This window comes from Pantoea sp. X-Soil-ISGK-355 (assembly GCF_059730805.1).
This window is the reverse complement of record NZ_AP035974.1, coordinates 55,368-107,915: the sequence shown is the minus strand read 5'-3', so window position 1 is coordinate 107,915 and position 52,548 is coordinate 55,368. Positions and strand designations below refer to the sequence as shown.

General features: G+C 53.4%; 48 protein-coding genes, 2 pseudogenes and 1 riboswitch (1 of these 51 cut by a window edge). Of the genes and pseudogenes, 16 read left to right on the top strand and 34 right to left on the bottom strand.

Translation table 11 applies throughout. The features are described 5' to 3' along the window. Positions 1-1,360: 1,360 nt before the first annotated feature. The 3 genes from AC6I8J_RS22490 to AC6I8J_RS22480 all read right to left on the bottom strand — a co-directional run bounded on the left by AC6I8J_RS22490 (position 1,361) and on the right by AC6I8J_RS22480 (position 4,583). Complete coding sequence (locus tag AC6I8J_RS22490; RefSeq protein ID WP_497825967.1) at positions 1,361-2,446, bottom strand: hsdR; 1,086 nt, start codon at positions 2,444-2,446, stop codon at positions 1,361-1,363. Positions 2,447-2,549: 103 nt separating this feature from the next. Then, on the bottom strand, positions 2,550-3,809 hold the full coding sequence (locus AC6I8J_RS22485) for a HEPN/Toprim-associated domain-containing protein (RefSeq protein ID WP_497825966.1): 1,260 nt from the start codon (positions 3,807-3,809) through the stop codon (positions 2,550-2,552). Positions 3,810-3,821: 12 nt separating this feature from the next. Beyond that, on the bottom strand, positions 3,822-4,583 hold the full coding sequence (locus AC6I8J_RS22480; protein WP_497825965.1) for a tyrosine-type recombinase/integrase: 762 nt from the start codon (positions 4,581-4,583) through the stop codon (positions 3,822-3,824). A gap of 1,264 nt (positions 4,584-5,847) precedes the next feature. On the opposite strand from AC6I8J_RS22480, the gene AC6I8J_RS22475 reads away from it, so the two are divergent. From AC6I8J_RS22475 to AC6I8J_RS22455, 5 genes are all read left to right on the top strand, one after another. Further along, complete coding sequence (locus AC6I8J_RS22475; protein ID WP_497825964.1) at positions 5,848-6,168, top strand: hypothetical protein; 321 nt, start codon at positions 5,848-5,850, stop codon at positions 6,166-6,168. A 212-nt stretch (positions 6,169-6,380) separates the two neighbouring features. Beyond that, the gene (locus AC6I8J_RS22470) at positions 6,381-6,677 is read left to right on the top strand and encodes a chromosome segregation protein ParM (RefSeq protein WP_497825963.1); all 297 of its coding nucleotides are present in this window, start codon (positions 6,381-6,383) and stop codon (positions 6,675-6,677) included. 28 nt (positions 6,678-6,705) lie between these two features. Beyond that, on the top strand, positions 6,706-7,587 hold the full coding sequence (locus AC6I8J_RS22465) for a DUF2971 domain-containing protein (protein WP_497825962.1): 882 nt from the start codon (positions 6,706-6,708) through the stop codon (positions 7,585-7,587). 42 nt (positions 7,588-7,629) lie between these two features. Then, entirely contained in the window at positions 7,630-8,958 is a 1,329-nt protein-coding gene (locus AC6I8J_RS22460; protein ID WP_497825961.1) for a DUF8534 domain-containing protein, read from the top strand. Between the two features lie 479 nt (positions 8,959-9,437). Beyond that, on the top strand, positions 9,438-11,462 hold the full coding sequence (locus tag AC6I8J_RS22455; protein WP_497825960.1) for an acyltransferase family protein: 2,025 nt from the start codon (positions 9,438-9,440) through the stop codon (positions 11,460-11,462). A gap of 115 nt (positions 11,463-11,577) precedes the next feature. On the opposite strand, the pseudogene AC6I8J_RS22450 reads toward AC6I8J_RS22455, so the two are convergent. Beyond that, positions 11,578-11,806, bottom strand: a pseudogene (locus AC6I8J_RS22450) (IS4 family transposase); the annotation flags it as partial. 96 nt (positions 11,807-11,902) lie between these two features. Between AC6I8J_RS22450 and AC6I8J_RS22445 the strand changes: the two are divergent. Beyond that, positions 11,903-12,412, top strand: coding sequence for a hypothetical protein (locus AC6I8J_RS22445; protein WP_495921568.1), 510 nt, complete (start codon positions 11,903-11,905; stop codon positions 12,410-12,412). Between the two features lie 391 nt (positions 12,413-12,803). Here the strand turns inward: AC6I8J_RS22445 and umuC are convergent, their stop codons facing one another. Then, the gene (gene umuC / locus AC6I8J_RS22440) at positions 12,804-13,829 is read right to left on the bottom strand and encodes a translesion error-prone DNA polymerase V subunit UmuC (protein WP_497825959.1); all 1,026 of its coding nucleotides are present in this window, start codon (positions 13,827-13,829) and stop codon (positions 12,804-12,806) included. Positions 13,830-14,082: 253 nt separating this feature from the next. Here umuC and AC6I8J_RS22435 point away from each other — a divergent pair, with 253 nt between their 5' ends. The 8 genes from AC6I8J_RS22435 to crcB all read left to right on the top strand — a co-directional run bounded on the left by AC6I8J_RS22435 (position 14,083) and on the right by crcB (position 20,951). Beyond that, on the top strand, positions 14,083-15,081 hold the full coding sequence (locus AC6I8J_RS22435) for a YncE family protein (protein WP_085016771.1): 999 nt from the start codon (positions 14,083-14,085) through the stop codon (positions 15,079-15,081). A gap of 152 nt (positions 15,082-15,233) precedes the next feature. Further along, positions 15,234-16,394: a TDT family transporter gene (locus AC6I8J_RS22430; RefSeq protein ID WP_497825958.1), complete on the top strand. Its 1,161-nt coding sequence runs from the start codon at positions 15,234-15,236 to the stop codon at positions 16,392-16,394. Then, a complete protein-coding gene (locus tag AC6I8J_RS22425; RefSeq protein WP_497825957.1) occupies positions 16,391-16,990 on the top strand; it encodes a uracil-DNA glycosylase family protein in 600 nt (199 codons plus the stop codon). The genes AC6I8J_RS22430 and AC6I8J_RS22425 overlap by 4 nt, the downstream gene beginning before the upstream one ends. 49 nt (positions 16,991-17,039) lie before the next feature. Next, a riboswitch (Fluoride riboswitch) is annotated at positions 17,040-17,109 on the top strand. 78 nt (positions 17,110-17,187) lie between these two features. Next, positions 17,188-18,096, top strand: a complete 909-nt coding sequence (locus AC6I8J_RS22420; protein ID WP_085016768.1) for a DHHA2 domain-containing protein — start codon at positions 17,188-17,190, stop codon at positions 18,094-18,096. Then, on the top strand, positions 18,093-18,518 hold the full coding sequence (locus tag AC6I8J_RS22415) for a universal stress protein (RefSeq protein ID WP_085016767.1): 426 nt from the start codon (positions 18,093-18,095) through the stop codon (positions 18,516-18,518). Before AC6I8J_RS22420 ends, AC6I8J_RS22415 begins: the two co-directional genes overlap by 4 nt. A 15-nt stretch (positions 18,519-18,533) precedes the next feature. After that, entirely contained in the window at positions 18,534-19,823 is a 1,290-nt protein-coding gene (gene eno, locus AC6I8J_RS22410; protein WP_085016766.1) for a phosphopyruvate hydratase, read from the top strand. 43 nt (positions 19,824-19,866) lie between these two features. After that, positions 19,867-20,574: a 2,3-bisphosphoglycerate-dependent phosphoglycerate mutase gene (locus tag AC6I8J_RS22405; RefSeq protein WP_085016765.1), complete on the top strand. Its 708-nt coding sequence runs from the start codon at positions 19,867-19,869 to the stop codon at positions 20,572-20,574. 2 nt (positions 20,575-20,576) lie between these two features. Then, positions 20,577-20,951, top strand: coding sequence for a fluoride efflux transporter CrcB (crcB, locus tag AC6I8J_RS22400; protein WP_010260804.1), 375 nt, complete (start codon positions 20,577-20,579; stop codon positions 20,949-20,951). A gap of 167 nt (positions 20,952-21,118) precedes the next feature. Here crcB and AC6I8J_RS22395 read toward each other — a convergent pair whose 3' ends face one another. The 5 genes and pseudogenes from AC6I8J_RS22395 to AC6I8J_RS22375 all read right to left on the bottom strand — a co-directional run bounded on the left by AC6I8J_RS22395 (position 21,119) and on the right by AC6I8J_RS22375 (position 25,430). Beyond that, a complete protein-coding gene (locus tag AC6I8J_RS22395) occupies positions 21,119-21,520 on the bottom strand; it encodes a VOC family protein (RefSeq protein ID WP_085016764.1) in 402 nt (133 codons plus the stop codon). A 125-nt stretch (positions 21,521-21,645) separates the two neighbouring features. After that, positions 21,646-23,763, bottom strand: coding sequence for a tyrosine-type recombinase/integrase (locus AC6I8J_RS22390; protein WP_110412210.1), 2,118 nt, complete (start codon positions 23,761-23,763; stop codon positions 21,646-21,648). Next, a complete protein-coding gene (locus AC6I8J_RS22385) occupies positions 23,763-24,749 on the bottom strand; it encodes a tyrosine-type recombinase/integrase (protein ID WP_147194358.1) in 987 nt (328 codons plus the stop codon). Before AC6I8J_RS22385 ends, AC6I8J_RS22390 begins: the two co-directional genes overlap by 1 nt. A gap of 73 nt (positions 24,750-24,822) precedes the next feature. After that, positions 24,823-25,050, bottom strand: a pseudogene (locus AC6I8J_RS22380) (Y-family DNA polymerase); the annotation flags it as partial. A 2-nt stretch (positions 25,051-25,052) separates the two neighbouring features. Then, a complete protein-coding gene (locus tag AC6I8J_RS22375) occupies positions 25,053-25,430 on the bottom strand; it encodes a S24 family peptidase (RefSeq protein ID WP_497825956.1) in 378 nt (125 codons plus the stop codon). A gap of 296 nt (positions 25,431-25,726) precedes the next feature. On the opposite strand from AC6I8J_RS22375, the gene AC6I8J_RS22370 reads away from it, so the two are divergent. Further along, a complete protein-coding gene (locus tag AC6I8J_RS22370) occupies positions 25,727-26,470 on the top strand; it encodes an HNH endonuclease (protein WP_497825955.1) in 744 nt (247 codons plus the stop codon). A 51-nt stretch (positions 26,471-26,521) separates the two neighbouring features. Here AC6I8J_RS22370 and AC6I8J_RS22365 read toward each other — a convergent pair whose 3' ends face one another. The 4 genes from AC6I8J_RS22365 to AC6I8J_RS22350 all read right to left on the bottom strand — a co-directional run bounded on the left by AC6I8J_RS22365 (position 26,522) and on the right by AC6I8J_RS22350 (position 28,983). Beyond that, entirely contained in the window at positions 26,522-27,124 is a 603-nt protein-coding gene (locus AC6I8J_RS22365; protein WP_497825954.1) for a DUF2913 family protein, read from the bottom strand. A gap of 148 nt (positions 27,125-27,272) precedes the next feature. Beyond that, positions 27,273-27,515 (bottom strand): hypothetical protein, encoded by a 243-nt coding sequence (locus tag AC6I8J_RS22360; protein ID WP_497825953.1) that lies wholly within the window; start codon positions 27,513-27,515, stop codon positions 27,273-27,275. A gap of 57 nt (positions 27,516-27,572) precedes the next feature. Then, positions 27,573-28,175, bottom strand: a complete 603-nt coding sequence (locus tag AC6I8J_RS22355; protein WP_497825952.1) for a hypothetical protein — start codon at positions 28,173-28,175, stop codon at positions 27,573-27,575. 148 nt (positions 28,176-28,323) lie between these two features. Further along, positions 28,324-28,983, bottom strand: a complete 660-nt coding sequence (locus tag AC6I8J_RS22350; protein WP_497825951.1) for an SEN1982 family lipoprotein — start codon at positions 28,981-28,983, stop codon at positions 28,324-28,326. 299 nt (positions 28,984-29,282) lie between these two features. On the opposite strand from AC6I8J_RS22350, the gene AC6I8J_RS22345 reads away from it, so the two are divergent. Then, positions 29,283-31,949, top strand: coding sequence for a TrlF family AAA-like ATPase (locus AC6I8J_RS22345; protein WP_497825950.1), 2,667 nt, complete (start codon positions 29,283-29,285; stop codon positions 31,947-31,949). A gap of 1,121 nt (positions 31,950-33,070) precedes the next feature. Here the strand turns inward: AC6I8J_RS22345 and repA (AC6I8J_RS22340) are convergent. The 20 genes from repA (AC6I8J_RS22340) to traO all read right to left on the bottom strand — a co-directional run. Continuing rightward, on the bottom strand, positions 33,071-33,937 hold the full coding sequence (gene repA, locus AC6I8J_RS22340; RefSeq protein WP_497825949.1) for a plasmid replication initiator RepA: 867 nt from the start codon (positions 33,935-33,937) through the stop codon (positions 33,071-33,073). Continuing rightward, complete coding sequence (tap, locus tag AC6I8J_RS22335; RefSeq protein ID WP_107320606.1) at positions 33,930-34,001, bottom strand: RepA leader peptide Tap; 72 nt, start codon at positions 33,999-34,001, stop codon at positions 33,930-33,932. The genes repA (AC6I8J_RS22340) and tap overlap by 8 nt, the downstream gene beginning before the upstream one ends. Positions 34,002-34,238: 237 nt before the next feature. Then, entirely contained in the window at positions 34,239-34,475 is a 237-nt protein-coding gene (gene repA / locus AC6I8J_RS22330) for a replication regulatory protein RepA (protein WP_094106241.1), read from the bottom strand. A gap of 139 nt (positions 34,476-34,614) precedes the next feature. Next, positions 34,615-35,148 carry a phospholipase D family nuclease gene (locus tag AC6I8J_RS22325; protein WP_497825948.1) on the bottom strand — a complete coding sequence of 178 codons (534 nt, stop codon included), beginning with the start codon at positions 35,146-35,148 and terminating at the stop codon, positions 34,615-34,617. 431 nt (positions 35,149-35,579) lie between these two features. Then, the gene (gene trbC, locus AC6I8J_RS22320) at positions 35,580-37,781 is read right to left on the bottom strand and encodes an F-type conjugative transfer protein TrbC (RefSeq protein ID WP_497825947.1); all 2,202 of its coding nucleotides are present in this window, start codon (positions 37,779-37,781) and stop codon (positions 35,580-35,582) included. Next, positions 37,771-38,814 (bottom strand): thioredoxin fold domain-containing protein, encoded by a 1,044-nt coding sequence (locus tag AC6I8J_RS22315; RefSeq protein WP_497825946.1) that lies wholly within the window; start codon positions 38,812-38,814, stop codon positions 37,771-37,773. The genes trbC and AC6I8J_RS22315 overlap by 11 nt, the downstream gene beginning before the upstream one ends. 15 nt (positions 38,815-38,829) lie before the next feature. Continuing rightward, on the bottom strand, positions 38,830-40,044 hold the full coding sequence (locus AC6I8J_RS22310) for a secretion/conjugation apparatus DotM-related subunit (RefSeq protein WP_497825945.1): 1,215 nt from the start codon (positions 40,042-40,044) through the stop codon (positions 38,830-38,832). A 110-nt stretch (positions 40,045-40,154) separates the two neighbouring features. Continuing rightward, positions 40,155-40,823, bottom strand: coding sequence for a plasmid IncI1-type surface exclusion protein ExcA (excA, locus tag AC6I8J_RS22305; RefSeq protein ID WP_497825944.1), 669 nt, complete (start codon positions 40,821-40,823; stop codon positions 40,155-40,157). A 67-nt stretch (positions 40,824-40,890) separates the two neighbouring features. Next, on the bottom strand, positions 40,891-43,026 hold the full coding sequence (locus AC6I8J_RS22300) for a DotA/TraY family protein (RefSeq protein ID WP_497825943.1): 2,136 nt from the start codon (positions 43,024-43,026) through the stop codon (positions 40,891-40,893). A gap of 91 nt (positions 43,027-43,117) precedes the next feature. Further along, positions 43,118-43,540 carry a hypothetical protein gene (locus AC6I8J_RS22295; protein ID WP_497825942.1) on the bottom strand — a complete coding sequence of 141 codons (423 nt, stop codon included), beginning with the start codon at positions 43,538-43,540 and terminating at the stop codon, positions 43,118-43,120. Positions 43,541-43,565: 25 nt separating this feature from the next. After that, a complete protein-coding gene (locus tag AC6I8J_RS22290) occupies positions 43,566-43,976 on the bottom strand; it encodes a hypothetical protein (RefSeq protein ID WP_497825941.1) in 411 nt (136 codons plus the stop codon). Further along, positions 43,969-44,559 (bottom strand): conjugal transfer protein TraX, encoded by a 591-nt coding sequence (traX, locus tag AC6I8J_RS22285; protein WP_497825940.1) that lies wholly within the window; start codon positions 44,557-44,559, stop codon positions 43,969-43,971. Before traX ends, AC6I8J_RS22290 begins: the two co-directional genes overlap by 8 nt. Next, positions 44,556-45,305, bottom strand: coding sequence for a prepilin peptidase-dependent protein (locus AC6I8J_RS22280; protein ID WP_497825939.1), 750 nt, complete (start codon positions 45,303-45,305; stop codon positions 44,556-44,558). Before AC6I8J_RS22280 ends, traX begins: the two co-directional genes overlap by 4 nt. A gap of 17 nt (positions 45,306-45,322) precedes the next feature. After that, a complete protein-coding gene (gene traW / locus AC6I8J_RS22275; RefSeq protein ID WP_497825938.1) occupies positions 45,323-46,543 on the bottom strand; it encodes a conjugal transfer protein TraW in 1,221 nt (406 codons plus the stop codon). Between the two features lie 12 nt (positions 46,544-46,555). Beyond that, on the bottom strand, positions 46,556-49,609 hold the full coding sequence (locus AC6I8J_RS22270; RefSeq protein WP_497825937.1) for a putative type IV secretion/conjugal transfer ATPase: 3,054 nt from the start codon (positions 49,607-49,609) through the stop codon (positions 46,556-46,558). Then, on the bottom strand, positions 49,581-50,195 hold the full coding sequence (locus tag AC6I8J_RS22265; protein WP_497825936.1) for a conjugal transfer protein: 615 nt from the start codon (positions 50,193-50,195) through the stop codon (positions 49,581-49,583). The genes AC6I8J_RS22270 and AC6I8J_RS22265 overlap by 29 nt, the downstream gene beginning before the upstream one ends. Before the next feature lie 104 nt (positions 50,196-50,299). After that, on the bottom strand, positions 50,300-50,686 hold the full coding sequence (locus AC6I8J_RS22260; RefSeq protein ID WP_497825935.1) for a DUF6750 family protein: 387 nt from the start codon (positions 50,684-50,686) through the stop codon (positions 50,300-50,302). Between the two features lie 71 nt (positions 50,687-50,757). After that, positions 50,758-51,297 (bottom strand): conjugal transfer protein TraQ, encoded by a 540-nt coding sequence (gene traQ, locus AC6I8J_RS22255; RefSeq protein WP_497825934.1) that lies wholly within the window; start codon positions 51,295-51,297, stop codon positions 50,758-50,760. Between the two features lie 9 nt (positions 51,298-51,306). Beyond that, the gene (traP, locus tag AC6I8J_RS22250) at positions 51,307-52,143 is read right to left on the bottom strand and encodes a conjugal transfer protein TraP (protein WP_497825933.1); all 837 of its coding nucleotides are present in this window, start codon (positions 52,141-52,143) and stop codon (positions 51,307-51,309) included. After that, positions 52,079-52,548, bottom strand: the end of a protein-coding gene (traO, locus tag AC6I8J_RS22245; protein WP_497825932.1) for a conjugal transfer protein TraO. Its footprint extends 850 nt past the window's final position; only the last 470 of its 1,320 coding nucleotides appear in the window; the start codon falls outside the window, past its right edge — the gene reads right to left on this strand; its stop codon occupies positions 52,079-52,081. Before traO ends, traP begins: the two co-directional genes overlap by 65 nt.

The window sequence follows — 52,548 nt, the reverse complement described above, 5'->3', positions numbered from 1 at the left end:
GCGAAATATTTGTGATGGCTCGTCGCTGACTGGAGTACTTCATTGGCTGAAGGGGATATGCTCCATTGAGTCTGGCGTTTCGCCGTAATGTCAGCCGGCTACCCGGTGACCAGCTCAGTATGCCAGGCCTATCATAAAGAATCAATAATGATTCTTTATGATAGGCATTGCATGTGAGTTTTAGTCGATTGTATCCGCTGACTCAGGCTTTAAATGTGCATTGAATGGTGAACATGGTTTACGAAATTCAGGGCACCTGACATAAAAAAGCCCCCTGTCCGCTTTAAGGAACAGGGGGCTTTATCAGCGCATGACTTCAATCAAAAAGATAATCACGCTGAGGGCAACACGAATTGCCTTAAGTGTAGTGATTAACACTTCCATAACGTCCTCCTTTCATTAAAGGACATTGCAAGGCGCAGCCAGCCTTGGGTTTCCCGCTGCGCTTTTTTCCGTGTTGCTGGTATTACAGTGTACAGACAACACGTTCAGCTCTGTCCCGGTGAAGCTGCGTGCATCCTGCCAGAGATGCGCCGGGTAATGTTTAATCTATGTGCCAATACTAACAGTCCACCTTGTCAGGAAGAGCCAGATTCGCTATTCTTTGCGACACAGTGTACAGACAACATGTTCAGTGAAGTCTGAGGAATGATGAAAGCGTTGCCACGCTTCTGTCATTCCGGAAAGAGGATCAGCTTTTGCCAGCTGGTCCTTTTTTTTTGCATCAGCAGAACCTGACCTCGTCCAACCTGCGAACAATTACTACATATAGTGGTTGCTCGCGAAGCAACTCAACTACATGTGGATAGATATTAGTGATTTACGGCGAGTTGACAAGAGCAAAAAATGATGGATAGAGGGGTTGTAATTCTTGCGAAATTTCTTAGCCCACGCCTTGTAAGGCCTGGCAACATGTCAACCGGATCACACTTTTTTTTCTTATTATGATCGGGCGCGTATTTATTAGTCAGCAATAGCCACCTAAGAGCCTCAAACGCATTTTGAGCGATGCATTTTTTTGACTGGTAGACTCCCTAAATTTCTTCGTTTAAACCCTTTAGGCGCCACTAAAGCGAAAATAAGCGCAATGCCAAGCATTTTGGCTGAAGCTAAGTCCGCGGTCAGACCGGTAGCTATACGGCTTTTTACGAATAAAGCTTATAAAAATTCCGCCCACACAAAGTCCCATAACGTCAGACGTAACAATTTTCTGGCATCCTTGTGAGTCTGGTTTTTCGCCTTAATGTTTTCCGCTAACCGGAAACACAGTGAGCATGCCAGTCCGCATTAAGGAATCAATATTGATTCTTTAATGCGCCCTAATTTCGCATGCGAAATGTTAAGTGTCTAGCAACGAGAATTAGTTATCATCCCACGTTTCTCTGTTCCCATCGCAAAAGTTACAGCCAAATACCGCGCTAAGGTCAGGAACGGATGAACTGCAATAGTTACAGTAATCACATGCGTCCAACAAATCATGCAGCGTCAGGCAAGCCGTACACAGGTATCGATCACCAAATTCACACACTGTGTCATATCCATCACAGTCCGTGCATCCGGCAGGGACAGGGCCATTCATGTTGTCCTTCGTAACGGTTACAGGGTTAATAGCATCGTATCTTTCGAGCTCACATTCGCAGCGAGAGCAGCAAAACCCTTCACCGTCCGCATGCATGACGTTTAATTGCTGACAATTCGGACAAAAGATTTCTACATGTGGCTCATTGCGATGACAGACAAAACACTTTTCCTCATAGAATCTCATATAGGGAAGGGACTGGACGGGCTGGACGTGAATAACAGAATCCTGGCAACAGATTACACACCGAGTAACGGAACGATTAGCCTTAAGCTCTGCGGCGATCAGCGTCTGCACACTTTCATGGCGGAACTTTGCCCCGGCATAAAACTCACTGCTGCGTAGCATTCTCGTTTCATCTGTCGCCAGCTTCGCTCGTAATTGCCAGCCAAACAGGGATGACCAGTCCTCGCGCATCAGCCGGTTCAGCGCGAACCATGCATCCGCCTGCTCTGTCAGTACTTGCCGTTGGTCTCCTTCGCTAAGCTCATTGTGATAAAAGTGGACGACACGGTTCCGATGATTTTTAACTTTATTAAAAAGGTCAGCTGTCTTTTTGCTTAACGGCTTTTCCAGCACGTCACCCAAGCGAGCGCAGGCCTCGTCATAGGTCACTGACTGGAAATCGCCTGCCAGATATTTCTTGCGCTCCATTTTTTTTCCTGAGCAGGCCAAAGTCCAGTGCTCATGAACCAGAGGAACCTTCATCAAGATCTCTACGGCAGTCCAGAAGCTGACAACAGAAAATTTAGCCTGCCGCGCCTGAAGTTCCTCTCGCGCCTTGTTCAGAAAATCGAGTCCGTTGGTGATTAGGGCCTCCGTTTCGGCTGTGAGCTGCTGGCCTTGTTCATCAGATTCGTCGTGCATATTTTCCTTTATTTTCATTGGCGTAGTCCAAGGAAGACAGCTGCGGAATACGATCAGTCATGCTGGGCACAGTAACTATAAAAGGCAGTAGTCTTGCCTGAATTTAGTCCAGCTCGGCATCAATGTCCTTCTTTAGGCCATCGAGGATTTGTTTATCGATCGCCCGGGTAAATAGTTCGACCTGTAGGGCTAACTCCGTTACATCGTTATGTAAGATAGGTATTAGCTCGCCATTCGTATCCCTGCCATTACGGTGCACAATGTCATGCCGGCTTTGTACCGCTGCGCCAAGAAAGGCCAGTTGATCATCCGGAAATGTCGCTTTTAGAGTATTACTAAATATGATTTTGGCAGTCTCTATTTTGTGTAAAGACAACCCATCTAGCGCGTCTTTAATTTCCGAATCAAAGTCTGCCAGCTTTTCATAAATCTCGGCAAAAGTTAGTTTCTGCTTCTTAAAAGGTTCGTAGTTTTTTACAAAACATTTCTTAACAGCAGGACGTGAGAAAATTTCGCGTTTCAGTATGTCACCCAGATAGGCCTCCATAACAGTAATGAGGCTGGCATAACACATGCGCTGAAGTGAGGTATTCCCAGGCTGAGAGTCCGACAGACTCTTGATCTCTTGGACCGACTGCCGGCAACTGCAATGTAACTCAGTTTCCCTACGAAGAAGCTCGTCATACTCCTGAAAACTCTTGATGTCAGCATCATTAATCAGCCTGGCGATGTTTAGTTCGCAGATCGCGTCGTCAGAACATGATGCAAGGAAAGCTACAGCAAACTGCTGCCAGTCTGATCCTGGAAAGTTAAATTGGCCAATTAAACGTTCTTGACGATTAACAGGCACATAGCTCAGCATCGCATTGACCAAAGGATTATCGCTAATGTTACAAAACTCGGGTTCCTCAGAGACTTTCAAGATCACCCCAATACTTAGCCTTCCAGCTTCAGGAAAAGCTGCAATCCAGTCAGCTAAAGACGAATCCCTGATTACGCTGAGGTAGTGCTGATAAAATCTTGCGTAATACCTGGCATTACGACTGCCCCCAGTGCCAACCAACCGATCGACATTTTCATCCAACTTTCTTTCAATCTCACGCTCTAGAAAGCTGATAAACAGATTTTTACTGTGCTCAAAGTAGTGTTCGCATGACTCTATTTTGTAACCTGCATCCGTCATACGTCTTCGAATAGTGGCAGCATTGGTACGGAATCCAATAAACTGCTCAGTCGAAACGCCTTCATCAACTTCTGAAGGTTTGATGCTTCTGTCACACGTTCTGAAAAACCAGTGATCGTAACCGTTTTTGAATTCATGAATTCCAACGCCGTTGATCACAATGCTTGTTGTGGGGAGCATACTGATATTCCTTTATGAATTTTGGGGCAGAACGCGTAGCAGTTGCAGTGATGACTCAGTGTCAAGGCTGAACCGAACCTGATGACTGGCAGCCACATCAAGCGCAAATACCTTCGTGTAAACCTCTGTTGACTCAAACTTCTCATGCCCCAGCAGCGACTGCAGAACCTTCGGCGGCACGTGATGATAGAGCATGTGCATCGCGAAACTGTGACGGAAAGTATGCGGAGAGACCTCAATGCTTAATCGCACGCCAGCACGGGCAGCTGCATCGATGGCCCGGTTTATCCAGTTCCTCACCGTGCGATCGGAGACGGTCCAGATCGGCAGGGCCCGGCGCTCACCGGTATCACCGTCGGTCTCAAATTCTTCCCGGACGCTGGCGAACAGCCGGCGCATTTCATCAACGTAAGCCGCATCGGAAAGGGGCACTACGCGGTTGGGGCTGGTGCCTCTTCTTGGGCGTCCGCTGCCGGCGCGCCGCTGCTTGGCGGTACGGATAATCACGTGAGGAATAGCATCGTTAAGCCGGAAGTCACGCCGCCGCAGCGCCAGGACTTCATTGAGCCGTCCGCCGGTGTTCCATAAGGTATTGACCAGCGCATGCTGGGTCCAGTCCGGAATGTGGTGCAACAGGCCGGTGACTTCAGGTGCCAGTAAGTAGCGGGGCAGCTCGGTATATGCAGCGGCCATGGACCGCAGCGCGAGCGCACGACCAAAATCGGGCTGCACAGCTGGCAGCGCGACCTGAGTATTAACGGATGGTAGCGACATAAACCCTCTAAAAAAATGACAGCGCTACGCAAAATCTGGCGGGATTTACCCCTGCAGAGTTCTCAGAATTCACACAGCGACGTCTGCTCCTAATCTGCCCATTTTCCCCTGTCTGGCGGGCGCGGGCCACCAGAAAAATCCGCTGAGCGACCCTGCAGGATTTTCCGACTTCCGGATATATACCACAAAACGGAACAAAACAGCAGGCGGGTGACGGGGAGGGCGGATCCTGAAAGGATCCGTTTATACCAGGATAAGGGGCTCGTGATGGTGATCGGACACCGTATGTTGTGGTTCCGACCCTGAATAGCCTCCTGACGCCGGGTTTCCGGTTATCACGGAAAACGGAAAGGGCTGCGCCCGGGCAGAGACATGCCAGCAGGGAAGAGGGAAGGGAAGAGGGGTCGGGAGCAGAAACCTGAAAAATGTACGTGCTGATCTGCTATCCAGAATCCTATAATGATGTTTATGGAATCACAAATAATCTCAATATTGATTAAGGCGACAGATAATATCGTGGCGGATATGGGGACTGAACCTTTTTTACTGAACAGGTATATGAAGAAGTATTGCCCTGACGAAGATTTTAATCAGAAAGTTACCTTATTAAGGACAATAAAGTACCTTTAGGCATAAATAAAAAATCCACTCGGATACTTTTAAACTAGTGAGCGGATAGTTTAAAATTTGAGTGCCTGAAAATTAATTTATAAATTGCAACTATTTTCGAATAATTAATTGACTCGCACCCGGGAAATACATATACTCGATTCTATCAGAGTGGAATGCAAAGCCTCACGAGGCTACGTAAAGCACTCCCCGTATTGAATAGCACTAAGGTTGAGAAAACGTGAATGAATGAATAAATGACGGAAAGCTAAGTGCTATGACTTAAGCCTGCCCTGCATCTATATCCCTCGCACGACCTCAGCCACCTTATCAGGTGGTTTTTTATTGCCTGTAAATAAGCATTCAGTCCGAACTCTGTAAAACCTGCCGTTTTTCTCCGCCTGCGCGATCAATGATCACTCAGGAGCTGGGGATCCCCTTGCCGCAATCTGGCATAAGGAAAATGGCGTAAAAATTAACGATGTATGGAATAAGCGGGGTGAAGTATGAGTGGATAGATAAAAGCAGTACCGGTAAGTATCGAGTCAACGGACCAACGGTCCTGAGGCAGAAACTAACTTTTCATGGAAATGAAATATGACTATTTCAAATAAAGCAGTACTCAACTTTGTTAAACTAAATAAGGAAGGTTTATATGGCTATAAATATCGAAGACACAAAACATGATGTTTTAAATGTACTAAGTACATGCTGGAACTTCGCAGGACTTATGTATACAGCAGCAACTGAAAAGAAACCGGGCCGGCTTATTGCCTTAACTGTTTTGGCTGTAGTTATGTTGGCTGTGATAATCTTTGCGAAACCAATACTTATCACATTCTTATCAAAATGGTTTATCGGTACCTGGGGGTTACCATTAACCGTTAGTAAGGTGGCTGCGAGTTGTGCAGGGAAAGCAATCACTACACAACTCGGCAATGTATTGAAATACTGGGTACTTAAAATCGATAAGTAAGTATGCAAATGGTTATTAGTACTTGTTCTCCGGCGGCCACCGGGAACAAGTACATATAGTAACCATACTGATTAGCGAAAGCAAGCCCGGTATAGTTACCCGATGAAATGTTCATATTAATGGGTGACTGAAAAATAAGGTACTTTACAGCACTATTCATGTGTAACATGAATAGTGCTTTGTCGTGCAAGCGTGCATAATTCATGTGACACATGAATAAGGAAACCGCCATGCGTATCTCTGAACTTCAGAGAAAAGTGCTTCTGGTCCTCTCTGAACTTGAAACCCGGGGTCATAATTCTCCACTGCCTGTCATGCAGCTGCTGAAACTGCTCAACTCCGCATCCAGCAAAGACATTTATGACACTAATCTGCGCACATCACTGCATACGCTGCACCGGCATGGTCTGGTTGAGAAATACCGAAACCCGTCCCTGAACCTGGCATTTACTCTGACCGAAAACGGCCGCCGGAAAGCCGCCACGATCCGCTACGAAATGGTGTTATAAAACGCTGATAAATCATTTAAGGAAAACCGTGAACCTTTTTCATTACACTGACCTCAATGCCGTTCACTCAATACTGGATACGCATAAAATCCGGCTGACAGACATCCGTTTTCTGAATGATAAAACAGAATACTTGCAGGGGCTAAAAATCCTCCAGGAAGCCTCGCTTGAGACATTTACACAGCATTCAATGTATGAATATGATAAAGAGTTTATGAGTGTCATACAAAACTGGTTCAAGGATGCTTTTGAAGAACTATTAAATTTTGAAAATGCCAGCGAAATGTTTTATGTGGCGTCATTTAGCCGTTCATCTGATACTCTAAGTCAATGGCGAAGTTATGGAATGTTTGCCATCGAATTTGATTATTTGAAACTAAGGCAACTTGTTAGTTCATTAAAAGTCAAATCATGGGCTTCAGAGAAAAAGTTTTTACAAATTGAATTTATCCAATGTCATTATGTGTGCACTAAAGAAGGCGCTATAGAAAGAGCACTTGAATTATTACATTCAAACCTGATTAGTGGATTACGTCTCTTTTGGCAGGTTAATGAGCCCTTGGATGCAAATCTGCATCTCTACGATGAATTAAAAGAGATATTAAGTATGCTGGCTACAACTTTTAAGCATCCATCCTTTATTGAGGAGCAGGAAGAAAGACTGGTTATCAGCGAGGAGATAGTCTCAGATAGAATCCGATTCCGTGTTAAAAATAATATTCTGATTCCTTTTTACGAACTTGATATATCACCCGAAGTCATTTCAGGCGTAAAGATAGGCCCCGTAGAAAATCAAATAATCACAGAACAATCTCTGGATATATTTAACAAGCATAGAGCAAAAAAATTGGACGATGAGAAATACTGGTTTGACATTAGAAAATCTGACATTCCCTACAGGGAATTATAGTTACTGATAAAACCTGCTTCTCAAAAGGAAAAGGAGAACGATATGTCCATGAAACTTATCAAAAAGAAGGCTCCTCGTGGTGCCTTGAAACGCTGGCTATCTGATGATGAAGAGACCGCAGTTAAGAACTTCTTTGGCCGCAAGCAGGTATGCAGCGCGCATGAACGTGCACTGGCGGAGAACGTGATTCATGAAATGCGCCAGAAAGAACTCTGGCTGCATTGCAGCTGCGTGGGGGGCGATACGCCAGCACTGAACAATGCCAAGCTGAGGTATGAAACCCAAACGTTGTTTCTGTCCGGGTTTGGTCATAGTCATGATCAATCCTGTCCCATGCATAGGGTCTTTAAGGGTGACGAGGATACTACCGGTTCAGGAACCCGTAAAAACGCTGGGAGTAAGCGATTAAACTATCGTGAGTTTTTACCCAAAGATGAGTCAGAGACGACCATTAAGGCGCCAGGCAGCACAGGATTTACTGGTCAGGATAGAACCAGGCGAAAACGCCGGCCACGAGTTGCACGTTTGCTTCTGACGCTAATTGAAGATGCCGGGCTGAATACTTTCAGCCCGATCAGCCCGCTGCCTAATCAGGCACCCAGAACATGGCTTGCCGCTCTCGCAGCCTCGGCAGATGCTCAGGAATTTGTGCGCGGGCGCAGGCTTTCGGAAATCGTACGGTTTCAGCCGACCATGGGCGAACTTGCCCAGGAAAAATTAATGCTTGAACTGGAACGTACGGATGCCAACTGGCCGGCAGGAAAAGCCCGGGTGTTTTATCAGATATTTATGTCGGAGCTGGTCAGCCGTGAACATGTTACGTTCACCTGGAAAGATGGGGAACGCAGGTTTTCTCCGGAGAAGGGTGTCAGCATCAATGGGGAATCACAGGAAGGCGTGAGGCCGCCTTACTGGGTCATACTGGCCTTCAAACGCTCAGCTGAAGGTAGCGTGATATGCAGCGAAGGGTATGCGCACGCGCTATTCAGACGTAACTGTCCCGTCCCGGTAGACAGTGACCTTGAGAGGCAGACGATGAAAGGTATTGCTGAAGTGGCCAGCTGGCTTAAAGGCGGAGCAGACGTACTCACCCTCATTAAACCCCTGTTTGATATTGAGGTAGAGGTGGAGGGGGAGAAAGGCTTTGTGCTGCCGGATTTTATTCTTCAGGCCAAAATGCCGGATGGCCGGGAACATGCCGTAGTGGTAGAGACGATGGGATACACCGATGATGAGTACTGCGAACGTAAAGCCGAACAGCATAAAGGGATGCGCACACTGGGAACTCTTCAGACGGATCCCCCACGCTGGCCACATGAAGTCACTAAGCCCTTTACCAACCATCTTTATGGTGTAATCAAAAATCTATAAAGATTAACCGGGTGCTCTTCTTGCGGCTGTAACAGGCCGCAACTGACCCTTAATGAGTTTTGCGCGTTGGACAAAGTGCATGACCAAGCATACATAGTCCCGCAACATACAGGCTGACAATCACTATGACGCCTTGTAGGTCCATTAAATCACTGTTTTCCATCCAAGCCCAAAACGTATGAGAGAGATTTGCTATCGAAATATCCAGTTCAGTTTTCATAGATTCTATGCTCTTAAATTATAATTATTGACTTTGTCAAAGCTCTAAATAAAACCCCGCAATATTAAACCTGAAGCGCCATTCATGATCTTTTCACTCCTCTTTAATATACAAACAAAAAATCATTCCTAGCATATAAAGCCGAATTTATTTACTGAATAACAGTTAATTAAAACAGGAAAAATCAAGCCATTCACTTTTATTTTTCCCTTACAAATAATATACTATACCCTTTCTTTTTCCTTACATAGTGCGCTTCATGCCAAATAAAATCCTCACAGATACCTATCGTAAAGACATTGATGGCCTCAGAGCATTAGCTGTCGTTCTTGTCATTCTTTTCCATGCCGGAATTAGTCAGATAGCATCCGGATTTATAGGGGTCGATATTTTCTTTGCGATTTCTGGTTTTTTGATAACAGGAATCATTGTAAAACAAAGAGAGAAGGGTATCTTCAGTCTGGCGAACTTCTTCGTGCACCGTCTCTGGCGTATACAGCCTGCTTTTATCATGATGTCCCTGGCTACGCTTATAGCAACGTTTTATTTGTATCTGCCTGATGATTTTCTGGCATACCTGCACAGTAGTTACTACAACGCTTTACTGCTTTCAAATCAGTTCTTTGCACGTCAGAGTGCTGCGTATGCTTCTCCTGCAGCCGATCTGTTCCCTTTACTCCATACCTGGTCTCTGGCAATTGAGTGGCAGTGGTATCTGTTTCTCCCGCTGAGCATTTTACTGTCAGGTGCCATCTTACGTCTTAAGTCGATTCAGAAGGTGATCAGTAACCCGGCAAATGCACTTGCTGCAATCTGGCTTATCCTAACGCCGCTGGCAGCTGCTCTGGCGCTGATTATGGCCAGCCGGGAGGCCGATGCAGCTTATTACTCACTGCTTACCCGTATATTCGAATTCATGGTGGGGGGGACTGCATTTTTTCTGACGCGCTACGTTCGCTCGGTCACTTCAGCTGTCTTAAACAGTACAGGCCTTTTATCGCTTGCCCTGTTGCTTTATATCGCGATTCACCCTGACGTTATCGGGTTCTATCCAAACCTCTATGCATTGCTGGGTGTCACTGCTTCAGCCTTACTCATGTTTACCGGAACGTACAGGAACAGCATTGCATCTAAGTTACTAAGCCTTTCACCCGTCGCATTCACGGGCAGGATATCTTATTCGTTATATCTCTGGCACTGGCCCGTTCTGGCCATAACCCGTTACCTGGGTTACAACCTGGCTGGCTCCACGCTTCTTTTATGCCTGATTCTGACGGTACTGCTATCGCTGATTAGTTATTACCTCGTGGAACAGCCATGCCGACGGTTGCGCTGGTCTCTGAAATATACGATTCCCCTGCTAATCATCGTCCCAATCGTTATCTTCAACGCTGCGTTCAAATATGCTGAGAACCGTGACGGCATGCCTGAACGATTCGGCGCTACATACGACCAAGTGGCTCACAATATTAGTGCCGGGTTAGCTCAGGCCGGACACCGACCGGGCTGTCTGGATGGATCTCAGAATGCGGAAAAATGCATGTTCGGGGACCTTAAAGGTCAGAAAACAGCCCTGCTGATCGGCGATTCTCACTCAAACCACTTCTGGGGGTTCTTCGATGTGCTCGCGCAGGACGCTCAAATCCGCATGACTGCGTTAAGTACAGCGCTGTGTTTAGCACTCCCGGATACATACCTCTATGACTGGTGGTCATTCCGGAACCAGACGTTTGATAAGTGTCATGAAAATACCGCTAAATATTATGAATTAATCGCTAAAAATCACTATGACTACGTCCTTCTGGGTCAGGTATGGGAGTGGTATGTAAGCGGACCACACCTCATCAATAATCCTGGCGATGAACGCTCCGATGCACTTACTAAGGATCGCTTTAATAAAGCCATACGGCAGTCCCTGAATGCAATAGTCTCATCAGGAGCACGTCCGGTGATTATAAGGACCGTAGCCCCTATGCCCGTCAACTATCAGAAATGTATTCGTCATCATGTCATCTTCAGGGAGCCCTATCGCCAGAGTGAGTGTGATAACCAGAACCCGCAGAGCCCTGAAAATGAATGGACGCTGCCGCTCTTTGACCAGCTGCAGAAAGAGTTCCCAACACTGATTGTCATAGACCCTAAGAAAGTCCAGTGCGAAAACGGCTATTGCATTACTGCACTTGACGGTACTCCGGTCTATCGTGACGTTGGTCATCTGAATGATTTTGCGTCCTATAAATTTGGGCAGGAGTATTTGCGGAAATTTGGTAATCCGCTCAAATAAAAAAGGCTCTCAGATACTAATGCCGGTCACTTAAAGTGGTCGGCATTGTTTTTAAAGGAGTATTTTGTTTTTTTGCCTGACTCCTGTTTCATATTTTCTTTCCCGCCTAGTGCTAGTCATGTAGCAGCCCCATTGTCAGAAGCCCTGGCCACACAGCGTCACGCTATTATCCGGTGCATGCTCTGCAAACCATCCGCCCAAGCGCTTTTCACTGACGCCGTAGTGTCCCTTACACTGGCACGCTGCAGATGACTGCTCTGTTCCATCAGACATACCATCCGCAACTGCGGTTAGCAGTGTTCGCCATGCTTATTACCGGCTTTACATAAGGCTTCGCATTTTTCGGCGTATCTTTTTTGCTAAACTGCATATCATTTGCTAGACATTTCCTTTTTATAGGCGAAAATACATAAGTTTTTTTTACCAATAAAGGAAAGGAAATGACTAATGTATTGGTTCCACCGGTACGAAAACAACCAGCTATGTTCCACAAATGGATTTGTCTGTCCTTAGGCGTCCAGCTGGTTATTGCCATAGCCGCTGTTTGGTTTGCTTACAAAGTTCGCTCAGGAAGATTCTCAGCTGATACTGAGGTGCCACCGTTGGTGGAGTGGCTACTGTATAACGCAATTGATATAACAAGCGGCATTATCTTTGCAGTTATATTCTTTTTAATTCTTATTCCAATCGCAATCTTATTCCGTAAGAAAAAAATCAGCCTAAGAGGCAAAGTATGCACTGAATTTTTACTATCTTTATTATTTTCTTTTGTGGTTGGTAGCAAACTCTGGGCTTACGGCACGTTCCTGGTAATTTTTAATATTCTGCCTCAATCGGTTCCATTTATTCATAAACCGGAAGTCCCATGGTTGCTCGCACTCGGTTCTGGATTAACTGCGATATTTTTCAACTATATATATTCATACTCTGCTTTCAGAGCAACACAGTAATAAAGCTGCACTCCGGCGCTCATGCAGAACCGGTCAGCAATATCCATCAGGTTGAAGATATGTGACAGCGGCTTATTGTTTAAAAAAGCCATGCCCATAATCAGCCATACAATAAACTCAAGGGGAGAGTTGAGGCTTACGCAGCTTCAAGATATCGTTGAGAGAAAAGGCATGCTGAATAAGTTCAGGAGAAAAAAGATCAGTAAGGCAGTGCACTTAGCCGGGTGAGGTAAGATTGATAGTGCTCCGGGCCTGTGACAGTCCTATTTAAAAGGGTTCCATAATGAACATGGAACCCTTTTGCATCAGCCACCGGATCGGTCAACCGATCCTTAAGCTATCGGCATTACTCTAAGAAGCCTTTTTATTCCCTTACCAAGTATGAAAATAATTATTTTACTAATGGAACATCCTTTAACCGTGTAGTGTAGCGCGGCGACAACATTTCACGCTTCATCTGCCATAAACTGTCGCGTTCTCCCTGCCCCGCGAAAAAGACCTTTCCTTTCCCGGATCGATTGATACCGTCCAGCGCTGCCATCAGCGCATCAGCGTTCGCGCGTGGCTGCTGCTCGCTGAACATGTCGAACTGAGCCACACCTGATTTATAGAAATCACCCAACATGACGCCGGCTTTAGCGTACCGGAATCCATCACGCCAGATGGTGCTGACTCCGCGAAGCGCTGACTCAATAATGTCGCGCGTATCGTTCGTCGGATAATCGCAGATGCGCGAAGCGGTATTCGAATATTGCGGTTCATTTCCATGGCGAGCGGTGGCGATGAAGACACTGATATGCCGGCAGCGTGAATTCTGCTCCCTGAGTTTCTCCGCCGCACGTGTGGCATACAGTACGATTGCCTGCTGCATGTCTTCCAGTTTTGTGACTCTTTCGCCAAATGATCGTGAGTTTAGGATGTGCTGCTTTGGCGCCGGGGCATCTTCAAGTGCAATGCAGGACTCACCATTAAGCTCGCGAGTAGTACGCTCAACGATAACGTCAAAATTTTTCCGTATCATGCTGATATTGCTGTCAGCCAGCTGCAGAGCAGTGGTGATCCCCAGCTGGTACATGCGCTTAGTAATGCGCGGCCCAATACCCCAGATATCACTGACGTCGGTCAGGTGGAGTAGTTTTCGCTGGCGGGTCCGGCTGGACAGGTCTACCACACCCTTTGTCTGCGTCCACTTCTTCGAGGCATGATTAGCCAGTTTGGCCAGCGTTTTCGTTGGGCCGAATCCTACGCCGATAATCAGTCCGGTTTCCCGCCGGATACGCTCGCGCATCTCCTGTCCGAACTTTTCAAACGGGATGAGACTGCCAATCCCGGTGACGTCCAAGAAAGATTCATCAATGGAATAGACTTCCTGTCCCGCGGCCATTTCGCCCAGGATGGCCATCATGCGGCTGCTCATATCGCCATTTATGTGGAATGCAATTTAAACAAAAAAAATGAGCAACTATTCCTCATGGACTGAAATCCAGAGCCCCACTTATTCAGCCTTAAATTGCTGCAGTTTACCTCCGCTCAGAGCATAAAGAAGTGAACTGGTAAGACATAGCCGGAAAATCGATTTCCCTGAGAGGGGGTTATCTGCCACGCTTCTTCTGAAGCCCTTAAGCGGGCAATGAGTCTTATCCCTTACCACCCCCTATGCAGGAAAAATGATGATAAAAAAATACAGGATCCCGGGACTGACCGCGGTGGCGCTTCTTCTCATCAGCACCCTCGCCGGTGCCGCAGAGGCGCGCTGGACGTTTGACGGCGATATCCACAACAATTCTCTTGCTGTCAGTCCCGATGAAAAAACGGCGGTGGCCTCCTACAGTGAGCGCCCTGACGTGGTGGTTTACGACCTGGTTAACGGCAAAGTCAGAAAGGTGCTGAAGGGATACGTCACGCCCCGCAATGCGCTTTTCTCCCCCGACGGGAAGGCTGTATATCTTTCAGACAGCAGCCTCGGCGTGGTCAGAAAAATCAGCACCGGGACGCTTGACGTGGAGACCACGCTGCCGCTGGGGGCCGGGGCATTCGGTACAGCCATCAGCCGTGACGGTCAGCGTCTGTATGTGAATAACGAAGCCGCCAGCACACTCTCGGTGTATGACCTGACCCACAACCGGCCCGTTTCGGTTGTGACGGGTTTTGCTCAGCCCCGTCAGGGCATCAAAATCAGCCCGGACGGCAAAACCGTCTACGTCACCAACTTTAAGGGCGATAAAATCACCCTCGTTGACGCCGTAACGGGTGAGATTCGCGGCGAGATAACCGGCTTCAGCAAGCTGCGCGCCATTTCTGTCAGCGCCGACGGCCGCACGCTTTACGCGGCTAACAGCGGGAGCAACACCATCGCAGTGGTTGACACGCAGAAGCGCGCCATTACGGCAACCATTCCCGTGGGGCAGGACCCTTACGGTGCCGCCCTGACACCGGATAACCGCTATGTTTACAGCGGCAACCTGGGTGACAACAGCCTCTCCGTTATTGATACCGCCGCCGGTAAGGTGGTCGCCACTGTTACCGGACTGGATGCGCCCCGTCAGGCCATCGTTTTCAGTAAAGACAGTGCCCGCGCGTGGGTGCTGAATAAAGACCTCAGTATTTCGGTGGTTGACCTGAAACAGAACCGCGTCACGGCCACGATTAAAAGCCCGCCGAAGGCCTGATTCAGTCCCTCCCTCACTCCGGTGCAGTAACAGTCTTTCGCAGGGTGAGGGAGGATAAACCACTTTTACAGATTTATTTTAGCTGAATAACCTGTTTTAAAGATTTACGTCTGCATGCCTATACTGTTTCTGTTTACACAGGAGATCCCGGCATGAACGATAAAATATTTACCCTGCATAACGGAGCACGCCCGCTGAGCGCGCTGAGCAGCCCGAAAGAGGCCATACGTCAGTTCACGCCAAACTGGTTCGCCGCCACCATGGGAACCGGTATCCTGTCGCTGTCTCTGGCGCAGTTCCCCTGGCCGGTTCCGGGATTGCGCCTCGTCGCGGAAGGGCTGTGGATGTTTAACATCCTGCTGTTCAGCGTTTTTGCCGTGATGTATCTGGCCCGCTGGGTCATGTACTTCGGTGAGGCAAAGCGCATCTTCGGCCATTCAACCGTGTCCATGTTCTTCGGCACCATCCCGATGGGCATGGCGACCATCATCAACGGCCTGCTGGCGTTCGGTCTTCCCCGGTGGGGCGCAGACGTCATTCCGGTGGCGCACGCCCTGTGGTGGCTGGACGTGGCGATGTCGCTGCTGTGCGGCGTGTGTATTCCTTACATGATGTTTACCCGGCAGCAGCACAGCATTGACCAGATGACGGCCGTCTGGTTACTGCCGGTTGTGGCTGCCGAGGTCGCGGCGGTCAGCGGCGGCCTGCTGGCGCCGCACATTGCCGACACCCACGCGCAGCTCGGCATCATTATTACCAGCTACGTGCTGTGGGCTTACTCCGTACCGGTGGCGCTGAGCATCCTTGCCATCCTGCTGCTGCGTATGGCCCTGCACAAGCTGCCGCACGAAAGCATGGCAGCCTCAAGCTGGCTGGCCCTGGGGCCGATTGGCACCGGTTCGCTCGGTATGCTGGTCATCGGCGGCGATGCGCCCGGGGTGTTTGCCGCGGCGGGCATGCCGGAAATCGCTCACATCGCGCAGGGCGTGGGGTTCGTTGCCGGCATTCTCTTCTGGGGCTGCGGCCTGTGGTGGATGCTGCTGGCCACGCTGATAACCGTGCGATACTTTCGTGAAGGCATTCCGTTCAACCTGGGATGGTGGGGCTTTACCTTCCCGCTGGGCGTGTACACCGTCGCCACGCTGAAGCTGTCCACCCTCGTTGACCTGGCGTTCTTTAAAGGCTTCGGCGCGCTTCTTGTCGTCATGCTGGCCGCCATGTGGCTGCTGGTCGCGGTGAAGACGGTGCGCGGGGCATGGAGCGGGAAACTCTTTGTTTCCCCCTGCCTGGCAGGCCTGGACCGGAAGCCGTGAGTGAAACCTGCACGTCGCTGCTGGACCCGTTTTTACGCGAGGAACGCCTCGCGGCAGTCACCGCGCCGCACGTGGCCGCGCTGAATCGCTGGGTCAGCGGGCAGCGTCAGGCCGGCGTGGAACTGCCGTGGTTTGATCCGGCCGACGGCGGGACCGGGGCCGGACTGCTTGTCCTGCTGCAGTCGCCGGCGCGCAGCAGCCCGTCACCCCGGTTTGTGTCGCGGGATAACCCGGGGCCGGCCCAGCAGAATCTGGGGCGGTTTCTGGCGGAGGCCGGTATTGCGCGCCGGGACAGCGTGCTGTGGAATACGGTGCCCTGGGTCAGTGACGGGCCGCAGAAACGGCCCTCAGCGGCGGACATCCGCAGCGGCTGCGCCTGGCTTGAGGGCGTGCTGGCGTATCTGCCCGCGCTGCGCGTGGTGGTGCTGGCCGGTGCCGTAGCGGCGCAGGCCCGCGGGACGGTCAGCTGCCTTCGCCCCGGCGTCACGGTGCTGACTATGCCTCACCCCAGCCCGCTGTCGCTTTGCACAAGCCCGGCAGTGCCGGAAAACATCCGCCAGGTGCTCCGCGAGGCACGCACTGCGCTGGCGGGCTGAGAGCGCCGCCGGAATAATACTGACAGGTTTTGCAACCGGCTCTATACTCACAGTACAGGGTGATGGCGTTCCACCCTTCCCAACCGCTCCGTTCAGGAGCTGATGACGCCTGATGTGACTCTTGATTTTCAGGAGGTGCGTCAGGCCGTCCTTACTTTCCTCCCGGCCTGCGTACTTCCCTCTATGGGGAGAGACCTGTGATACACGTTTTTGGCCACATTAATCCTGACAGCGACGCCATCTGCACGACCGTCGTCACCGCACACTGGCTGACCGGGCGCGGAATGGATGCCCGCGCATGGCGTCTCGGCGAGGCTAACCGGGAAACCCGCTTTATCTTTGACGCCGCCGGCCTCACGCTGCCGCCGCTGCTCGCTTTTCCGCTAAAGGATGAACGGGTCTGGCTGGTCGATTTCACCGAACCGGCACAGGGGCCTGACGACCTGCTCCGGAGCAACGTCGTGGGCATCACTGACCACCACCGGCTGGGCGGGCTGATAACGCAACTGCCGCCGGAGGTACATATTCGCCCGGTTGGCAGCAGCGCCACGCTGCTCTGGCTGCTGATGGACGCAGAAGCGCGCCGCATGCTGCCCCCGACGCTCGCCGTGCTTCTGCTGGGCGCACTCCTGAGTGATACCGTGAATCTTCGCTCGCCGACCACCACCGAAGACGATATCCGTTCGGCGACCGAACTGGGCGCACTGTCTGGCGTAAACCGCAGAGCCTTCGCCCGTGACCTCCTCACCGCAAAAACAGACGTCAGCGGCCTCAGCGCACAGCAGCTGCTGGACAGGGACCTCAAGGCCTTCGTCATTGCCGGCACCGACGTGCGCATAGCCCAGATTGAGGTCAGCTCACCGTCACAGGTTGCCCCCGTGATGAACGACCTGCTCGCAGCACTGGCGTATCTGGCAGACCAGTCGGGAGCTGGCCTGGCGGTGCTGATGCTGACCGACATTCGTACCGGGTTCTCAACGCTTTACTTCGCCGGGCGGGAGAGCGTTAACGTCGCCTCCTGCTCCGTACCGGGCATGCTCAGCCGCAAAAAGCAGCTTCTGCCGTGGCTTGAGTCCCGCCTTAACCAGAACGGAGGTTCATTATGACCTGCTACACCCACGCACTGATACTTGTGAACGATAAAAACGACGGCACTCTTCTGCTGAAACGGGCGGTCGCGCTGGCGCAGCCGCTCGGCATGAAAATCACCCTGGCGCACATCAGCGACGACTACCGGGAGATGAACTACGTGTCTGACAGCCTGATGGACGACGTCGTGTCGGAGGAGGTGCTGAAAGGCAAAGCGTTTATGAGTGAGCTGGCGGCCTCCGTGCCTGAGACGGTAGACACGCGGGAGCTGGTGACCATGCGCCGCGTTGAGGACGTGGAGAAGTGCATCGCGGAGCTGGGCGTGGACCTCGTGCTTGCCGGGCACCGAAACCGCTTTATGGGAATGCTCACCTCCCGCTCGGCGGACTACATCAACCACCTTACGGTGGATGTGCTTATCACTCACCTGACTGACTGAACCGGGAGAAACACCATGCGCTTTACACTGGATAACGTAACCGCCCGTGAAATTCTTGACTCGCGCGGCAACCCCACCGTTGAAGTTGAAGCCCGGACTACGGACGGGATGATGGCGCGCGCCTCGGTGCCTTCCGGGGCCAGTACCGGCTCGCGCGAGGCCGCAGAGCGCCGCGACGGTGACGCACACCGTTTTGGCGGTAAAGGCGTGCTGGATGCCGTCAGGGCGGTTAATACGGAAATCTGCCAGGCCGTGCGCGGCAGCGACGTGCGCGAACAGCGTCAGCTGGACAACATCATGCTGGCGCTGGACGGCACGGAGAACAAGAGTCGCCTGGGTGCCAATGCCATTCTGGGCGTGTCGCTGGCGGTGGCCCGGCTGGCGGCACAGGCCTCCCACGAGCCGCTGTGGCGCTACCTGGGTGGCCTGCAGGCGAACCTGCTGCCCGTGCCGTGCATGAACATTATCAACGGCGGCGTGCACGCCCGCGGTCAGGGCGCGGACTTTCAGGAGTTCATGATAGCCCCGCACGGCGCACCCACGCTGCGCGAGGCCGTACGTCAGGGCAGCGAGGTCTACCAGGCGCTGCGCCAGATCCTGCTGGACAACAACCTGTCGGCGGCAGTGGGCGACGAAGGCGGTTTTGCGCCCGCCGTGTCGTCAAACCGCGACCCGCTGGCGTTTATCGTACAGGCCATTGAGAAAGCCGGATACCGGCCCGGAGAAGACATCAGCATCTGCATGGACCCTGCCTCAAGTGAGTTTTTCGCAGACGGCAAATATCATCTGCGCACCGAGGGCAGCGCGCTGAGCGCGGCGGAAATGACGGCATACTACGGCGAGCTGATGGACCAGTTTCCCGTCATCCTGCTGGAAGACGGCCTGGCCGAGGACGACTGGGCGGGCTGGAAGCATTTGCACCGGCAGCTTGCGGGCAGGGCCGAACTGGTTGGTGACGACCTGTTTGTCACCAACGTGAAGTATATCCAGCGCGGCATTGACGAAAACCTCGCCAGCGCCGCACTGATTAAACTCAATCAGATAGGCTCGCTCAGCGAAACGCTGGACGCCGTGGCGCTCTGCCAGCGGCACGGCTGGGGCGCGTTCATGTCCCACCGCAGCGGGGAAACCACGGACACGTTCCTTGCCGACCTGACGGTGGCCCTGCGCGCGGGACACCTGAAAACCGGCGCGCCGTGCCGCGGCGAACGCGTGGAAAAGTACAACCAGCTGATGCGCATTGAGCAGGCGCTGGGTGACGATGCGCACTACGCGGGGCTTCATGCGTTTGTGCGCCGCACGTAGCACATCCGCCGGACGGTCCCCGTCCGGCACAGAAGGAATGCCTGTGGCCTCTGCAACGCTGATCCTTTTGCGTCACGGCGAAAGCCAGTGGAACCGGGAAAACCGTTTTACCGGATGGACAGACGTGCCGCTGACGGTCAGGGGGCGGCAGGAGGCCGACCGGGCCGGTGACGCGTTGCGGGCAGCGGGCCTGATGCCCGACCGGGTCTTCACCTCGGTGATGACACGCTGCGTTCACACGGTCTGGCGGGTGCTGGACCGTCTTGACCGCAGCTGGACGCCCGTGGAAAAGAGCTGGCGACTGAATGAGCGCCACTACGGGGCGCTGCAGGGGCTGAACAAGGACGACGCTGCCCGGATAATGGGGGAAGAGACTGTCCGGCTCTGGCGCAAAAGCTTCAGCGGCATTCCGCCCGCGGACGCGGAGGCTCCGGCGCAGCTGCGTCGGGATCTGCGCTACCGCCGCGTTGCGCTGGCCGACCTGCCTGCAACGGAAAGCCTGGAAATGACGCTGCGCCGCGTCATGCCGTACTGGCAGCATGCTGTGGTACCGCAGTTACGCTGCGGAAGTTCCGTTCTGGTTGTGGCGCACGGCAACACGCTGCGCGCCCTGACCGCCTTCCTGGACGGCATGCCTTACGACAGCGTGGCACAGCTGCACATCCCGACCGGCGTGCCGGTCGTATATCAGATGGATGCGGCCGCCCAGGTCGTGTCCCGTGATGTTCTGAATATTAAAAAAAAGGAGTGAACGTGAATCAGCTTTTTGCCGTCATCACCGGCGGTGCTTTAGGGTGTGTTATCCGCTGGCAGCTGGGCGCGCGCCTGAATGCGCTTTTTCCGGACCTGCCGCCGGGGACGCTGCTGGTCAACCTGCTGGGTGGATTTATCATCGGGGCGGCCCTGGCGTATTTTCTGCGCCATCCCGGCCTCGATCCGGCCTGGCGGCTGCTCATTACCACCGGGCTGTGTGGAGGAATGACGACCTTCTCCACATTTTCAGCTGAGGTTTTTGCCCTGCTGCAGTCAGGCAGCTATGCCTGGGCAGCCGCCTCGGTGCTGATACACGTGCTGGGTTCGCTGGCCATGACGGCGGCCGGATTTTATATCATGACGCTGTGTGGTTAACCCGGACCGTACGGCCTTTAATCCAGGCGAGACCTCAGTGCAGCGACCGCTGCACTGAGGTCAGACAGTTCAGTATATTGTTCAGAAGCGCTCTCTGCGGGCCTGACCCGACAGGGTTTACGCCTGTAATGCTTCTCGTAAATCCGGGGCACTGTCGTGACAGAGTTTCAGGTCTGTCTGTTCTGGTAAAGGTCCCAGCGATTGCCATAGATGTCCTCAAACACGACAACCATTCCGTATTCTTCCTCACGCGGCTCCTGACAGAAGTGGACGCCTTTTGCCTTCATAGCATTGTAGTCGCGCCAGAAGTTGTCGGTCTGCAGGAACAGAAAAACCCGTCCGCCGCACTGATTGCCGATAAAGCCTTCCTGCCGATCGTTCGACGCGCGGGCAAGAAGAATAGCACAGTCGCTGTCAGGGTCCGGCGTCACCACGACCCAGCGCTTACCCGGCTGCGGCGTGTCCTCAATCAGGGTAAAGCCCAGCTTATCGGTGTAATACTCAATTGCACGATCGTAGTCATCGACCACAACAGCCACATACCCCATACATCGCTTCTGTTTTCTCATCTGCTGCTCCATCAGTTACGGCATCACGCCCGCTATAATCAGATTTATATCAGATACGACGTTCGGTCGTCTGTACTGACTCTGCGCTGACACCCTCAGGCCGGACATTGTAAGCATCTGATCCGTCAGGATTGTGGATCCAGTCTTGTAAGAACCCGCTCAACCTTTTCAGCATCCTGCTCCAGTATGGATCTCTCATCGGGAGTGAGCGGAACCTCTTCGAGGTAACGCCGGATGGATGCTTTACTCTCCATTATCAGCCCGCGCGCGCTGTCTTTAAGCAGGTTAAAATCGCAGCCGATGCAGGCCATCCGGTGCTGACAGCTGCTCCAGAAAGGGTTCGTGCAGTATGAGTCACCCAGATCATAGTACGTCGCGGGTCCGGTCAGACTGGCGGCTTCCGGATCGTGGTCAATCAGCACGCTTATCATATGAGAGACCCTGTCGGCTTTGACGAACGAAGCGGCCAGCTGAGTCGGACGTATACGAATATAATGCAGGGTTGACTGTGGGGATGAATGGCCGGACCACTGCATCAGCTCATGTAAAGACATCCCCCCGGCAACACTGGCCAGTGCTGTAACGGCAGAAGCACGGCCGCGGTGGCTGGTAATGGGACCGCGTGAATCTTCCACAGACATACCCGCTCTGGCGCAGAGAAGCGGAATGACAGTGAGATTTATTATGTTTCTTCCCACCGGTTTACCCCGGTTCTGAAACAGATAACGAACTTTTTCACCGGTGCGTTCATCCGTAAATGCTGCCTGCTCCTGAGGACGCTCACTGAGCCAGATATCGACATATTTTTTCACAACAGACGAGACTGGCTTAACAAAAGCTTTAGACGTTTTGCCGGCTGGTACGCTGAGATAGCACAGAGTACCGGCCGGGACAGGGCTGCTGTTTTCCTGCAGAATGTCATCCACCTGTGGGGTAACGCAGTTCATTGTCAGGCGCAACAGCTCGTTCTGTCGCAGCCCGGCATGCGTCCAGATAACCGCCATAGCCTGAAGCATAGACAGGGGATAATGAATTTCGCTCAGCAAATCTTCCTGACGCAGGTTCAGACTCGCCCAGACCAGTCTGAGCCAGACCGGATCATCAATAACGCGGGGGCTCACGCCCTGACGAAACAGCGGTGTATCAGGCGTGGACAGATGGCGGGCCGGACTGAACTTTAATCGCCCCCATCCCCAGCTTTCATAATCAAGCATAAAACGGCGAATGGCATAAACAAACCGGCTGCGGGAATGCGGCATCAGGGGTTCTCCTGAGCGTTTTGATTGTCTGCCCCCTTTCTTTGTATCCAGTGACAGCTCGTCTACTTTCAGTCTGCCGACCATTGCAATAAAGCTGGCGCAGGTTTCCATTGTCCAGTCAGAGGGCTCGCATATTTCCGGCTTTTCCCGGGCAAGCCACAGGCCACAGCGGAGAATAAAACTGTACTGAGTTTCTCTGGAGCGGGGGCGGAGTACCGACGTTTCCCGCCACATCCGGCACCACCGCGCCCAGTCAGGTGCGATACCTTGTGTTGGCTTTTCATGCCATTCCTGATAGTTACGCATTCTCAGGGGGCTCTCTATAATTCCCATAGCAGCAAGCGCACAGGATATTTTCCCCGTAGCTCTTGCGATTCCCCGGTCGTGGCAGTTCTGCCCCCGCCACAGGAGGTCTGTCGTAAAAGTTTCAAGACGCGGGTCGTTGTTCATCAGCATCAGTACACCCAGCATACCGGACATATTGTGCTTCTGATTCTGCCCGGCATATCCCATTGAGATCAGAACGTCTGTCAGCCGGTTAATTTCATGACTGACAATACTCCGGCCATATATAGCACTGGCGTACAACGACGGTGCGCCATGCACTGGCAGGCTGAGCGGAGAAGAAAACGGACCGAGATGAAAGGCAAAAGCAGCAAGCAGGGGCCTGCCGGAACAGTGTTGCTCACAGAGCGTTAACCATCTTTCCTGCGTCCACTGCCAGCAGGGCTGACCCGACCGGTGCGTTTCTGCAAGAACGGCAAGGAGGGTAATTCTGGCAAGTCTGACACTGATACTGCTTCGTGAGGCAATGTCCTGCAGAGGCAGCAGCAAATATGGCAGGGAATCTGGCCGATCGAGCGCAGCAGACCGCCGGTAGCCTGTACGTATCGCGTCTTTTTCCTCAGGACTCAGCGCATCGCTCAGCTGATAATCTGTGCGTTTGAAAGGTATATAAGTGACTGTGTTTTTTTTTCCACTCATCAGTAAGCCCCCGCCTGAAAAATAAGGCCAGCGATTTTCCTGTCGGTTTCAGCTACGGCTGCGGTTATCCGGCCAGACAGATCGGACCCTGACAGATGGATATAAATCTGTGTGGTGCGCGGATCTCTGTGTCCAGCATAAGTCGCCAGCTCATGCAGCTTCCAGCCGGCCCGAGCCAGATGGGTCAGGCGAAGATGGCGAAAGGTGTGGGTTGTAATCTGTGGAAGCCCCGTATCCAGAGCCCATCTGCGCACGGTTTTACTCCAGCTCCACACAGAAAGAGGAGTGCCGTAATTACGATCAGAAAATGAACGGAACAACGCCCCCTGTGTCCGGCCAGCCCGCTTCAGCTGCCGGAAAAGGTTTGCCAGTACCGGCGTAATGTCCGGACCATAGCACACAACCCTTTCACGCCGGCTTTTCGTTGTTTCCGGGCGGATACGGATCAGGCGATGAGCAGGGTCGATATCCTCAAGCGTCAGGGCTGTCACCTCTGCACGGCGGAGTGCACCAAAATAGGCCAGTGCGAGCATCAGCCGGTCCCGCAGGGAAGCAGCTGAAACATGTTTAAGAAATCTCAGCCATTGTTCATTGTCAGGTATTACAGGTAAGCGGGTGATACGCGGGACAAGCCCCCGCCCGGTATAAATGGCACCCGGTAAACCCGCGCGGGGTAGCGGATTGAGACTGCATATATCCTGATAAACAAGAAAGTCATACCAGAGACGGATAGCAGACAGGCGCAGCTGGAGCGTGGCACTGGCCGCAGGGTAAGGCATGCCAGGCAGCTGAGGGCGGATGTAGGCGGCGAGGTCTTCAAACCGGGCTTTTTCAGGTTCAATTTCGTTCTCGCTGCAGAACGAAAAGTAATGATGAAGGGCGCTACGGTAGGCGGTGAGTGTGCCCTGCGCCCGCCCGAGATCGGATAACAGTTTCAGCCAGCGCTCTGCCAGCAATAGGCTTTGTTCATTCGGTGGGATCAGCATCGTGTTCTCCTCTGACAGCAATATCGCTGCTCAAAGTTTACTCACTCAATGTTGCATTCCACTTAACTTACTACAGCTCGTAGTTGGAGCTGAACACGTGCACGCCGTTTTCGCGGAAGAAGCGCTCGTTCTGAAACAGCGGGGCGGCCATTTTAATCCCCATCCGCTTCGCCTCAGCCGAACGCGCGATGACGCAGCCGTCGTTATTAGATACCACGACGATGGGTCGGCCGCGCAGGTCGGGCCGAAACACGGTTTCGCAGGAAGCGTAAAAATTGTTGGCATCCGCAAGGGCAAACATGGTCACTCTCCCGTCGGTCCGCTGAATCCCAGCCCGGCCACGTCAGTGAGGGCGTAGGCCACCACGCCCCAGACCGGCAGCGGCTGGCTTACGTCTATGAGCGTGACGGTTTCATCCGCGTCCAGCGCCTGAAGGGCGGGGACAGGTGTCAGCAGCAGGCGACGCAGCGTCAGCTCACCGTCAACCTCGGCAACAATGAGCTGGCCATGCGCCGGCGTCAGCGCCCGGTCGATGGCCAGCACTGAACCTTTCACGATGCCGGCGTCAGGGATGTCACAGTCGCTGCGCATCAGGTAAGTGGAATAAGCGGAGAGGCTGACAAGGTCACCCAGGTTCAGGCGCGTCTCTGTGTAATTCTGGGCCGGACTCTGAAAGGCCATTAATATGCTCCGTTCGGACCGGCACGTCAGCCGTATCGGTTGTTTATATCAGCTGCCGGACTCAGTGCCGGCGGGGCAACGCAGATGCGCGCGCTCTGCAGTAGCGTATCCTGTCACGGAACCACACACGCCAGGGATAGGCGGCAGGCTGGGTCAGGAGAGTTTGCCACTCTGAGGCAGCCAGCCCCCACTCTTCAGCAGTTTCCGCCCTGACGGCCGGCTGGCTGAGCTTTTGATAGAAATTCATTTACTGCTCCTGATAAGGTAGCCCGCATCAGCGTACTCGTGAAAATGCTATGAACAGAAAACAGTTTATCTTATCGAAGGGCGCGACCTGCGCAAACTGGACGTGGAGCTGGTCTTTCATCGATCACAACGACATGAAGGTCATCTTCGGCGCCTGGGACACGGAAGCAGGCGAGGATCGCGAGGTTATCCTGCGCGACTCATGGGAGTTCATCACGCGTGACGGTAAACAACGCCGCCAGCCCGGATATGTGCAGGCGCTGGAGCATCTGGAATATGTGAAACAGGGTTATGAACTGTACACTTTCGTCATGGGCCACAGCCTGTCTGAATATTCTGAGGACATATCCCGGATAAAGAAATTCAGCCATCATCTGCAGCTGCGCTACCTCGTTCAGGAGGAGGGAGTATGGTATGCCTGCAGGGAAGCTCAGTATCTGCCCGAGGAATTATCCGCGTCAGCCTCGTACAGTGAAGGGGCTAAAACGCAGATCCTTGTGAATGCCTATGAGCGTGACCCTGCTGCAAGAAAAGCCTGCCTGCAGCACCATGGCTACCGGTGTCAGGGATGCGGCTTCAGCTTTGAGGAGTTTTACGGCGAAGCCGGGCGGAACTTTATCCACGTGCATCACCGGGTCCCGCTGCATACGGTGGGTGAGAATTACCGGCCCGACCCGGTAAATGATATGGTCCCGCTCTGCCCGAACTGCCACGCCATGGTTCACCGGACAATGCCACCGATGGAAACCGACGCCCTGAAAGCAATCATTGCCGCCGCCAGGCTCAAGGGATAAGCCGGTCATTAAGGTTTTTGCACAGAGTCCAGTCGTACACACTGAGCCGGCTCAGGCTCCGGGAAAGCCTTCAGCGAGAAGGTGATAAAGCAGCTCATCTTCGCTTTCCGCCTTCACGCGACGCCAACCAGAACGGCTAAGCAGCGCGTCCAGTGCGGGTAGCTCGCCGGTTATGCGGGCGGGTAGGGCAATGCGCTGCTGACCGTGCTCGTCAAAGCCGGAATCCAACCCGTTGCGGTTAAGATAGATACCTGAAACGGCCGGACTGAGGCGCAGCTGCCGGCGCCCGCTCCATTCGCTGTCTGCCAGCACCATGTAAATCCACCCGGTCAGCTTCACCGCGTGCAGCGCATGCTGCAGACGGAACAGGTCGTTCTGAGCCTTCAGGTTGCCGTTCCCGGCGCGCCAGAGGTAGTCCAGCTTGCCGGGCAGGTCGGCGCGCAGCCCTTTTTCACGGCCCTCACGCAGCAGCCAGCTGATATCGCTGGCCAGCTCCTTCGGAAAGCGCCGCTGCTTCTCCGCCGTGGCCAGCCAGCGGGTCAGGAAAAGATTATCCTGTGCGGGAGAGTTTACCTGCCCGTCAAGGCGGGCCGTGTTCAGGGCAACAAGCCCGCACCAGGCAAGATGACTGACGTTGAGATTACCTTTATCCATGAAGTTCCCGTTAATGCAGTGCTTCCGTGAGGAGGAAGCACGTCAGAAACGCATTTTAAGATATCGGGAGGCGTAACGTAAATGAAGCGTGACTGAGAAGACCGCAGGCTGCCAGAAGTTCAGTTGCAGAGATAAGTTGAGAGCAACCTCAGGGTTCGTCATCCCCGGCGTCTGCATCCGGCTCTGCAGTCAGCTCCTCAATAGCAAAAAGCAGAGGGGGAGGACACTGTCCCGCCTGCTCGATGCAGGTTCCCAGCAGGCGCATCAGCTCAACCGTCAGCTGAGTCCGGTTAATCTCTTCCCCGTCTCTGGCCATCATCAGACAACACATCCCGGTCAGCCTGCAGGCTTCATCATAAAGATTGTCATTGAGACCTACATCGATTTTCATCTGGTTCTCCCGTGTTGTGGGGTACTGAAGTTAAGAAAATAAAATGTGGGACCGACTTTACCCTCTTACAGACTGAAGGATTCGGGCACAAAGCCGTCCGGCGACCTCATCGAGCTCTCTGTCTAAACTGGCGCGCTCAGCAGCGCTGAGGAAGCCCTGCTCACTTGCATAGCGAGTGGCATCCGCGCGGATGCGGTCAGCATGATGCCAGATCATTTCCGTCTGCGATTCTGACAGCTTTCCTGCTTTACGCGCGGTACCGGCATCGGCCTGAATCACGTTGACGCGCAGAGAAACATGCGACAAAAGCGGGTCACCGTCGCTGCTGCCGTTATCCGCCCTGATACGCTGTTGCACGCTGATGTCGCAGGATGGCCAGAACGGAGAGGACGGAACAGCCGCCGCCGGGTGATTCAAAGCCATCAATATAATGCCTGACGCCAGGTATTTCATATGTGCTCTTGTGCGCTGAATTTTTTCAGACAGTGTAGTGGGGATTTCACTGTCTGCCAGATGCACCTCTTCGCTGCTCATGATAAACCGGTTCTCAGGGTAAAATTGGCCGGAATAAAAAATGGCTCCCGGATGGGAGCCATAAGCACAATCAGTCGCAGTATCGGGTATATGTACCCTGGTGAGGCACATAATGATTATCGGCACGTACCGCACGTATATAAGCGCAACCGGGAGGAAATATTAACGACAGTGTAAGGCGGCTACGGCAGCAAATTAGCCAGCAAACACTCTGAATCATACAGGGTATTCATCGCAGAATACCCTTCTGGATATAAGACTGGTCTGTGAGGAATTACCAGCGGTTTGAGCCTGAAACGGCTTCAGCTGCCCATCCATCGTTTTTCAGCACTAGCACAGCCCGTCCGTTTTGCTTATCGCTGAGTGACTGCTCAATCGAGGGATAGGCACTGCGTACGGCTTCTGCTTTTGCCCAGTCGGGGACGTCAGTCGGACTGAATGTGTAATCAACTTTGGAAACCGTTGTACCGCCGGCATTACCGGGTTCGGTATAGCCCGTGACTTCATCAACATGGTATTTACCAATGCAAAGGAACGGGCTGTCTTCTGAGAGACGACTGCTTTTTCCTTTATCAGTCAGCGTGTAAATATGAGCCGGTACGGTACCATTCCCGAATCCCTGCTTTACGTTATCCTGTCTGACCTCAAGAACGCCAGCCTCGACCAGCGCGTTCAGGGGGCCCTGGTTTTCACCGTTTCTTTTGTCGGCCTGGGACTGGCTGACAAACTGGTTAGCCTGAGCGTCCTCTACGGTCAAAGGATATTTTCCAGAGCTGAAAATCCCGGCGGGGCGGAAGGTAATGCATTTTTCGCTGAGCTTCTGGTCAATAGCGCGCTTAAAATTCGCTTTACTTGCGTCCTTCGGCGAATCGCAACCCGCCATAATAAAAGCACTCATAATGGCCGGAATAATCAGCAATCCAGGCTTCGCCATTTCAGTCTCCTTAAAATTTCATTCGGATTTTACTAACACATATCAGACACGGGTCAGCTATGAGCCCGATGAGAATGCTTATCAAATTTTATCCAAAATATAACAAATAATTAATGACACTACATCTGCGCGGCGATTTTTGTCATTTAATCTTTACAGAAATTCGCTGCGATCTAATCACTGGAGGGCATGCAAATCCGATGGTCAGAATTCAAGATCTGCTCAATTTTATAGCACTTTTGCGTAACTCTTCTTATCATGGCATTAAGAATAATCTTAATGCCATGGAGTTTCTCTGAATGAAAGGATCGGAATGGAACAAATGGGATTTGCACCTGCATAGCCCGATGACCTGGCTGGCCAACATGTACTCTGGCAGCTGTGACACAGAATCGTTTGTGAGAAAAATCGGCGAGCAACAGCTGACTTTGATCGGTCTTACCAACTATTTTTACTTTCGTCAGAATGAACTTGAAATCATCAGGCATGAAGTTGCCCGTCAGGGCCTGAATATTACTGTTTTGGGCAACGTTGAATTTCGTCTAGACCAGCAGAATAAGGAAGGGACGTTTATCAACGTACACGTCCTGTTTTCTGACAAGCTCAGCACAGAAAGAATAAATGACACCCTGTCCAGACTTCCTCTGAAACTGACAGATGGAAGTGGCAAAGCAGTTTATGCCTGTGAAAGCAGCGTGCATGAAAGTGGACATGATGTCGATACTATCGTTGTGGACCTAAACAAGCTGCTCGATCATCTTTCTTCTGCGATGAGACCCTTTCTTGATTACATCGTTGCAGTTTGCCCAAATGGTTATGGCGGTTATCGCCCGGGTGCAAACGGACGTTCGGCAGCTATAGCCACTGAAATAGACCGGCAGGGGAACATCATTTTTGGAGGCTTACCTGACAGGGAGTATTTCCTTACGACCTCGCGTTATCCGGGAGCGTCGCTTAAGCCGGTATTTCTTTGTTCAGACGCTCACCGGACAGAACATATAGGAAGGGCCTACACCTGGGTAAAGGCAAAACCTACGTTTGAGGGGCTCCGCCAGGCGATGTTGGAGCCTGAAGGCCGACTGCAGATGGGTGATGACTGGCCGGAAAGGATTATCCCGAAAGTCTACTTCAGCAATATTGAGGTTGAAGGAACCATTTTTAACGGGCAATCAATTAAGTTCAGAAAGATAAATATTCCACTAAATAGAGACATGGTAGCCATAATAGGCGGTCGAGGTACCGGAAAGAGCCTGCTGCTTGACGCACTGCGCTCACTATTTGCAGGCACGGCCACGCGCGGTGGGGAGGAACGCGCGGTTAATGTCCAGCACCTTGCAGTTGTGCTGGATAAAGCAGATGGAGAAAAGATTCGGTTCGATGCCCGCACCGAAAATTATGACTATCTTCACGTTTCACAAGGTGTTATCAAAACCCTGTGTCAGCAGCCCGGCCTCATTAGCGATGAAATAAAAAAAATGCTGCGCCTGGCAGACAGTGAAGTGCCTGAAGAACTACGCGCAGGACTTGACGATAACCTAAATGCCTACCGGACCTTTCGCGATTATTACTCAGCCCGGGATGAACAACACCATTACATTAATACGGAGGAGTACCAAGCTGCCGTTATCAGAGTTGCACAAGGTAAAATCACCACGCTTACAAGTGAAAAGAACAAAGCTCTAATCGAGCGGTTTCGGGCCAACAGCTTACGTACTACCTCACTAACGCAGGGTTTGAACGCTGGAAATGCTTTTATGAGAGAAGCAGAAAATGCGGAAAGAACTCTGAATACCTTCTTAAACGGGATGAACTCGGTGCCTTCCGGCGCGGTGCCTGTGCCGCCATTAGATCTGTCAGAAGTCAAGGCTAAGGTTGCCGCTTATACGGCGGCACTGAAGACGCAGCTAACGCAGATAGACGAGGATAACCTTCTGATAACCCGAGAATTCAGAGAGCAAGGTATAGAACAGGATATTTCAGGCGTTCTCGATAAAATTCAAGGCTATCAGCGGGAAATTCAGCAGGCAAATCTAAGAGATGCCGAAATAAAGCATCGTATCACGCAGTACAATAATGATGTCCGCCAGCGACAAATATTAACTGAAACGTATGTACGCCAGCTCTTAGAGCAGGAAACAGCAATAGATAACTGCTTTGCTGCACTGGCTGAAAAACCGCATTTTGATCCAGCTCAAAGGGCTTTAATAAAGGAAATTCTGACCGATATTCGCATTTATGGGCAGCCTTACTTTGACTTGACGGTGTTTTACGACGGTATTCTTGAGCGGTTAAACCGGGGAAGGTTCCGTACAGCAGGAGAGCAATCTGGCACGGAAAAGCTGGCTCATCTATTAGGGGTCCGGAGCATTAATGACTTCATAGCGCTCGTGCGAGGAGACGCAATTATTGAGCTTCCTGAGGAACAAGGTAAAAAGATCACGCTTGAGGCATTCCTTTGGAAATCTGAGTACTTCAACAGCCAAGGGCCCTACGCGTTACTGCGATATCTTTATGCTCCAGATCACATCAGAAGCTATTTAATGGTCAGAGCCGAGTTTGAGTATAAAGGGAAAACCGTAGATAAATTGTCGGCCGGACAGCGCGGGACATTCTATGTTTGCCTTAAGCTGGCAACCGATACTTTCGGCTCGCCATTCGTTTTTGACCAGCCGGAAGATGACCTCGATAATGACTTTATTATGCGCCAACTTGTTCCACTTTTCCGTAAAATCAAACAGTATCGTCAGGTCATCATTGTGACCCACAATGCAAACTTGGTTGTAAACTGTGATGCCGAGCAGGTGATCGTGGCCAGAAATGAGGATGAGATTATAAGCTACCGCAGTGGCGCACTGGAGCACGGAGAGCACGGTCAGGAGAACAGCATGCGTAAAGCCATCTGTGATGTACTGGAAGGTGGACGACACGCCTTTGAAACACGTGATAAGAAGTACGGAATGCTTTGACTCTTAATTCAAGGTGGCAGTTGAACTAATAAATGCCCGGTGTTGATATATACACCGGGTAAAGTAGGTAGCTTTTATGAACGACCTATTCATCAGGATTTGAGCTAAATTCTCATCGCACCTTTGCAGCTCAGACAGAGATAAATTTTCCTTAAACTCCCTCTTAAAGGTTAAAGGTTAAAGGTTAAAGGCTGGCGAGCAGCGCGCAGCCTGCCCCTGAATGCCGCGAGAGCGGCATGGAGGCGCCAGAAATCGTAGAGAGCGGCTCTGATGTCAATGGGCGCCGTCAGCCCGGCAGAGCCGGTTACAGGCTCAAATAAGGCATAATCCCAACCACGCCCTGACTGACGCCGTTTAAGCAGCGGCCTTTCAGGCGCGAATAAGTCAGATGGTCGCAGACGAAAGAACGTTACCGCAGGCCTCGAACTTTCCAGCAATGAAACTCTTATAGTTACAGCATCCATCTAATAGCGACTCTGTCCCGGCCCAACGGGCCGGGGCGGCGGCGCTTTTCAGGGTGGGAACCCCTCGATGCTGATATGTGCATCGTGATGCTAGGTGACTAGTTTGTTGTAACTACGGAAAATGCCCGGCGCTTGCGACGGGAGCTATTTCTGACGCGAAGCGTCTTATCCGAACCGGCGCGGACGTTAGTCCGCAGCAAGGGCGGACATTATTCATCTGTCCACAGGACGGATGCTGACTGGGTTTTATCTTTAAAGGTAAGTAATAACTTCTTTTTAAGAGAAAGGAGATCGGGTTTTTAAAAGGATCATCGCGGTTTGTAAAAACGTCGAGTAGTGGTTAACGCTATCTCCGGTCAGAAGATAAATCATATACCCTCTCGCGGTTAATGTGGATAACTCAGAATTACAGACTGCGGACATGCTCGCGGGTAAATTGTGTGCACCGGGTCTCGTTTCTGAATTACGAGTAAGCGTCTGTTGTGATTAATGTTTGTGCAAATTGCTTTATGCGGGCGTGTTCGGGCCTCCGGCGCGAACCGGATAACGTGAAGGGGGCAGAAAGGCGCAGGTGCTGGCTTCAGAGGCGGTATTACGTGCAGGGGTCATCCGACGCGTGTGCGCCAGCAGTTTAAGAAGGAAGGCGTCAGAGACGCATCAGGTTGTGACCAGAAGGTCGTCACCGAGTCGCGTGTAGTGTCCGCGTGAAAGCTTCATGCGCTCCGTGACGCGGCGCTCTATCTCCGTGCGGACTGCATCAAGGCTGCCAAAAAAGCTGCCGTTACGGATTTCTTTCTGCAGCTGCAGTCGTACCAGCTGCTCGATGTCCTTACGGGTGCGCGGTGCGTCTTTGCGTGCACGGTGGCGCTTCATGCCGTGCTCACGCCGTGACTTCTGATACTCACGGAAGCGCTCACGGACAAATGACCAGGCGGCGCCGATGAGCTCACCGGCATCGGCGCGCGGTAAGCCCTTCTTTTCGCGCTGACGGTTTTCCCACTCTATGCGGCTGCGGCGTGCGGCCGCAACGGCTTCCTCGGAGACGTCCAGCACCTGCCACATCAGCGGAGTAAAGGTGATGTCCGTAGGGATATTGCAGCCAATTTCTTTATCGTATTCGGTGTTGTACGTGATGAGTTTCAGCTGTTCAAGCGTATGACATGCGCCCGTAAAGCGAGTGATCGAGAGGCGTTTCTTCTCGGTGGCAAGTCCGCAGCGGATACTCATCGTAGTGAGTGAGGCGCCTACGCGATTGGCCAGAGGATTGAAATAATGGCATAGAGCCTGCAGCGAGGCTTCCAGTGCACGCATGCGCAGTTCCGGAGGTCGGCGCTTACGCTCCCCCCGGGCTATAGACATGGCAACCAGCGACTGGAACTCCATGCGCTGGGTGAAGCCTGCCGCTTTCTCGCGGATTTTTTCGCAGAATGGCAGGGTTTTCTTTCCGTTCTCTGGAATAAATTCCGGATTAGGATTCTTTACCTGCCGGTAAAATGAGGTGTTTTCAGTAAGTTGCTTATTCACGCCTTCCTGCGCTTATGTTGCACAGAAGGAGTAAGCACCGAGGGTATTGCAGTTTTTCGGGCATGAAACTATACTCCCCGCATAGAGCAACAGCTTCTATGCAGATTCAGTGAGCCCCGTTAGTCTTCTCCTAGGTCGCCAAACTCAAGGAAGATTATCGGGGTTTTCTTTTTTCTGGCCTTCACTAATCAGTCAGCACCAGACTTCTGCCACCTTTCGGCGTGGCACACCAGGAACTTAATTGCGAGCTAATGTATCACCACAGGTTTGCACAATCAATTTCCGTGAATAGTCACCTTCATTAATCGCTACTTTTATTGCCTTCAATTAATCGTTCAATCGCTTCAGCCTGCGTCAACCCGGACTCTCTGCAGATTTCATCTAGCTTCTGCTTGGTGCTGTTATGAATAAACACGTTCAATGGAGAATGTGTTTCGCGCTTACGCGCAACTGAACGCATTTTACGCTCTCTGGGACTCAGAGGCGCTGGGCGGGAAGGTTTTACCTCAGATTGAGTAGGACTTTCAGTCTGCGGCATACGGGCCTCCAGCATTTCTAAAACGAATTGGCTGAGAATACTACATATCCCCCAAATCAGCGACTTAACTTTAAAGCGGCAGGACGGCTGCGTTGGCGCGCAGCCAGGCCGGGAAGGTGATGAATCGTGCGGGCGTGGCTCAGTATGAAGAGTGCCAGTCTGTCCCTCCCTCCCAGCGCGACTGCCAGTGCGTCAGGTAAGTCTGTGCCAGTGCCGGAACTTCCCGCACGACCAGCGTATTCTCGGAATTTGATTCAGCTGCGCTGCGGGAATAGTTAAAAGAGCCAAGCTCCACGTTCTGTCCGTCCGTGATGATCACTTTGTCGTGCATGATTTTGTACTGGCCATTGGTTCGTAGGGGAATACCGGCATTAACTACAACGTTCATGGCCGCAATACTCGCCTTACTGCGGTTGCCGTTCTGATCTATCACTACTCTGACGTCAACGCCGCGCCGTCTGGCATTAATCAGCGACTTAACCACCTCCGGCGACGTAAAGCTGTAGCCCATGAGACGAATACTTTCGTGTGCGTCATCAAGCGTACGCAGTACCAGCTGCTGCGCGCTGCCTTCGGGTGAAAAGCCCGCGTCAATTGAAGCGGCAGCCATGGTGGACCCTGTAGCAAAAATTAACGCCGCGAATAAGCCGGCTGTAAGTAGTGTTTTTTTCATGTTGTTTCCGTTCTTGAAAAGGTAATAAGCGGGATGATGTCAGACAGCTGGGGGTTGCGAGCGACGGGCCTGCTCGATTTCAATGGCCCACTTCCAGCCTCCTGGATTTGTCCGCAACGCCAGATTCTGGATGCATTCTGCAGCTGCCTGACAGGCAGAACTAAGATCAGTCCTGCAGTCATAGCGCCAGCCGGCAAACCGGAAGCCAGCCATAGCCGTTATGGCGCAAACATCGTTTGGGTTCTGACCTGAAATGCGATTCAGCGCGGCGCTGGCCTGTAGTTCCCCTTCCATCGTGGCCAGCCTGTAAAGGTGAAGATAATTGCGAGTGGGTAATGCGCTCATAGCATTTCCGTTGAGGTAATGTGTGAGGAGGGCTTATGCGCCCATTCAGGACCGGCGACGGGCTATTGCTCGTCATGCGCCAGCAGTCAGACAAACTGCCTGGACCGGTCGGAGTCGAATTTCTGCCGCACTGGCTCAACGTGATTAAGCATTGCAGCCGCAATACTCTCGGTTGATGCTCCCAGCGAACGAGGCACACGCAGCCGAGTGCTATAGCCTTTGCCTCTGGCAGGCAGGCTTTCCTGAACCATGCGCCAGAGTATGCCTGAGCGCACAGCTGCTGACGGCGAGCGGCGCCAGACGAAAGCACATTCCATATTAAATTCGCCCACTGCAGCCAACGCTGGATCTGTCAGAACCAGCCCACTGGTGTCATGAGCGCCCGGCGCAGCGTCCAGGACGCGCAGAATGTGCTGTACCCTCTCCTCGCGTACAAAGCTACGGCGCTGCCGGAATGGCATCGTGGCCAGCAAGGCACGCTCTGACGGCGCTGATACCTCAACAAAGCGGTTAATACGTACGCCCGCCTGCGAAAACTTATCGGTATCCGCGATATAAAGTGAGCTGTTACGCAGGATCTTTCCCTGAAAGAGGATAACCTGCTCCCCTTCCTGCAGGGCCTGCACTTCTTCGACGTCTACTTTTTTCTTTTCGGTTACCTGCAGGCGCGTGTCATCACTCCAGCCTCCCATTAATCCGCCCTGCTGGACCATCGAGCCCATGTGCGCGCGATACTCTGTGCCAGCCATCAGCTGCAGAGTTTCCAGCGTATCCTTGGGATCCATAATCTTGCCGGTGATACGCGTGCCCATGTTAGCAATAAGCGTCCAGACAGCATCGCCCGCTGCCGTTTTAAGGCGTTGAACCTCCTGACCGGCCAGCACGAGACAGTAGCCCAGTGAGCGGATTTGCGTGGCCAGCTCCCCAACCTTTTCGCTGTAGCCAGCACCGACCTCGTCAATAATCCAGAGCAGTGGGAAGCGGTCCTTAAACTTCCGGACCTTCATATTGTCCTGAGGGCGCCCTTCCAGTTTCTCTCCGAGGTCCTGACTGAGGATCATGGCCAGCTGAGACTGATAGAGCCGGCCAAGCGTTGCCCCCTCAGCAGCCGACAGCTCCAGCGCCGGCACGAGCACTATCATGATGCGATCGTTATGTACCACATCGCGCAGGTCGATATCCCCCGCATCACGGGCGAATACGTGGCCGTAGGTATCGTTAAAAAGCGTCAGCATGCGGGTAAACTGCTGCATGAGGTAGCCGTGCTGCAGGTTTGAATCAGGATGCCACTCTGAAGGGGTAGAGACCTTTTCCATGTCAAAACCGGCGAGCGTGCTGAGGTAGTTCTCCAGCGCGTATCGGATTTCCTCATGCCACCGCTCCTCAACCGCCTGGATATACAGGCCGGCAATCTTGCGTAGTGGCAGATGCGTCTGGATTGTGCGCTGGGACATCACCGTGCCTTCCCGCCGGCACTTATAAACCAGCGCCAAAATCAGCGCCTGGTTCATCGCTTTTGCTTTCTCCTGCCATTCCCCGCCGTTTCCGCCAGTTTTAGGCAGCATGGAGTCCATCAGGTTAACGATATAGGTTTCCTGCGCCAGCCCAAAGATACTGGTAGTGTTCGTCTGCGGGCGGGTTTTCACGTTATCCAGCAACTCCTGTGCGCGTGAACGTCCACCTGTGATGAAGTTCATAATGCGCAGATCATCTTCGCGGCCGAACCGTCGGGCCATAGACATCATGGCCAGCGCCACATCGTTCTGCGCTTTATGGTCGGAGAAGATAACACCCTTACCCCAGCAGAGTGCGTTCAGTACCCAGCCAAGCAGCGTCTCAGTTTTGCCGGCGCCGGTGGTGCCAAACATCAGCACGTGACGTGTCAGATCATCCATCGAGAGCCACAACTCACGGCCGGCGTCTTTACCGCGGAGATAACCCGCATACAGAATTCCTGCTGCGCGTCCTGTATAAATGCGCATGGTCGTGACCGGGAGAAAACCCAGCACTTTAGCCGGAACCTTTCGCTCAGTAGATGGATCGAGCCGGTTCATGTCAGCAGGCATGCGCATGGGCATCTTCCAGCGGCCGGAAGGCAGTACAGCGAGAGACCAGAACAGCAGTACCGGCAGGCTCAGCAGTAGAGTAACCGGCCAGACAATGCCGGCGCAGGTGAGCGCAATCATGCCAAAAGTGAGCGTGCCAATTTCTGCCAGAGCTTCGGTAATCCATGAGCGCCCGACGTGCCGGCTGATACGATCGTTGTCTATAGCCGATTTATTGTCCATCAACTGCTCCCTCCTTCAAAAAAGCTTCAAGGGAGGCGGGAGAACTCAGCACCGCCTGCGGTACGTAGCGTCCGTCGTCGGATATCGTCCAGGGTGTTCCGGGCAGCCTGTAGGCGCGGTATGCCACTTCATTGACGCCTATGGCGCCCTGCGCCAGCTCTGTTTTTTCTTTGCCTGCAGCCGGCGCAGTATCCTGCATCATGCCAGGCACGGGCATACCGGCATCAGCTGAAAAAAGGTGTTTCCAGGCAGTTGCGCGCTCAGCTTCCGGCAGCAGCATGACAGGTGTCAGTGTCTGCAATGAAGTGTTACGCCCCTCAATAGTCACCGGGAATATCACCACGTTAACCATGCCGGCCGCCGTTTCAAAATGACGCTCCATGCGCTGACAATTCGCACATAACGGATCCGCGAAAACATACAAGGTGCGAGCGTGACCTGAGGACAGCGGGATCGTGAACATGCCTCGTGACGCCGCGCTTCTGAGCTTCGCAGGCAATGTACCGCGCGCGGAAGCGGGCAGGCTCCAGTTATCAGCAGGCACTGCGCCCTGTTGGGCCATCGGAGCCTCATTTCTGACAGGCGACGATGGTACTGGCGCGGGCGGTGCCAGGTTAACGGGTCCGACCTGAAGTTGAGGGCGTTCACTGTAGTGAGGAAACAGGAATGACACTGACACTGCAGCACTTGCTGCCAGTAAAACCACCGCGATCAATAAGCCACGCTCCCAGCGGCGCCGGCGCTTTGATGTGTTACGCAGTGCGTTCGTTATGCACTCCAGTAGCTGCGCGGCATCTTCTCCTCTGTACAGTGGAGTCAGCGCGTCGTGCGCGTTCTGAGCGTACAGACCGTCACCATGCACTACGAACCACGGTAGCCCTGAAACGGGAAAGGTAAAAAGCGGCCGAGATGCGCAGTTGGTATAGCTTTCTCCGCCCGTACCCCAGCCCTGCTCTGCAATGAAACGGCGGGTGCTCAGCAGTCCATCGCTAATTTCAGCCACGAACAGGCCTTCTTTACGAATAATTGTCATATTTATGTCCTTGTATCAGCGCGCGCCGGCGCCGTCAGAAAGTTCGTCATCGCCCTGTCCGGGCAAATAGAGATAGTCAGGAAAGGCGGCTTCGCGCTTACGTTTTACAGGCAGCTGACGCTGGTCCCGCGGATAAACAAGGTCCAACTGCTCCAGCTCAAGCTGCAGCCCTGCTATAGCCTCATCCGTCATCAGTGCCGGTCTTGGCAGTCCCATTTTTGCGGCCTTTATCTCTGCACGTGCCTGCGCGATGATCCCCGATCCTTCAACAAATACCTTTGCTGTATCTGCAGTGTGCAGTCCGTACCAGAGGGTGCGATCGCAACCCTTTAACCAGCGGAACCGCGCTGGCGGCAGACGAAGGTCGCGCCCGTACAGGCCCGCCAGTGCCGATCGTACGGTGCCATGCGTATTCAGCCATTCATTGATGCCCGGGCTTGCCAGTACGCGCATGAGCTGGGTCTCAGCGATGCGCCAGTCTGGCGTTCTGCGAAAAATGGGTGCTTTGAAGGGACGTTTTGTCATACAGGAGCGGTTAAGGTCATCGAGCAGCTTCGTGGCCGCTTTACGGTCGCCGGTGAAGACCTGTAGGCCGAAGACGGCGAGCAACGCGCGTTCGTGCGGCTGCCAGTCTGCCGGTGCCGTCATCTCCGAACCAGCCTGCGCATCAAAAACAGCCCGGGCCGCGTCACGGTCAAGTACCCGACGCTGAATCAGCCCATGCTCTTCGGCAAATTCCTCAGGTGTGAGCGCCCATGCATTTTCCGGCGTTGTGTCATTCATCAATCCATCTTTCTGGTCGCTGGCCATCACCGGTATTACAGAGGGGGCAAAGGTGAGCATCACGCGAGGTAGTGAATGAATGTTAATAGCCCTGCGGCTGCGAAAACCGAGCCCGGGATGGCATGCCAGTAGCCAGCCCGCTACGGTAAGCAGTGGGATCAGTGGCACAAACAGAATGCCGGCAGTCCGGTTCATGACGTCCCTCCATTCTGTCAGCCCCACTGCCTCGGCACCGTTTCCGGTAGCGGCGAGAAGGTTGATTCGTTCAGCGGCATAACGATGAATTAACGTGAAATCTGCCAGGCGCCAGAGCCAGTAAAGGAACCAGCAGGACCAGCGGACAAAGTCACTAAAGAAAAGCCAGCACAGGAGTGCCGTGATTAAAAGGGTGATCACCATCGCCGCCTGCTCATTATTGCCGGCAGCGTTCGAGTTCTGAGAGTACATAGAAGGATTTCCGGAAGCGACGGGCACAGATGGCCGCCGAACTGCAGATAAGAAAACACCGGCTCTGGGCCGGTGTCGGGGGGGAACAGTATGAGAATGTCAGTAACGTATTAAGCAGTAACCTGCGGCACCACTACTTTATGCTCGAACTCAATAAATTTGCTCTGCCGGGCAACGTGTAACGTCCAAGGTTCGTCCGGACAAGGTTCGCTGTAAGACTGATGACGCATCGCACCCAGCGTGTCATAGAGATTGCTGACAACTGCAGGCGGCGCAGTGATACTAAGCATCGGTAAATCAGGATCTAAGGTGTATATCCGTATTGCGCTACCTTCAAGCTCGGTATTGGTCCATGTATTCATGGTCATGCCAATAACATCAACGACCCCTTTTTTGAACATGTGAACATACAAAATAGTACCGCGCTTGGTATCAATACCAAGATATTTACCCTTTGCTGCACTGAATACTTCATGATTCGCTGTAGGATTGAAACGCCTGTCGCTTTTAAGGAAGTCAACAATGTGAAGCAGTTTCTTACGCCGCATCTTTATGCTGATATAACGAAAACCTAGGGGAAAAATGATAAACATCCAGAGCATAGCCAGAAGAAAGTAATCTGACGGATAAATTTCATGCCTGAAAGGGGCGCCAAAAAAAACTATTAATGTAACTGCTGCAAAGAAAATTGCGCACGGCAGAAAAACCAGATAATAAGCTGAGCGAATTAATGCCCAGGGAAGACTAACGCTGCTTCCAGATCTAATAAATTTTTTCATGGCAACCTCCTGCCAAGTTTTTTTCTCTTTAAATTATACGCTTAAGGATCTACAAATCCAGGTATAATTATTTAATTCCATCTTCAGATGCTGGAGTCTGACGATTAGGCATACCTTTTAATCCAGGAGTCTGACGCGAACCACTGCCGGCAGAAGCAAACATCCCTTTGACGTCGTCTACCATTCCGCCCATGATGCCTGCCATTCCTGCACCACCTAAGAAAGTAATCACATAGTCTGCGAGCGTTGCCTGTAACCCGAATACGCGAGAAACGCCAAAAGTGGCAATGCGCGCATACATCATAAGCCATCCAACCAATTTAACGATCCCCATAATTGAATCAGCATTTGAGTTAGCAACTGCCGTGCCAAATAATAAATTCAGCAGTGTCCCGCCAGCCATGACTGCTACTGATGCAAAAAAGAAACCTAATACCATAAGCGATGGCCTGAGCATCATATCAATTAGAAAGATATAGCCATAGGCGCTGCGGCTTCCTTTATCTTCTTCTGCGCCTAAATGCGTAGCGGACCACATCGGCCCGGCTGCACAACCGACCATAACACTGACGATCCAATTAAAGGATCCAACCATCCAGTAAAGAAAAGGTATTGCCGGAAGAAAGACTGCCAGAGAAAAACCGACCGCAAATAACAGCAGCATTAAAAAATAGAATGGAGGTGATAGCATTCCTAAAATATCTTTTACTGTTCCTGCAGGGTTTTGTGTTAGTTCGCCAAACTTTCCTACTAAAGAGTGATCTACTGCAGCAGCAACCCCATAAGCAGCAACATATGCAGTAAGCGCCGTTTCAGTTGCTCCTAATGTGTAATCACCAATAGCTTGCATTTTAATAAGCGGATTAACCTGATTAGAAAAATCAGAATTGGTTCCGGTAGCACTTGTCGCAAAAAAGGTTGTCAGCCTTTGAACGGGACTTTTTAAAAAGCCTACGAAGACTGCATCCGGATCGGATGAGCTGCCACCGATGCTGTCATCTTCTGCACTTAGTGTGCCTAAGGGTGGAGTATAAGAACTGTTCTGCGTCTGTGAACGATAAGCTGCGAAAACCTGATGATAAAGATCACCTGTGCCTGTCTCACCATGAAAACTTGGCCCTGAAGTTACAGGTGCTGCATTAGCGACCGAGTTGGTTTTGCTGTTTGCCGTAGCAAACGTGTTGTACCAAGCACCCAGCGACATCCAGCCGAAGTTTTTCAGCTGTGAAGTAAGCTGGCCTTGTAGTGAATCTTTATAGTTCAGCTGATTCAGCGCGTTGTTAACCGTTGTTTCGTACGCCGCTGCCGCTTGCTGGATAGTTGCCTCTGCATCAGACATTGTACCTGTATCATGATCGCGTCGGCTCAGGTAGGCATCTACGTAGGCCTGAGCTGCAGAATCCAGAGTAGACTGCATTGTGTCCAATGCGTTCCGTTCAGCAGCTGTGACGCTATCGGTATTCACTTGTGAACCAAAAAGACTTTCAGTTATGCCTTTAGAAGGGTCCGGGATACGGGCACTACCGCAAACCGCGCTGCCGTTGCCGGTGGTATAGCTACCGTTACCCCCTGACGTCGTCATCAGCGCTGTTCTGGCCTGCCCGTCCTCATACAACGAGCTGAGCTCCCGGTTTGTAGAATACTTGCACAGATTCATTTCAAACACTGCGCGCGCCGCCGATCGGGTCGATGGCGCGGTAGGCTGAACGACGAGCGACATACCGCTGCTGATCATATCAGCCGCTTTATCAGTAAGCAGATTTGCACTGCCGATGCCCATAGTGGAGGCAGCCCATAGCATTGTCAGCTGTGAAAGCGACCAGCCTGACGCGGTAGGAATAAGTGTAATGAAGCCAGCAAAACTCATGACCGGATGCAGCACTGAGCGGCCAGCACTGAATACCTTTCCATCCTGGCCGCCCTTGAACAATGTTTTCAGGGTCACTATCAGAAACCACGCCAGCGCCACCGAACACAACACACCATTCAGGAGAGCGAATAAAGAGCCGATAAGCGTGGGCTGGCCTGGCTGAAAAGGAGAAACCACAACGTCGCCGAAGATCATCACCAGCGCCTGCCGCGATAAGTCTCCTGTCTTCTGCGCCGCATCACTGATGGTCTGATAATTTACGCTATCGGCGAGGGCCGGGCAGGAGGCGGCGCACAGCAATGCTGCCGCCTGAATTTTTTTCAGTAGCTTCATAGTTAACCTGCAGGTCAGATACTGACCGGTGGGAAAAGGAGGTGCCGGCGAAGCGGCTATAATCAGAATTGTGTCTGGCGGCGCATCATGCTCATTTACGGGTTTTCAGCACGCTACGATAGCGCAATGCAAACTGCGTTACGGCTGCAGGATCAAACAGCAGCTGGCCATTACAGCTTTCTTCAGCCGGTGGTGGCTCAAGCCCCTGTAGTTTTTTCCCGTTTTGCACCGCTTGCCACAGTTCCAGTGGCGCGATCTCCGCCTCTTCAGCAGCGATTTCCAGTGCAATCAGCGGTTGTCCCGACGATGCCAGTGATGGTTCAATCTCACGCGTTTGCCAGCTTTTCGCGAAAGCTATCGCCTCTTCATGATTAAACATGACCGCTGCACCACGCATCTGCCGGCGTGCCGGCAGCGCCATTCCACCAAGTAGACCGTCAGTCCGGACCGCATGCAGCAGTTCACCGGGTCGGATACCGAGCAGTCCAGCAAACATATCAAGCCGCATGTACATCAAAGATCCCCCCTACATAATGTAATTAAGTGCGAAGCCAGCCACAGGCAGTGCCAATTGCGTACCACACAACTAATCCGACCGCCAACAGCGCTACCACTGCTAAGAACCGCCCTACGTACGATTCGGCAAACAGCATTGCGCTCGCATCTTCTCTGGCCTCGTCATATATCGGTACAAGCTGAGCAATCGCATACTCAACCGGTACCAGTTTGTCCGTTTCGACGCCAGCTATATGCATCGTATGACGTGCTTTGCGTAACTGCTTCAGTGCATCAATGCAATGTTCTGTCGCATCGTTACTTTTCCGGTTACGGCTGGCGCGGCGTGCGCTGTGCATCAGGTGCATAATGGTTTCCTGACGATTGGCAAGCTCGGCATCCGCCAATAGGGTACAGAGCCGGTTAAGCATCTCCTCCCGCTTTTTTTCACGCATATTTTTTCCTGTTCAGTAAGCCACCGCTTAACACCGTGCGACACCAGCGCGTCTCCTGCAGAAATTCCTGAAAACTGCCTTCTTCTGACGCCGAGACCCTTTTTTCCGTGAGCTGCCAGAGCCTGTAGCTTGCTGCCAGCACCTGAACGAAGCCGGTGGCTGCCAGCAGACTCATGACAAGCAGTACACAACCTATGCGCAGCCAGCCGGTTCCGCTGACGTTACTACCTGCTGCGATCAACAGCGCCAGACATCCCAGCGCCGGCAACCCTGTGAGCCACATCAGCCCCCACCATAGCCAGCGCGTAATGCGAAAATTGCGTGCCAGACGCACCGGGCTAAGCCCACTGTCAGAAACCGCCTGTGACCAGTCAGCCGGACGGTAGCCATCGGCATTGCGGCCAGCAGTAATATCCCGGATGCGCTGCCAGATTCGCGAGACGTTACGCCCTGTATAACGAACCACGCCCTTGATTTCAGCGGCTGGCACGAACACATTCATGGCAAACCAGCCTAAGCGCTTCGGCGTGATTGCGGCTTTCTTTTCGCCAGTTACCGGAGCTTCAGTATCAGCACTTTTCATAAAACATCTCCGTGCGCGACTAGCGCAGGCTCAACCATTGAAAACATGATGTGATGAAGCGCGCCTATCGAGCGCAGCGAAGTCACAATAAAGGTGTAGACTTCCGTCAGCTCCTGACTTTCCATGCTGCGGATATCTGGCGTTAGAAAGATAATCTGCCCAGGTCGTTGCCGAAGCGTGTTCAGGTTTAGCCCGGGAGCGCCTGAGAACGTCTCAGCAACGTGTGGGTGATGGTAGGTTGTCATGCGGCGGCGGATGGCTTCAGCTGCCTCGCTCGCGCCGTCATGTGTCAACAGCGCCCGCGCCATCTGAAGCGAAGCACTATGAGGATATTTCCGGCTCCAGCGCGCGATCGCTATCCACAGCTCATCAGCCCACAGCTGGCCAGCCAGCGCCGGCATATCGCGAACATGGTCTGTCTCATCTGTAAATTGCAGCAGGCAGCTCATCAGTTCGCGGGTGAGATCGCTGTACTCATTCGACGGAAACAGTGCTGCAGCAAGAGCTGACGAGCCGGCGAGTGCGTTAACGCCCTTTAGCGCGCTGATGACGTTCCAGACGTCGCCCTCCTGCGTTTGCCCTGGACAAAGCCGCCATGCCTGCCATAACCGGAACCAGCGAGGCGTCTGAAAAAAGGTGTTCCAGAGTGCTCCGCAGGGGTCCAGTACGATCACCGGCCCCTCGCCCGCATCCAGCAGCGTTTCAAGTGCGCCGGCATTCGGCGCAAAGGTTCCGCTCGTTATCATTGTTATCTCCGTAGACATTAATGCGCGCTCACGCCGGCGCTAAGCTGGGCTGACAGTGCCTGCAGCTGTGGTGCGTACTGCTCTTTTGCAGCAAGCGCCAGCTGCTGGCCGCTGATGATGTTTGCCTGACGCAATTCGTTCTTGATACCCATGGACAGCCAGTTGGCGAGACTTTGCTGACGTGCCATTTCACGCAGCAGGTTGTCACCTTCCATGCTCTGCAGGTCCTTTACCCACTCCGTATTGGCATAGCGGCGCCCCACTTCAAACGCCTCAAACTCACGCTCGCTCATGGTGCCAGTCTGCTTTGCCTGCGCTGAGGCGGTCTGCTGGAAATAGGTTTCTGCGGACGGCGCCTGCCGGGCTTCGGTCAGCGCTTCGCGCGTCGCATCCTGCGGCTGACTCGCTGCTACCATGTCCAGCTGGGGCTGCATCGCAGCACTTTGCATCGCCTTATACTGAGTGAGCAGCCCCTGATACTCCTGCCCGGTCGCGGTCTGGATTTCGCCTTTGCCAGGCGTACGCCCGGCATCGAGCTTCGCCGAGTTGTTTACATAGGCCATTGCCGCATCTGTCTGCGCCTGCGTAAATGTCAGTTCCGGATCCTTACCCGGCTGTCCGGCTCCGTCATACAGCGATCGCGCCTCGGTATCCCCGCCCGGCAGCGAGGAGACGCCCGGGCAAAGGCCGGTGCCACCATACAGCGCGGCCTCCTCCTTCGTGCAGTACCCGGCATGCACCAGCGCGCTGCGGTAGCCGCCCTGTCGCGGCGCGACGGGGAGGCTTGCGAGCGTCTCACGCACAACCTTGTTTGATACCCCGCCCCCGCCTGAAAGCTTTGACGCCGTTGCCCGGGTCGCCTGACTTACCTGCGCCGCTGAACCTGATGCCGACTCCGTGCAGATACTGTCGGGTACGGTGTATGCGGTGCGGGCCTTTTCCAGGCGGTCCGCCTGGCGATTAAAGTTTTCCGCCTCGCGCTGCGTACGCGCTGCCTCAGTAATAGCCGTGGTGATTTTGTCACCGGACTGCACCACGGCCGTACCGGTTTCCGTTTCAGCCGACAGGATTTCTCCGAGCGTGACCTGCATGGTCTGCAGCGCCGGCATCACCTGTGACTGAATAGGGATGCTGCTCATTTCTTCCGTCGGATAAGCCATTACTTGCGGTGCTATTGCTGCCAGCACGCAGGCAGCCAGCAACCTGCGGCTTACTGGCCATCGGTTATGTATTTTCATCACTATCTCCTTTCAGAGCTCGTAGCCCTGTTTGCTGATGAGCTCATTTGCCAGCGTTTTGATAACGCTTTCGCCCTGCGCTTCCCCCACCATGCGCCGGCGCTGCTCGATGACCTTAGCTGCGGACCCTGCAGGGAAGAATCGGCCAAGAATGCGGCGGGCCGTGCCGGCGCCCACTTCCTTCTGAATATTGCGTCGCAGCGACATATCTTCAGGCGTGGTGTTGTGGCCCCACAGCTCCTGCGGACCGACAGTATTTTTCATGATGTGCGCAATAGTGCTGCCACCCTTCACGCGGAAAATACCGAGGAACGGCACGCCGCTGCCATCTGCTGATGGCCCGCTGCCCATACGGGCGAAGCGGTCGAGCGTTACGTCAGGGATCTGGAAGCGTGCCTGCAGCGCCTCACGGTCGTCAGGGTCAACCGCCACCATATATACGGAGTTGGCTGACTGGCGCAGCGCCTCAGGCATATCGCGGAAATACTGCGATGACAGCACAGTACGCACTGCAAACTTGCGCTGTTCGCGGTCTGCGGTTTCCAGCATCGGAAAAATAAACGGTACATCTTTAGCGTTATGGAGCTCGTCGTACTGCTTCGTTTTCACCTCCTGATCCAGCTGTTCCACGCGAGCGCGGTGTAGCGCGTGCCAGCGGCGGTGCAAAAAAGGAAACAGTTCATCCTGGTACTGCGGCAGCACGAAGTCGCCGCCGGCAATGTGCCCTGCAAACAGGAACATTAAGCCGGTCTGCAGCTGCCCGGCCTTGGATTTACCGCCCGCTACATACTGCAGATCTACCGTTATGACGCGCGCTTTCGGGCTAATCATGAACCGCGTGCGGCCCGCGAACATCCGGTACTGGCCACAGGCGTCCCGCAGACAGCGAGCCATGTACTCAATGAGTGCCTCGCCGCTGCCGTCGCGCTGGACACGGCCAAAGTTACTCTCAAAGTCAGGGCTGCTGAGCAGCGGAGCCATATCCGCAAGCTCCGGTACTGCCTGAAACTGCGCGCGCTGTGCTGCTTCAGTCCTGCCCGCATCCTGCAGAAGATCGCGCACTTCATACCAGGTGCAGTGTTCGCGATAGGCAGGATGTTTTTCCCAGATATCAGCCTCTTCTATTGCCAGATCCACTTCAGGCACCAGTCCAGGCTCATAGCGACGCGGATCATCACGCGCTATTTTGAATGCTTCAATGATGAGTCGACGAAGAATAACGGGCGTATCGCGGGCATTAGGCGGAGAGCCGGTTGAAGGGTCTGTGCAAAGAACGCTTAGCGCGTTTTCCATAAACTCGGCTTCATAAGTCAGCGGCATGCTGAGGCCCAGCTGAATATCGAACAGATTGCGGCAATACTGAGATTCATTACGCAGAATGATATTCAGCACTTCATCCTGTCGCTCCGGCGGCAGCCCTTCCTTAAGCATCGAGACAGCACCTTCAGAACTGAACCCCTTATCAATACCGCAATAAAACGGCAGCTGCTGTTGTGCGCGGCTGGCGAGGATTAGTGTCATTCGGTTGATAAGTACGGATTTACCGCCGCCCGACTCACCGGCCACGATAGTAGTGAGCTTGGTCTGTTTTGGTGATGCCAGGCCCACCGGGATGATTTTTCCGTCCGGTGTGGGATAGAGCGCATCGCCATCGTCATTCCATGGCGACGCAGGTCGCGTCAGCGGCATCAGGTTTAGCGCTTCTGAAAGGGGCGGATACATCAGGCAGGGTCCGGGCGAGGCCGATGACGCGGTAAGCGTGGATACCCATGCTCGCACCGGATCGCCGAATGTCTGTGTAACGCCACACACTCCCCATGAGGTCAGTGCCTGACTGAGCAGCGTCAGGTTGCGCGTGACATCTTCTGGCGTGTCGCCCCAGGTGGCCACGGTAATAGTTTTCACGCACACAGGTTCAATGCGCTCACGCTCCGCGAGGAGATTTACCGATTCACTGATGGCCTTCAGGCCGGGCACCCATTCTGTAAAGCCCAGCACGGCATGCTTTCCTGCCAGACGGCGCATGCCGCCAGGCATCAAATCCTGGCGGATACGAAACGGCACGCTGCGGGGGATAAGCTCGCGTAATCGGGCAAAGCTCTGGGGATTCTGCGGGCCGAGATCAACGGCAATCGTTCCGTGCCAGATGCCGTGAATTTTCAGCAGGTTGTCGCGTATCTCCTGGACGCTGGAATTCATTACCTGAAATTTAAGCCAGGGTGCGAGCAGCGCGGTCACGTCTTTCCCCTGACGCACGCCGTGAGGTATTACGCGGTCATCAGGCAGCAGCGGTTGCCAGCCATCGCTCGTACCTTTCGGATCAATTTGCGCACGCAGCACCCGCCCCGCCTCATGCGCATCTATACGTCTCAGCAGAACGCCCTTGCCGGTATCTCCGAGCGCCCGCTCAACCTGTGAAAGAAAGGCATCGTGACGTATCTTCAGGCCGGGCAGATGTGCCGTAAGCGGATTCTGGCCAAACGCCGCGGGCGGGCTCGCATTAATAAGCTCTTTAAGGCGGGCATTCTCATCTCGCAGCTCATGTCCTGCCAGAACGCCACGCCCGGAATAGCAGACAAGCCAAGTGCGCTCACGGTTCACCCAGGGCGCGAGCGTAGTCACCTGTTCATCCAGCAGATAAGCCAGGTCCAGCCCTGTACGCTTCAGTGATCGGTACTGCGGCGCCAGCAGGCGTTTTACTTCAGCCTCCCCGCCATCAGGATCGCATTCATGAATCGTGCTGATTTTATGGCCGTGACGGCGGTAGAGAGCTGTGAGGGTTTCGGTCATGCGATCCAGCCGACCCTGCCAGGAGTCAACATTGTCTGGGCCTTTTGCTTCGTCGGTTTCGCGATAGCTGCCGGCCACCTCATAGACGGTCAGGAAGTCTCCGCCATTCGTCACCATGATATAGGGTGCGCTCAGTTCCGGATGACGAACGCGATCGTCGTTCGAGAGTTTTATGACGGTTTCAAGGTCGCAGTAATCAGGCAAATCGCGCGAAACGGCAAAACGCGTTACAGCGGTAATAACCTCTTCAGTCCAGCGGATGAGGCGGTTTGGCATACAGGTCACTCCGGATATAGGTATTCCATGCCGGGGTATTCACCGCGCTTTCTGCGGTTCGCCCCAGCGGCAACAGCAAGGTAAGGTCACTGAAAACGTCAGGGGGAAGGATCAATAAACAGCCTTCAAGCCTCTGCTGCATCTGCGCCCGCCGTACTGGCGGGAGCTGCTTCATAGCAGCAGCAAATTCCCCAGCGCGTGAGGTGTGCCACATGCCTTCAACTTCCCGGGCGTGCCGGGCGAGCCAGTTCCAGATTTTTCGTGACTCCTTTCGCACGCTTTTAACCTTGCTGTGAAGTCCGATAAGAGCGCGGCGCTGCAGATTGATGATGTCTGCTGCAGGCGCATCTGGCAGCCAGGCAAGGTGTCCGTGTGCAGCCGTGGGGCTATCCAGATTGAGGGTCAGCCAGCAGAGCGTACAGAGCGGCACGGCGTCAGGCCCCTGCCAGAGGCGCTGTGCCCGCGTACTGCAGCCGCAGCAGGCTGGACCTGCGTCAACCGGCACGGGCGGAGGAGCGACATCATTTCCGCTGATGCCCGGCACGAGCTGCAGCAGATCCGGTGCCGGCACGTTAAGAACAGTCATAGTGTGTTCCCGACAGAAAGGGTTGCGAAGAAGTTGGGACAGTAAGGAGAGCGCCTGCCGGCACGCTGTTGAACACGGGCAGGCGCGGTACAGCTGTTTACCCGTTAGCCTACGCTGACAGGCGTCATACCCATCTGGGTCTGACCACGCTTAATCAGTTCAGGAATAACGATCAGCAGCAGGCCGGTGACAAAAGCAACCCCGACCATCCAGGGCTTAATCTGCGGGTTATTTTTCATGGACTTAAGCGATAAAATACTCCCGACCACGCCGCACACTCCCAGCAACTGACAGATAGTGAGTACGTTTTTTGTGGTGGAAGAGGCGCCGGTAGCGAGGTTATTGCCGATATCCGCGAGATCGCCGGCGGCCATGGCCCCCGGTGAAATGAATGCGACCCAGGCGAAAAGCGCACGCAGAAAAGCGCGACGCAGAGTTTCAGACAGCATAAGGGCGCGCGAAAGCACCGCGCAGGTGATACGGTTCATCATGATATTTCCTTGAGAATATGGCCGGACGGCCGGTTAAATCGTCCGTGACGGACGCGAGCGTTAAGGCCTGCTTAGCGCATGCCAAAAGATTTCTGAATGGCGTCGAGCAGATAGGGACTGCACACAAAACACACGCCGATAATAAATTTAACGGTGCCGCTGTTAACGTCGTTGCCTGACGTCAAACCGGTATGGCCATCCTTTTTTGCCCGGCGCCACAGCAGGACACCAGAAAGAACAAACCACACGCCGAACATGCGCAGCAGTGTCAGGATTGCGTTGGCCGCAACCGCCCCTTGTCCAAAGGTGCCGACATCAACGTAGCTGATGGCATCAAACGACGCTTCCCAGCCCACCTGATGTGCAGCAGCCTGAATCAGCTGCTGTATAGCGCCCAGAGTGGCGCACAGCAGAATCATCCCCACTACGCTGCCGCCACCTGCCGCCTGACCGGGTGCCTTACGGGCAAGCCAGGACTGCCGGACGAGATAGCCGCCGAGGCCGAGCACAGCGAACAGCACGCCGAGCGTCAGCGCGAGGTTAATACCTGCGCCAAGCAGACCAGAGGCCAGATTCGACAACATTGTGATGCCGTCGAGCGAACCACCCATGACGCCTCCTTAGCGCAGCACGCCGGCGCTGGTCGTAACGCTGCGATCTGCGGTACTGATATCGCTGACGGTAATACCTCCCAGGCTATCCCCGGACTGCACCGCCCACGTCCGTCCCTGCCAGCTGACCCACGCCATACCGGCCTGAACGCTTTCAAGACGCATACCCGAAAGTGCTGAGCGTCGGATATTTTTGCCTGCCGCGTGATGACCGCCGGCTGCCGGATCCTGACGGGCATTCATTACGGTAAGCTGACCGGCCAGCCGGCTGTTCTCTGACGCAATCGAATCAAGCCGCTGCTGCATGCCAGCCAGCGCCGCAGTTTGTGCCCGCACGGTCTCAGAAAGACGGGTAATGGCCTCGCGGTTTGCTGCTTCAAACTCCTGCCCTTCACGAATGATTTTCACCACTTCTTCCGGCAGTGTGCCGCCAGCCGGAGCATTGCCGATAGCGTCAACGGGAACGCTGAGCCCTCCGGTTTGAGGTGCTGCTACAGGCCTCTGAGATACAACGCTGACCTGAGGCTTAACTGAAGCTGGTTTAACCTCACTGAACCCTGCATCGTTTCCGAATGCCAGCTGCCCGGCGTCGGGTGCTGATGACGCTGGCCAGTACAGATACAAGGCCGCGCCAAGAATTAACAGAGCGCCGCCAGCAAGCCACGGCAGCGACTGCCCGAGAAACAAAGGTCGCGTCAGAAGGCTCTCTTTTTTCGGTAGCGGAGGAGACTGTTGAGGCTGTGGGGTCGGCGGGACGTTATCCGCCGGTAATGTCTGGAACTCATTCAAGGGCGTCTCCTGTTTTTCTCTGTCGGGCGTCGCGAATGCGCGCCTGTGCTTCTTCACGCAGATCGGCTGCAGAAGGGGTTGGATTGTTGCGCCAGCCAGCCGGAGCTGCAGCACCAGGGTTACCTGATGCTGCTCCCTGCGGCGCTTCGGCATCGGTGCTGTACACGCCGCTCATGAACTGAATGGCTACTACTTTGCCGTAATCTACCGTGACAGTACGATCCGGCAGACGGCCCGCATCGTTCGTCAGCACCTGCGCGGCTTGCTCTGCCGCACCGCCAACGATAACGCCTGCCACCGCTGAACCGTCCGGCGCAGACGGCCGCGCGGTAACGGTATTGAATCCGTTAGTCAGAACCTGTGTATTCGACTGCGCATAAAGCTCGCCGGTCGCACCGATCCCCTTGAGGATGGCGGGCAGCAGGATGCGACGACCGTAGTGATGACTGACGTCAGATGCAA

Bases quoted from the DNA above. Each gene is read 5' to 3' on its own strand.
- AC6I8J_RS22490 (WP_497825967.1), bottom strand. From the start codon at position 2,446: ATGCACGACGAATCTGATGAACAAGGCCAGCAGCTCACAGCCGAAACG.
- AC6I8J_RS22485 (WP_497825966.1), bottom strand. From the start codon at position 3,809: ATGCTCCCCACAACAAGCATTGTGATCAACGGCGTTGGAATTCATGAA.
- AC6I8J_RS22480 (WP_497825965.1), bottom strand. From the start codon at position 4,583: ATGTCGCTACCATCCGTTAATACTCAGGTCGCGCTGCCAGCTGTGCAG.
- AC6I8J_RS22475 (WP_497825964.1), top strand. From the start codon at position 5,848: ATGGCTATAAATATCGAAGACACAAAACATGATGTTTTAAATGTACTA.
- AC6I8J_RS22470 (WP_497825963.1), top strand. From the start codon at position 6,381: ATGAATAAGGAAACCGCCATGCGTATCTCTGAACTTCAGAGAAAAGTG.
- AC6I8J_RS22460 (WP_497825961.1), top strand. From the start codon at position 7,630: ATGTCCATGAAACTTATCAAAAAGAAGGCTCCTCGTGGTGCCTTGAAA.
- AC6I8J_RS22455 (WP_497825960.1), top strand. From the start codon at position 9,438: ATGCCAAATAAAATCCTCACAGATACCTATCGTAAAGACATTGATGGC.
- AC6I8J_RS22445 (WP_495921568.1), top strand. From the start codon at position 11,903: ATGACTAATGTATTGGTTCCACCGGTACGAAAACAACCAGCTATGTTC.
- umuC (WP_497825959.1), bottom strand. From the start codon at position 13,829: ATGAGCAGCCGCATGATGGCCATCCTGGGCGAAATGGCCGCGGGACAG.
- AC6I8J_RS22435 (WP_085016771.1), top strand. From the start codon at position 14,083: ATGATAAAAAAATACAGGATCCCGGGACTGACCGCGGTGGCGCTTCTT.
- AC6I8J_RS22430 (WP_497825958.1), top strand. From the start codon at position 15,234: ATGAACGATAAAATATTTACCCTGCATAACGGAGCACGCCCGCTGAGC.
- AC6I8J_RS22415 (WP_085016767.1), top strand. From the start codon at position 18,093: ATGACCTGCTACACCCACGCACTGATACTTGTGAACGATAAAAACGAC.
- eno (WP_085016766.1), top strand. From the start codon at position 18,534: ATGCGCTTTACACTGGATAACGTAACCGCCCGTGAAATTCTTGACTCG.
- AC6I8J_RS22395 (WP_085016764.1), bottom strand. From the start codon at position 21,520: ATGAGAAAACAGAAGCGATGTATGGGGTATGTGGCTGTTGTGGTCGAT.
- AC6I8J_RS22390 (WP_110412210.1), bottom strand. From the start codon at position 23,763: ATGAGTGGAAAAAAAAACACAGTCACTTATATACCTTTCAAACGCACA.
- AC6I8J_RS22385 (WP_147194358.1), bottom strand. From the start codon at position 24,749: ATGCTGATCCCACCGAATGAACAAAGCCTATTGCTGGCAGAGCGCTGG.
- AC6I8J_RS22375 (WP_497825956.1), bottom strand. From the start codon at position 25,430: ATGGCCTTTCAGAGTCCGGCCCAGAATTACACAGAGACGCGCCTGAAC.
- AC6I8J_RS22370 (WP_497825955.1), top strand. From the start codon at position 25,727: ATGAACAGAAAACAGTTTATCTTATCGAAGGGCGCGACCTGCGCAAAC.
- AC6I8J_RS22365 (WP_497825954.1), bottom strand. From the start codon at position 27,124: ATGGATAAAGGTAATCTCAACGTCAGTCATCTTGCCTGGTGCGGGCTT.
- AC6I8J_RS22360 (WP_497825953.1), bottom strand. From the start codon at position 27,515: ATGAAAATCGATGTAGGTCTCAATGACAATCTTTATGATGAAGCCTGC.
- AC6I8J_RS22350 (WP_497825951.1), bottom strand. From the start codon at position 28,983: ATGGCGAAGCCTGGATTGCTGATTATTCCGGCCATTATGAGTGCTTTT.
- AC6I8J_RS22345 (WP_497825950.1), top strand. From the start codon at position 29,283: ATGAAAGGATCGGAATGGAACAAATGGGATTTGCACCTGCATAGCCCG.
- repA (WP_094106241.1), bottom strand. From the start codon at position 34,475: ATGCCGCAGACTGAAAGTCCTACTCAATCTGAGGTAAAACCTTCCCGC.
- AC6I8J_RS22325 (WP_497825948.1), bottom strand. From the start codon at position 35,148: ATGAAAAAAACACTACTTACAGCCGGCTTATTCGCGGCGTTAATTTTT.
- trbC (WP_497825947.1), bottom strand. From the start codon at position 37,781: ATGGACAATAAATCGGCTATAGACAACGATCGTATCAGCCGGCACGTC.
- AC6I8J_RS22315 (WP_497825946.1), bottom strand. From the start codon at position 38,814: ATGACAATTATTCGTAAAGAAGGCCTGTTCGTGGCTGAAATTAGCGAT.
- AC6I8J_RS22310 (WP_497825945.1), bottom strand. From the start codon at position 40,044: ATGTACTCTCAGAACTCGAACGCTGCCGGCAATAATGAGCAGGCGGCG.
- excA (WP_497825944.1), bottom strand. From the start codon at position 40,823: ATGAAAAAATTTATTAGATCTGGAAGCAGCGTTAGTCTTCCCTGGGCA.
- AC6I8J_RS22300 (WP_497825943.1), bottom strand. From the start codon at position 43,026: ATGAAGCTACTGAAAAAAATTCAGGCGGCAGCATTGCTGTGCGCCGCC.
- AC6I8J_RS22295 (WP_497825942.1), bottom strand. From the start codon at position 43,540: ATGTACATGCGGCTTGATATGTTTGCTGGACTGCTCGGTATCCGACCC.
- AC6I8J_RS22290 (WP_497825941.1), bottom strand. From the start codon at position 43,976: ATGCGTGAAAAAAAGCGGGAGGAGATGCTTAACCGGCTCTGTACCCTA.
- traX (WP_497825940.1), bottom strand. From the start codon at position 44,559: ATGAAAAGTGCTGATACTGAAGCTCCGGTAACTGGCGAAAAGAAAGCC.
- AC6I8J_RS22280 (WP_497825939.1), bottom strand. From the start codon at position 45,305: ATGATAACGAGCGGAACCTTTGCGCCGAATGCCGGCGCACTTGAAACG.
- traW (WP_497825938.1), bottom strand. From the start codon at position 46,543: ATGAAAATACATAACCGATGGCCAGTAAGCCGCAGGTTGCTGGCTGCC.
- AC6I8J_RS22270 (WP_497825937.1), bottom strand. From the start codon at position 49,609: ATGCCAAACCGCCTCATCCGCTGGACTGAAGAGGTTATTACCGCTGTA.
- AC6I8J_RS22265 (WP_497825936.1), bottom strand. From the start codon at position 50,195: ATGACTGTTCTTAACGTGCCGGCACCGGATCTGCTGCAGCTCGTGCCG.
- AC6I8J_RS22260 (WP_497825935.1), bottom strand. From the start codon at position 50,686: ATGATGAACCGTATCACCTGCGCGGTGCTTTCGCGCGCCCTTATGCTG.
- traQ (WP_497825934.1), bottom strand. From the start codon at position 51,297: ATGGGTGGTTCGCTCGACGGCATCACAATGTTGTCGAATCTGGCCTCT.